The organism is Pseudarthrobacter raffinosi (assembly GCF_023913835.1).
GTDB lineage: Bacteria > Actinomycetota > Actinomycetes > Actinomycetales > Micrococcaceae > Arthrobacter > Arthrobacter raffinosi.
The window spans coordinates 108,199-165,869 of record NZ_JAMXBG010000010.1; the positions used below are offsets into that span (position 1 = coordinate 108,199).

Sequence of the window (57,671 nt, forward strand, 5' to 3'; positions counted from 1 at the left end):
ATGCCCAGCACTGCCGGGATCATCCAGCCACCGGCGATCAGGCCGGTCAGCGGGGGGTAAACGGCGTTCATGGGGGCGGAGACGATGCCGGCGCCCTGGGACCAGGCCCAGAAGATCACGCCGCCGGTGATGGCGATGAGCGCCGCCACCACGATGTCCACAACACGCCAGGTATTGCCGGTCTTTTTGATTGCTGCAGTTGTCATTTTGGTCCTCCTGAGGAACAGGAGGGGAAAGTGCCCCGGCGTGCGGCGCTGCCGCCGTTTCCGGACACTTCGAGAACTCGACTCCCTTGCGCCGGTACTAACCGGATCAGGTTCGAGGGTCTGCGGCTGTCCGCACTCTCAGCGCCCACCTGCGGTTCCCTGGCAATGCCAGTGATGTCCGACGGCGGCGCTCCCCTGTCGTATTAAATCTGCCCTGATGGGCGTGCTCCAGTTTACACCGCGGGCGGGGTAGATTGTGGGCCATGACTGCCAACAACCCGACTGTGACTGCGTTCAATCCCGATTCGACAGTGCCCCAGCCGGCGGGGCTGCTTGAGGCCCTGATTGCCCGGGTCGAAGCCGAGATCAACGAGCTGCAGTTTCCGCATTTCAGCAAGGACGACTCCCTCAACCTCGGGCTGCTCCTGGTGGAGCTGGGCAAGAGCCGGAAGCTGCCCATCGCGATCGACATCACCAAGGGTGACCAGGTCCTGTTCCACGTGGCCTTGGACGGCGCCACCCCGGACAACGAGCACTGGGTCCGGGCCAAGCAGCGCACCGCCGCCAGGTATGAGATCCCGTCGCTGCTGGTGGGCCTCCGCGGCAGGCTGCACGGCGGCCGGATCGAGGACCACGGCTGGTTCGACGAGTCCACCTATGCCCCGCACGGCGGCTGCTTCCCGGTCTACGTCACCGGTGTGGGTGCAGTGGCCACGGTAACGGTCTCGGGCCTGCCCCAGCAACAGGACCATGATCTCGTGGTGGAGGCCCTGCGGGAGATTCTGGAGTCCATGCATGCGGGTTAGGCTAAAGACAATCCCGGATCCGCTCAAAAGGAGTTCAACGAATGAACCTGTTCATCAAGCTGCTCGGCACTGCAATCAGCCTCGGCGCCGGATTCGTCGGCACCAAGATGGTCAATACCGTATGGGAAAAGTCCACCGGCCGGAAGCCCCCGACCGGCAGGGATGAAGACACCCCCACGAGCCTTCGCTCGGCGCTGACGTTCGCGCTCATCTCGGCCTCCGTCAGCACTATCATCCAGGTGCTCGCCAACCGCGGCACGCAGCGGGCCATCACCCGCTTCGCCAAGTCCCAGGACATCGTCTGACCGCATCACCATCCCCTGAGTTTCACCGTCCAGCTAATCGGTTCAAACCGGCCGAGATGCCCGCAGTATCTGGAAGGTGAACTCACAAGGGACGCTGGGGGCTGCGCGTGACGCTCAGTCCCGCCGGCCGCCGTCAGACGCTTCATCCCTGGACGACTCATCCCGGGCCGACTGGGCCGCCTTCTGAACCACGGCCTCGAGTTCATCGGAGCTGAGCAGCTCGCGGTGCAGGTGTTTGGTGCGGTACCCGGCGCGGCCCACCATATGGGCGGAAATCGGCACCGTCAGCAGCTGGAAAATCCAGGCCACCAGCAGCACCGGCCACACCCACCAGCTGCGCAGCTGCAGGCCGATCGCCGCCAGGAGCAGGAACAGACCCAGCACCTGGGGCTTGGTGGCCGCGTGCATGCGGCTCAGCAGATCCGGGAAGCGGAGCAGGCCCACAGCGGCGGCGAGCGACATAAGGGCACCCACCACCAGGAACACCGCCGAGACGGTGTCGATGACATTGTCAACCACGCTGGCCTCAGGATTCATTGGCTTGCTCCCGCCGGTCGGCCACGAAGCGCGCAACGGTCACCGAACCGATGAAGCCAACCACGGACAGCGCCACCAGCAGCATCAGGTTGTTCAGGTGCCGGTTAACGGCCATGTCGATGCACAGGGCAGCGCCCAGGATTGCGAGCAGGACGTCGGAGGCCAGCACCCGGTCCAGCAGCGACGGGCCGCGGGAGATCCTGATGATGGCTCCTGCCGCCGCCAGCGAAAGAATGACTGCCGTGACAGCCAGGACGGTCTGCATCATGCTGCGGCCTCCTGCCGGATTGCTTCGAGTTCTTCGCGGGTGCCCATGATCCTGATCAGGCCCGCTTCGATGGAGCGGACTTCCTTGCGCAGGCTTTCCACTTCTTCCGGGCTGCTGACGTTGAGCGCGTGGAGGTAGAGGGTGGACGTTGACCGGTCCACTTCCACCACCAGGGAGCCCGGGATCAGCGAGATCACGTGCCCGGTGGCGGTGACCATCAGGTCCTGGTGGCTCCGCAACGGAACAGCGACGACGGCGTTGATGACCCGCGGGCCGCGGACCGCCGTCAGGTACATGACCTCGACGCTGGCTGCCGCCACCCTGCCCAGGAAACGCAGGGCAAATGGCACTGCATAAAGAATGTTGAACCGGCCGCTGAGTTCCACCGGCGGCAGATAGAATATCCGGGCCACGAGCACCGCCAGCAACGCGCCGAAGAGCAGGTTGCCGGGGCTGAAGTCCTGCCACAGGGCGCCCCAGACAAGCACCAGCCATACCAGCAGGGGCAGTTCCTGGCGGAGGGAAATCCGGCGGCGGCTCATTTGCCCCCACCGTTTTTCAGGGCCAGCGGGGGAACGTCCGTGTCCTCGCCCAGCACGGCCTGGATGTAGGCGGACCGGTCCAGCATTTCGTGGGCGGCCTGGTCCGAGACTGTGAACAGCGGGCCCGCGAAAACAGTGAGCGAGACGCCCAGGACCACCAGGCCCAGGGTTGAGCCCACCATGGTGCGGGGCAGCAGCGTGACGTTCTTGCGGCCGGCCCGGCTGCCGGTGTCCGAATCCTCCGGCTCGGCCAGCAGGACGGGGTCCGGGTGCTCGGCGTCCGAGGGCTTGCGCCAGAAGGCGCGGTTCCAGACGCGCGCGACGGCCAGCAGGGTCAGGAGGCTGGTGACCACACCGCCGATCACCAGGGCGTAGGCCAGGGGTGTGCCCAGTTCGATGCCCGCCTGGATGAGCCCCACTTTCCCCAGGAAACCGGAGAACGGCGGGATCCCGGCAAGGTTCATGGCGGGGATAAAGAACAGCAGGGCCAGGATGGGTGACAGCTTGGCGAGGCCCGCCAGCCGGTCCACGGATGAACTGCCGCCACGGCGTTCAATCAGCCCGGTGACCAGGAACAAGCTTGTTTGGATGGTGATGTGGTGGGCAACGTAGAACACGGCGGCACCCAGTCCGGCCACCGAAGACATGGCCAGGCCGAACACCATGTATCCGATGTGGCTGACCAAGGTGAAGGACAGCAGACGCTTGATGTCGCTCTGGGCCAGGGCGCCCAGGATTCCCACCACCATGGTCAGCAGCGCCGCCACCATCAGCGGCGTGTCCAGGCTGTCACCGGGAAACAGCAGGGTTTCGGTACGCACCATCGCATAGACGCCCACCTTGGTCAGCAGGCCCGCGAACACGGCCGTGACCGGCGCAGGGGCGGTGGGATAGGAGTCCGGCAGCCAGAAGGACAACGGAAAAACGGCCGCCTTGATGCCGAAGGCCACCAGGAGCATGACATGGAGCAGGGTGCGGGTTCCTTCGTCCAGGTCCGCGAGCTTGACGGCGAGATCGGCCATGTTCACGGTGCCGGTGGCCCCGTAAACCATGGCGATGGAGATCAGGAACAGCACCGAGGACACCACGGACACCACCACGTAGGTGACGCCGGCGCGGATGCGGGGGCCGGTCCCACCCAGGGTCATCAGGACATAGCTTGCCGTCAGCAGGATTTCGAAGCCGACATAGAGGTTGAAAAGATCCCCGGACAGGAACGCGTTGGACACTCCGGCCACAAGGATGAGGTAGGTGGGGTGGAAGATCGACACCGGGGCGTCCCGGTCGCCGTCGGCCATTCCCTGCCCGGTGGCGTAGACCAACACAGCGAGGCTAATGGCCGACGACACCACGAGCATGAGGGACGAGAACTGGTCCACCACCATCGTGATGCCCCACGGCGGCAGCCAGCCACCGATGTTCACGGCAGCCGTTCCGCCGTCCCACACCGACGCCAGCAGCAGGCACTCCAGCAGGAGCGTCAGGGACAGCACGCCGATGCTCACCGCGCGCTGCGCGCGGGAGTGCCGGATCAGCAGGAAGGCCAGGGCGGCACCGAGGATGGGAAGTACGACGGCGAGCGGGGCAAAGCTTGCCATGTTCACTTCACACCTCCTTCGGGACCAGGGGTTACGTTCTGCGAGCCGGGTTGCTCTTCGGCGGCGGCGTCCCGGGCAGAAATCTCCTTGGCACCGGCGGTGACGGAACCGGCCTCATCCGGGCCGTCCGCCGCCGTGGGGTGATCTGAGACCGTGCTCCCGTCGCCGCCCAGCATGGTTAGGGGAAACTCGGAAGTTTCGGCCGGGATCGGGGTGTCGTCCTCGGCGTCGAAGCGGGGCGTCTCGGCGACGCGGAGGTCCTCGATGTCGTCCTGGATCTCGTCCTGGCGGGCCAGGACCCACGTGCGGTAGATGATGCCGAGCATAAAGGCCGTCACGGCGAAGGAGATCACGATCGACGTGAGGATCAGGGCCTGCGGCAGCGGGTCCGCGTACTCATGCGCGCCGGTGGCCTTGTTGTACAGGGGCGCCAGGCCGGCATAGCCGCCGGTGGCCAGGATCAGCAGGTTGGTGGCGTTGGCCAGCAGCATCAGCCCGAGCAGCACCCGGGTGAGGCTGCGTTCCAGGATCAGGTAGATGCCGCACGCATACAGGGCACCCATCACGGTCAGCAGGGTCAGGTTGACGCTCATCCTTGGCCCCTCGCGGTGGTTTCGGCGGGGACACCCACGGGTTCCTCGGCGTGCACGTCGGCCTGCACCTCGGTAGCGGCAGGAGCGTCGTCCGCTGGCGCGTCCTCGGCAGGCGCAGTTCTTTGCTCTTCAAAGTGTTCGTCGATCTCGGAGCCCAGGCTGCGCAGGACGTCCAGCACCAGGCCGATCACCACGATGTAGACGCCGATGTCGAAGATGGTGGATGTGACGAACTTGATGTCCCCGAACACCGGAAGCCAGAGTTCGATGATGGCGGTCTGGAATACCTGGCCGCCCAGCAGCAGCGGCACCACACCGGACGCCGCCGCAGTGGCGAGCCCGATCCCCAGCAGCGTTCCGGCGCCGACGGGCGTGGCCTCGCGCAGTTCGAACCGGCCGCCGGCCAGGTAGCGGATGGCCAGGGCAAGTCCGGCAGTCAGGCCGCCGGCGAAGCCGCCGCCGGGCAGGTTATGGCCGGCCAGGAGGAGGTAGAGCGAGAAGATGATCAGGGAGTGGAAGATCAGCCGCGTGACCACTTCAAAGATGATGGAACGCCGTTCCGGTGCCAGCGTGCGCCCCGCCACGATCCAGGCGTCCCGGGCGGAGGCGGCGAATTTGCGGCTGATGGCCAGGGCCGCGGCTTCCCGCGACCCGGGATCCACAGCGACCTGGCGGCCGACGCTGCCCTCGGCAATAGTTTCAGAGACCCTGGTCCGGTCGCCGCGGCCGCGGACGAAGATGAGGCTGGCAACACCTGTGGCGGCCAGGGCAAGGACGGATATTTCACCGAAAGTGTCCCAGGCGCGGATGTCCACCAGGGTCACGTTGACGATGTTCAGCCCGCCGCCGCCTTCATAGGCAAGACGCGGGAATTCCAGGGACACTGGGACGGCCACCCGGGCGCCCATGGCGTGGATGGCGGCGAAGACCATGGTGACGCCGAACGCCGCCCCGATGATCACGCGGATCACCCGGTACTTGCCGCCGGTCCGGTCGCGGAGTTCCGCGGGCAGGCTGCGCATGGCCAGGACAAAGGCCACCAGGATGATGGTTTCCACAAGCATCTGCGTGAGGGCCAGGTCCGGCGCGCCCTGGAGCGCGAACATCAGGGCGATCCCGTATCCGGTGACGGACACCATCAGCACAGCGAGGAACCGTTTGTTGGCCTTGACCGCGGCCAGCGCGCCGATCACAATTCCCGCCCCGACCACGGGCTGCAGCGGCGAGTAGGGATCGATGAAGTACAGGTTGTCCGGAAGCGGCTTGCCCGCCAGCACCATGGCGGTCAGCGGCAGCGCAAACGCCATCGTGAGGATCACGGCGAGGTAGAAGTACAGGGAACCACGCTGCGTGCGGCCCGTAATCCAGACCGCAGTGTCGTCCAGGGCGCCGATGGTGAGCTGGTACATGCGGTCGCCGTCGATCCAGCCGGGAACGCGGGACTGCGCGCGGGCCACCAGGTTCCGTCCGAAGTACATCGCCAGGCCCAGGGCAAACGTGAGGGCGGTTAGTCCCAGGGCGGGGGTGAAACCGTGCCACAGCGCAAGGTGGCCGGCCTGCTCGGCCGGTGTGCCGGCGCCGGACGCGGTGGAGGCGAACAGCGCGGCGTAGGGCTGGACCCAGGCGTCCACCGACGCCGGCCAGAGGCCGTAGACGATGCTGAGGACGCTGAGGACGGCCGGGGCCGCCAGGAAGGAAGGCTTGACCGCCTTGAACATTGTCCGCTCAATCCCGGGCTTCACCGCGAACGCTCCCCACATAAAGCGTGCGCTGTAGGCGAACGTGAGAACGGACCCGAGGACGATGCCCACGAGCACCACCATGCTCCAGGCCTCGCCGCCGGAAGCGTGGTGGACAAAGGCTTCAAGGACTGATTCCTTGGCCACAAATCCGGCGAGCAGCGGGACGCCGGCCATCGAGGCGGCACCGATGCCGGCCACAATTCCGAGCGCCCGGGACTGCCGGAACACGCCGGAAAGCTGGCGCACATCGCGGGTACCGGCCTGGTGGTCGATGATGCCCACCACCAGGAACAGGGTGGCCTTGAACAATCCGTGGGCGAGGAGCATCGCGAGGCCGGCGAGGGCCGCGTCCGGCGTGCCCAGCCCCACAACCATGGTCAGGAAACCCAGCTGGCTGACCGTGCCGTAGGCCAGGATGAGCTTGATGTCGGTCTGCCGGAGCGCCCGGTAGCCGCCAACCAGCATGGTGGCCAGGCCCAGGCCCAGCACAATGGACTGCCAGTAGGCGGTGTCGGAAAATCCCGGGGCCAGCCGCGCCACCAGGTAGATCCCGGCCTTCACCATCGCCGCGGCGTGGAGGTACGCGCTCACCGGGGTGGGGGCCGCCATGGCTCCCGGAAGCCAGAAGTGGAAGGGAACCAGCGCGGACTTGCTGATGGCGCCCGCCAGGATAAGTACGACGGCGGCGGCCACGATTCCTCCGGAAGGTCCGCTGATCAGGGTGGGAGCCTGCGCCAGGATCGCCGAAATCCGGTACGTGCCGGCACTGTGGCCCAGCATAATCAGGCCCACCAGCATGGCCAGCCCGCCCGCTGTGGTGACCATCAAAGCTTGCAGCGCAGAACGGCGGGCCGCCAGCCTGGTGCGGGCGAAGCCGATCAGCAGGTAGGACAGGATGGTGGTGAGTTCCCAGAAAATGAACATCAGAAGAAGATCGTCAGCGATCACCAAGCCGAACATCACTCCCGCGAAGGCGAGGAACTGGGCGCCGAAGCCTCCGAGGTCCTGGTCCTTGAGGCTGAAGTACCGCGCGCAATAGACGAGCACCAAGGCGCCGATGCCCAGGATAAGGAGCGACATCACCCAGGCAAGGGGATCGAGCCGGAAGGCGAATTCAAGATCCAGCCCGGGGATCCACGGGAAGACTTCCGAGACCGCGCCGACGTCCGAGTACACGGCGCCGTGCTGGAACAGCAGCCAGCCAAACGAAACGGCAGGAACAGCGGCCAGCGCATAAAAAGCGTTGCGGCCCCATGCCCTGAAGAGAAACGGCGCCACGGCAGCCACCGCAAAGTGCACGGCAAGGACTGTGATCACTGGTAGCTCCGCAACGTCAGGGATTCGATTGTCAAAAGTCAGGGCAGGCGGTCATTCGTCAGGTTCGGTGGCCACAGTTTATCAAGGCACCACTGACACTTTTCCCGCACCGGACCGTGGGTCCCTGGAATTTCGCCGGTGTCCGGCGTACCATCTCCGCGATGTTCGCCAGGGGCGGATACGATTCAGCCTATGAACACCGCAAGCGCTCCTGAGGCCATGCAGCCGTCATCGGAACTCGCGTCCGGAACCCAGGCCACCGGCAAGGGCCGAGTCCTCGCCTGGGCCGCCTGGGACTGGGGATCTGCGGCCTTCAACGCGATCATGACCACCTTCGTTTTCACCGTCTACCTCACCTCCAATGCCTTCGGCGGCAAAGATCAGGCTTCGGCCGTTCTTGGCGGTGCGCTGGCCGTTGCGGGGATCGCCATCGCGCTGCTCGCTCCGGTGACCGGGCAGCGCTCGGACAACGGCGGGCGCCGCAAGCTGTGGCTGGGGGTCAACACGGCCGCCGTCGCCATCCTGACGGGCCTGTGCTTCTTTGTGTTCCCGCGGCCGGAGTTCCTGCTGCTGGGCGTTTCCCTGATCGCGCTGGGGAATGTGTTCTTTGAGTTCGCCGGGGTCAACTACAACGCCATGCTGGCCCAGATCTCCACGCCGAAGAACATCGGCAAGGTCAGCGGGTTCGGCTGGGGCATGGGCTACCTGGGCGGCATTATGGCCCTGCTGATTGTGCTGCAGCTGTTTGTGCAACCGAGCTTCGACTGGTTCGGCGCCTCCACCGAGGACAGCCTGAACATCCGGCTGGTGGCCGTGTTCTCCGCCCTGTGGTTCTTCATCTTTGCCCTGCCGGTGCTGTTTGCTGTCCCGCAGCTGCCGCGGCCGGAGCGGGCCCAACCGTTGGGCGTCCTGGCCTCCTACCGCCTGCTGATCCGCCGGATCAAGGCAATCTACGCCACCAGCCCGCACACCATTTACTTCCTCCTGGCCAGCGCAGTGTTCCGGGACGGCCTCGCGGCCGTGTTCACCTTCGGCGGGATCATCGCGGCCGGCACGTTTGGCTTCGAATTGTCCCAGGTCATCTTCTTTGCCATCTTCGGCAATGTGGTGGCGGCCGTGGGCGCCATCATCGGCGGGTTCCTGGACGATCGTGTAGGGCCCAAGGCCGTGATCATGGGTTCCCTGGTGGGGCTGCTGGTCGCCGGGACCATGATCCTGGTCCTCGGCAACGAAAACTACATCTTCTTTGGCACGGCGTGGGCCGGCAGCACCACCTTCTGGGTCTTCGGGCTGTTCCTGTGCCTGTTTGTGGGGCCTGCCCAGTCCTCGTCGCGGGCATACCTGGCCCGGCTGGCACCCCACGGCGAATCCGGCGAGCTGTTCGGCCTTTACGCCACCACCGGGCGTGCCGTCAGCTTCCTCGCTCCGGCGCTGTTCACCCTGTGCATCACGCTGGCCACTCCCCTGGTTGCGCCCGGCGAGGCCCAGCGCTGGGGAATCCTGGGCATCATGGTGGTGCTGCTCGCCGGCCTGCTGGTCCTGCTCCCGGTAAAGTCGCCGGACAAGACCGCCATCGCCGTCGTTCCAGCCTCCTAGCGCGAACGGACACTTAAGCCCCACCCCCTTGAAGCGCGAACGGGCAGCAGATGACCTCAAATCCGGGGTCTGACGTCATCTGCTGCCCGCTCGCGCCGTCTTCGGCACCCCCGCCCGAAACCGGCCTGCAAAGACTAGGCTGGTGGTATGAACGTGGACGAGACTGACCTCCCCGGCCTGGGCCGGCGGAAGGACTTCATGACGACTTCCGGCCGCCGCATCGGCGTCGTGGAGCTGCGCGAGGGCACGATGGAACTCATCGTTTCCACTTGGGACGATCCCGACACCTGCCAGGCGTCGATTCCCCTGACCGGCGATGAGGCCGCCACCCTGGGTAACCTCCTGGGCGGGCAGCACCTTGCCATGAAGCTGACTGAAGAGCACCGGGAGATCCCGGGCATCGTGACCCGGCAGTTCTCCATCGCCCCGGAATCCCCGTTCCAGAACCAGCCCATGGGGAAGGCCTGCATCCGCACCCGCTGCGGAGTCTCGATCGTGGCGATCATGCGTGAAGGCGAAGTGCTCCCGTCGCCGGGACCCGACGTCGTACTTCACTCCGGTGACCTCCTCGTTGCAGTTGGAACGCAAGAAGGCCTCGATTCGGCGGCCGATATCCTGCGCAACGGCTGAGCGTCATGGACCCGCTGGCCCTGACCCTCATTGAACTGGGGGCCGTTGTGTTCTGTCTCGGCCTCCTGGCCAGGCTGGCCGGACGGATCGGAATGTCACCCATACCGCTCTACCTCGTTGGCGGACTCGCCTTCGGCGCAGGCGGCGTGGTCAAGCTCGAAGGTATGCAGGAATTCGCACATCTCTCCGGCGAAATCGGCGTGATCCTGCTGCTGCTTATGCTCGGTTTGGAATATACGGCTGCCGAGCTTTTCACCGGTCTGCGCAGGTCCTGGCAGGCCGGTGTTCTTGACCTGGTGCTGAATTTCATCCCCGGCGCGGCACTGGCGCTCCTGCTCGGCTGGGGAGCGGTGGGCGCCATGGTTATGGGCGGCGTCACGTACATATCGTCCTCAGGGATCGCTGCCAAGGTCATCACGGACCTGGGCCGGATCGGTAACCGCGAGACCCCCGTGGTGCTGTCCATCCTGGTGTTCGAGGACCTGGCCATGGCTGTGTACCTGCCCATCCTCACCGCCACCCTCGCGGGTGTGAGCTTCCTGGGCGGGCTCACCACGGTAGCAATCTCGCTGGCGGTGGTCACCGTCGTCTTAATGGTGGCGCTGCGGCACGGCCACCGTGTATCAAAAGCGGTGCACAGCGAAAACTCCGAAGTATTCCTGCTCAACCTGCTCGGTGCCGCACTGCTGGTGGCCGGCGTCGCGTCCGCCCTGCAGGTTTCGGCCGCAGTGGGCGCGTTTATGTTGGGCATCGCGATCTCGGGGGCTACCGCCCACAGCGCCACCCGGATCCTGGAACCGCTGCGGGATCTCTTTGCGGCCATCTTCTTTGTGGCCTTCGGGCTCAACACAGACCCGTCGACCATCCCGCCGGTACTCGGCTGGGCTCTGATCCTGGCGGCCATCACTGCCACTACCAAGATGCTCACGGGCATCTGGGCTGCCAAGCGGGCCGGAATTGCACGCCCGGGCCGCTTCCGTGCAGGCGCCGCCCTGATAGCCCGCGGCGAGTTCTCCATCGTTATCGCCGGCCTGGCCGTGGCGTCGGGCGTGGTCCCGGACGATCTCGCCGCCCTGGCAACCGCCTACGTGCTGATCATGGCCGTCCTCGGGCCGCTGGCCGCGCGCTATGTGGAACCGGTGCTCAAGGCGTTCGGCGGGCCTGTCCGGTTGGCCGCGAAGGCGTAGGCCACCACACTCCCCGCACCGAGACGTGAGATCCCGGCGCTATAACGGACCGTTGGCGCCGAGACCTCACCCCTCGATCCGCCATCCCGCCCGAGCAAGGGAGTCCAGTACCCGGTGGGCGCACCCGTCGAAGCCCCACTGGCGTACATGCCCGGCTGTGACAGTCACCGATGCCCAGCCGATGGCCGCGATGGACTCGTCCCGCCGGATGTCTGACTCACGCTGCGTTCTTCCAAGTGATGCCGGCCATCGTAATTAACGGCCACCTTGAAGTCCGGAAACGCCACGTCTGGCCAGGCAAGTTCCCACCCAGTAGCGTCCTGCACCACGTACCTCAGCGCGGGTTCCGGCAGTCCGAGCCTTCCGATGGCCAGCCGCAGCCGGGTCTCCGGCGCGGAATCGGCCCCGACCCGGCACAGTTCCAGAGCCTGCCTGGCTTTCCGGAAACCGCGGGCGCCCGGGGTGGAGTGGACCTGCTCAAGAAGGTCCCCGAGTGAACACAGCGCGTCCTTCTTAGGCCCGAAGCTCCTCGATTGGCTGCAGATGAAGTAGTCCGCCGCCACCAAATCCTCCAAGTCCAGGACCGCGGCCAAGTCCAGCCACGTCCGCGCAGGGCAGGTGACCGGGACGCCGTCGAGTTCCCCCATATCCTGGCTGCGAAGGCCCAGCCGGTGACCGGATACCCCCTTGCGCACCGGCCGGGCGCCTCCGCCGATCTTCGCCAAGTGGATTTTCAGCTCGTTCTGAAGTGCCAATGGCAGCGGGCAGCCCCACAGCAGCGCCGCGGTGGCCAGACAGCAGACGAGACCGGGAGAGAGTGTGGCCAGCAATGCGCAGGTGTGGTGAAGAGGCTGCGACGCACCCCAGGGAACCCGTACTCCGCGGCTTGCCACGCGGAGATCACGCCGCCATGCACGCGCAGCGGGGACGCCGGCGTGGACCTGCTCATGAAGGGTCAAGGAACGTCCAGCGAAGTGGTCCGGAAGAGGTGAGGGCTGCCGCATGACCTATTGTTGGCACAGCCGGGCTGCCCCAACCCGGTTATCCACAGAGTGGAGGAGTAGTGGTTCCCAAGCTGCCGCACCGAGAGGTTAGATCTCGGCGCCAAGACGGACGGTTAGAGCCGAGACCTCACCCCTCGATGGAAAAGGCTCAGACCTTCGTGCGGTGGAAGTTCAGGTGGCTGCGGCTGGCTGTCGGCCCGCGCTGGCCCTGGTAGCGGTTGCCGTATTCGCCGGAACCGTACGGGAACTCAGCAGCAGAGGTCAGCCGGAAGAAGCACAGCTGGCCGATCTTCATGCCGGGCCAGAGCTTGATGGGCAGCGTGGCCATGTTGGACAGCTCCAGCGTGACGTGGCCGGAAAACCCCGGATCAATGAACCCGGCCGTGGAGTGCGTCAGCAGGCCCAGACGGCCCAGGGACGACTTACCTTCCAACCGCGCAGCAATGTCGTCCGGCAACGTGACGGCCTCGTAGGTGGAACCAAGGACAAACTCGCCGGGGTGCAGGATGAACGGCTCACCGCTCTCCACCTCCACAAGCCGCGTCAGCTCGGGCTGCTCTTCGGCGGGGTCGATGTGCGCGTACTTATGGTTGTCGAAAAGTCGGAACAACCGGTCGATCCGCACGTCCACCGAGGATGGCTGGACCATCGCGGGATCGTACGGTTCGAGGACGATCCGTTGGGTGTCTAGTTCGGCACGAATGTCGCGGTCAGAGATCAGCACCGTCCCAAATTACTATGCGTTGTCCACAGCGCACACTTTTTCGTTGTTGCTGTCGCCTAGTGGGGCTAATGTTGCCTCAGCATGTCAGCCGCCGGATGGTCTCCCGGTTGGTACAACTGAACTGATCTGGGGTTGGTTTTGAATAAATTTGCGGCGCCCGCCGTTGTGGCCATGTTGTGCGCGCTCGCCCTCGTGTCCCCGGCCGCCGGCATGTATTCCGGCCCGCCGGAGAATGCGCCGTCCGTCCAGGCTGGTGCCTTTGGACCGCGCACGGTCACGTTGGGACCGTCGGGAACAGCGGACGACGGCGGCGCGCCCGACGTTGAGACCGGCACCGGTTCCCCGCTCGCCCCGGCCGTGGAACCGGTGATCACACCGGCATCACCCGCCGGAGAAGGCACGTCAGGGACCGCAGCGGCGCCGCCGACGGCGACGGTGGCTGCCCCCGAGACCGCCACCTCCGAGCCCCTCGCCCCCGAGCCGCCTTCCCTGCCACCCCTCTGGGCCCCCGACGCGGAACTGAGCCAGAACAAAACCGCGGCTCCCACCCCGCCGACCCCCGCAACGGAATCCATCACTACCGAATCCCTTGGCACCGAGGCCCTGGTGCCGGACAGCAACACGGCCGCCATCCTCACGGTTTTCAACGAAATCAACAATTACCGGGCGGCCAACAGCCTGGCCCCGGTCAAGTACCACCCCACGGTGGCCGGCATGGCGCAGGAATGGTCCGACAGCATCGCGTCCCGGGACGTCATTGAGCACCGCGCCAGTTTCTGGACCGATCCCCGCGCCCTGAGTCCGAACAATGGCGCCGGCGAGGTCATTGCCATCCGCACGGACCGCAACGCGGCGCAGTTGGTGGAGTGGTGGAAAAACTCCGAGGGCCACAACGCCATGCTGCTAGACCCGCGCTTCAACGTCATGGGCGCCGGGATCTCGTACACGAACAATCTGTACACCATCTGGGGTGTGGTGAACTTCTTCGGCTACACCACCCTGCCCGCCGGCACCGTCACCTCCCCTGGAGGCAGCTCCGCCGGCGGGGGCGCCTTCCCCGCCCCAACGCCAACCGTGTGCGACCCCGCCGTCAAACACATGCCGCCCACCCTGGATTTAGGCAGCGCGGCCATCACCAGTGCCGCTGATCTGGTGACCATCAACGCCTCAGGCCAGCTCATCAACCGCCCCTCCACAGGGAACAGGACCTTTGGTGCTGCCAAGGTCATCGGCTCCGGTTTCGGAACGGCCAAGGAAGTATTCACCACGGACTGGGACCGCGACGGCGCCTATGACCTCCTGACGCAGTGGAACGACGGACGGCTGACGCTCCACCGGGGTATCGCTACCGGAGGGTTCCAAACCTCGTTCACGCTGGGCTCGGGCGGCTGGGCGACGTTGACACTGGCCGTCGGCGGCTGGTGCGCCAACAACCGGCTCCCCCAATTGGTCGCCCTGGATACCGCCGGCAACCTGTACCTCTACCCGAACGTGGGCCTGGCGGACATGTCATCACGCACAACCATGGCCACGGGAGTATCGGCCAGGAAGCTGAGCATGGTGGACTATGACGCCGACGGTTTCCAGGATCTCCTGGCCATTAGGTCCGACGGCGGTGTGCAGCTTTACCGCGGAGCTGGCACTCCGGCGCCACGCGTCGAAGCCCGGCTCACCGTCACCACCGGCTGGCAAGACGTCACCGGGATCCGTCCGCTGCGCGACGTGACAGCCCTGAATTCCACGGGGGTCGCGCTCCGCCGGGCCAACGATGTGGTGCAGTACTGGGACCTGAGCAGCGGAAGCCTTGCGTCGCCGTCGAACATTACCGGCAGCTGGGCGGGCCAGCGGCTGGCGCAGTAGCCCTCAGGCGGCCGTCCGCACTTCCAGGACATCTTTGAGCCGTGCGAGCTGGGACACTTCGGCCCTGATGGTGCGCTGGATGCCGGTGTTCATCAGGCCCAGGAGGCCTTTGGGCTGGTACTCGAGGGCGAACCTGACGCGGGTGCCGGCCGGTTCGGTGCTGAGGTAGTACCCGCCGGTGGGCTGCGACGGTCCCGAGATCACACGGAACTGGATCTCGGCGCCCGGCCTGGCCTGCGTTATTTCGAAGTCGGCGGGGATTGTCCGTCCTGACCGGCCCGTGGTCGTCTGCCGGTAAACGGCGCCCTTGGTTCCGGCAGCACCGGACATCAAGCCGATGCTGCGGATGCCCTTGCGCCATAGGGGAAGGTTCATTCCGTCCACCAGGAACGCGTACACGGTCATTGCGTCGCACCGGATAAGCACCTCGTGCTCTGCAAATACCATGGGAGTCCTTAGTTAGCGGCTGGTCAGGTGGTAGCCCGCCCCACCCCCATGACACCGCAGCTAACGGGTTCAGAGTAGCCACTCGGCCCGCCCCGGACCTAGCCACCGACGGCGCCGTTATTGAAGAGTTACTGGATGACGCGGCCGGTAGCGGCCATCCCGGCGGACACGGGTCCAGTGCGTGGTCACGGTTGCTGGCGCGTGATCGCATCTGCGCTAAGCTAAGTTCTGCCCCGCTCAAAACGGGGCGATGCGGCTGTAGCTCAATGGTAGAGCGCTAGCTTCCCAAGCTTGATACGCGGGTCCGATTCCCGTCAGCCGCTCCAATGTTTCTCACTACCGTTTTCGCACCACAGCAGCGGGCGCGCCGGCGCGGCGAATCCCACTCCAAACGGCCATCACCCGGGGGCCGTTAGGCCCAGCCGTGTATCGTCAGAAGTCAGGAACCTCTTCGGTTCCGCTACAGGAGCAATCATGGCTGACAAGTCCCCGCGTCAAGCAGCATCCAAAAAAGCCGGCAAGTCCATCAAGGAAAAGCGCGCCGACAAGCGGGCCGCCGGAGCGCCGGCCACCTCCCTGGACATCACGTCCAAGGCCGCAAAAAAGAAGTGAGTGGCCAACAGAGCCACCTGACCCTCGGCGTCCTGGCATCCACCCGGAAACCGGACGAACGCCGCCTCCCCATCCACCCCCTGCATTTCGAGCGGATCGCTCCGGAACTGCGCCAGCGCATCATCCTGGAGCAGGGCTACGGTGAGCGCTTCGGCGTCTCGGATGACCAGCTCTCAACCCTCGTGGGCAAAATGGCCACCAAGGAAGCGCTGCTTGCGGAGGCCGACGTCGTACTCCTGCCCAAGCCACAGCCTGAGGACCTCGCGGAACTGCGCGACGGCCAGATCCTCTGGGGCTGGCCGCACTGTGTCCAGGACCGCGCCATCACCCAGCTGGCCATCGACAAGAAGCTCACGCTCATCGCCTTCGAAGCGATGAACCACTGGGCGAGCGACGGCGGATTCGGGCTACACGTGTTCCACAAAAACAACGAGCTGGCCGGCTACTGCTCGGTGCTTCATGCGCTCTCGCTCACCGGCTCTACGGGTGATTACGGCCGCCGGCTCAGTGCCGTGGTGATCGGCTTCGGCGCGACCGCCCGCGGCGCCGTGACCGCGCTGAACGCGCATGGCATCCACGACGTTCAGGTGCTGACCAACCGCGGAGTTGCGGCGGTTGGTGCCCCGATCCACTCGGTCAACATCGTCCAGTTTGATCACGACGACAAGGCCCCCTTCCTGAGCCAGGTCATCACCGAGCGGGGCCGGGTACCGCTGGCGCCGTTCCTGGCCGAGAGCGACATCGTGGTCAACTGCACGCTGCAGGATCCGAACAATCCGCTGACTTATTTGCGGACTGAGGACCTCGCGGCGTTCAGCCCGGGCAGCCTGATCGTGGACGTTTCGTGCGACGAGGGAATGGGCTTCAGCTGGGCGCGCTCCACCACGTTCGCAGAACCGATGTTTACCATGGGCGACCACATCAACTATTACGCGGTGGACCACAGCCCGTCCTACCTCTGGAATTCCTCCAGCTGGGAGATCAGCCAGGCCCTGCTGCCGTTCCTTGAGACAGTCATCGGCGGCCCCGCCGAGTGGGACGGTAACGAAACCATTTCCCGCGCCATCGAAATCCGCGAAGGCGTGGTCCTCAACAAGGACGTGCTGGAGTTCCAGCGGCGCGAGGCCGAGTACCCGCACCTGCCGGCGTAGGCTCTGCCGCCTTGGGCCGCGGCGTAGGTGCCGCGGCCCAAGGTCTGCAGCCCTTTACGCCGTGGCCCCCTACGCCGTGGCCACCCGGCGGACGATCCGCAGCGGGTGGCGGCGGTCCTTGAGGTCCACCCTGAGCGCCAGCGCGCCTTTTCGGGCCAGGACGACGGCGACAGTCACCGCGGCGAGCGCCGGCACCCCGCCGGACACCATGAGTGCCACATGCGGGTCCACGTGCTCGGCGATCCACCCGAGCATGGGCCCGCCGATGGCCTGGCCGCCGATCAGCACCATGATGTACAGGCTCATGACCCGGCCCCGGATGCCCATGTTGGAGCTGATCTGGACGAGCTGGTTGGAGCCGGTGAGGAACATCAGGCACCAGAATCCGGACAGGACCATCACCACGCTAAACCAGAGCATGGACGGCGCCAGGGCGGCCAGGCACAGCATCAGGCCATACATTCCGGCACAGAACACCACGGAGCGGAGCCGCAACTGGCGGCGCCGTGTGGACGCGACGGCACCGGCCAACGCCCCCAGTGCCACCAGGGCGTTCAGAAGGCCATAGCCGCCGGCGCCGACGTCGAACACGTGGTCCGCGAACGCGGCGAGCAGCACGGGCAGGCTCATGGCGAAGACGGAGATGAAACCGGCCATCAGCCACGGCCAGTAGATGGTGGGCTTGCTGAGCGCATACTGCAGTCCTTCCCGCAGCATGCCCTTCTTCTTGGGCGCAGGGGCACTAACGAACAGCTGGTTCTTGCGCAGGAGCAGCAGCATAGCCACGGTGGAGCAGCACGCCAGCGCATTCACGGCGAAGGCCCAGCCTGCGCCGACCGCGGTGAGCAGCAGTCCCGCCAGTGCCGGACCGATCAGGCCGCCCAGCTGGAACGTCGTGGAGTTGACGCTGATGGCGTTCCGGAGGTATTTGGGGCCCACCAGTTCGTTGACGAACACCTGGCGCGCGGGCTGGTCCAGCACGGTGACCAGGCCCAGCAGCAGCGCGATGACGTACACGTGCCACACTTCGATGGCGCCGGTCAGGGCAAGTGCCGCGAGCGCTGCGGCGAGGACCGCGGCCAGGCTCTGGCACAGGATGAGGATCCGGCGTTTGGCGAACCGGTCCGCCATCATGCCGCCCCACGGCCCCAACAGCAGCGACGGCAGGAACTGCAGTGCCACCGTGATGCCCACGGCGGTGACGGAGCCGGACAGTTCCAGCACCAGCCAGTCCTGGGCGATCCGCTGCATCCAGAGGGCGACGACGGCGACAAAGTGCCCGATCGCGAAGATGCGGAAATTGGGGACTTTCAGGGAGATAAACGTGTGCCGCCAGGGGAGGTGTTCACTAACGACGGCGATGGGTTGGGTCTGGGCGGAGGCGGCGGTAGCGGACGCGGAGGCGGAGTCGATGACGGGCTGGCTGACGGTTGCCGACGTTGGCGGTGGGGGTGCCACAGGGATGTCCTCAGGGAAGCGGGCGGACTGGGATGCTTCCCACGCTAGGCTGATTCAAGGTGATTATGTAGCCCTATCTCGCCTATAACTAGCATTACAAAGCGTAATAATGCCCACTCTGACGTGGGTGGACAGTCAGCCGCAGCCAAAGGAGTCCACTGTGTACGAACCCACCCAGCTCCGTTCCTTCCTGGCCGTAGCCGAGACGCTCAGCTTCACCAAGGCCGCGGAGCGCCTGGGCCTGGCACAGCCCACCGTCAGCCAGCATGTCCGCAAGCTGGAGACGGCGGCGAAGCGCATCCTCATCAGCAGGGACACCCGCGATGTCCGGCTCACGGACAACGGTGACGCGATGGCCGGCTTCGCCCGCACCATCCTTTCGGCCCACGATGCCGCCACCCGATACTTCTCCGGCTCGGCCATGCGGGGCCGGCTGCGGTTCGGCACGGCGGACGACCTCGCCATCACCGGCCTCCCCCGGATCCTTCGGGAGTTCCGCCAGGTCTATCCACAGATCAACCTTGAGCTCACCGTTGGCCAGAGCGACCAGCTGTACAAGAAACTCAATGCCGGCCAGCTGGACCTGGTGTTTGTGAAGTGGGTGGCTGGCGTCAAGGACGGCACGGTGGTCCAGCACGACACCTTTTCCTGGGTGGGGCTGGAACAGACGTCATTGGAGCCCGGGCATCCCGTACCGCTGATCTCCTACCCCTCCCCCAGCCTCAGCCGGAAGCTGGCCATCGATGCACTGGAATCAAGCGGCCGGACCTGGCGGATCACGTGCACTACCCGGCAGATCAGTGGTGTCCTGGCGGCACTCCGGGCAGGCATCGGCGTGGCTGTGATGCCGACGTCGCTGGTTCCCGAAGACCTCAAGATCATCACCCGCCGGTTCGACCTGCCTCCAGTGGGCGATGTGGATTTCACCCTGATCCGGAACCCGCTGGCCAACGCCGAAGTGATCGATGCGCTGACCCAGACCATCGTCGGGCGGACGCTCAAGAAGTCGGTTTGACCGAATTTGCCGCAGGAATCAGGACTGGAAACGAACCATTGAAGTAAAAGCCCGCCTCGCCTATGCTGGAATATCCATGGGTCAAGCAGTGGCCGGTTCAACACTACGAGTGCGCCATGCAGCCCATGATGCGGCCGCACTCGGGATAGGCAGCCAATGACGACAGCCGAGAACACCCATTTACACACTGTATATACCCAGCGACATAGCACCGTACGGCCGCTGGTCACGCATCATTCCAGCCATAACGCCGGTATTTCGCGGGCGGCCGAGTACGTCGGCAAACCCACGTGCGACAAGTGCGGCACGGATGAATTCATTTATCTTGAGTCCTACATTCCACCGGTTTACCGACGTGACGGGGCGGTCAGGACACTGGGCGAAGTCGCCTACACCTGCACCCATTGCGAAGATTTCTCGGCCCACAATGTTCCTGCATCGTGGACTCCCCCAGGCTGGTATCTGGGCTAATTACCAACTGTCTCCAGGCTCGCCCCCGCGCAGCCACCTGATCACTACGCAACCATTCGACAGCGAAGGCCCGGCAACCGCCCCGAAGGCGGCCACCGGGCCTTTCGTGTTTTTGTTGGGCTTCCGGCCCGCCTAGATCAGCTCATCCGAGAGGTGGTTCGGGGTGCCGAAGCGGTGGGCCGTGATGCTGATGGCCTGCTCGTGCAGGAACGGCAGCAGCTCCACCCGTCCGGCCTCGGTGACCGCGTGGGCGTAGATCGCCAGGTCCGGCCGCCCGTCCGTGGCTTCGGCGAGTGCGGTGGCGTCGCCGCCGATCAGGCGGATCCGCGCACCGGACAGTTTGCTCGCCGCGGCGAGGCGTACCGCCGAAGCCAGCCAGCCGGCGTCGGACTCAACCGTGACGTTGACGTCCAGCCCGGTGAGCACGGCGCGCAGCTGGGCGGGAAGTTCGACGGCGGTGGACACGGTCAATACCGAACCGGCCAGGACGCCGGCCGCCACAGTCCGCACCAGGTGCGCCAGCACGCCCCCTTCGGAGAGCCGCACGGTGACCGGCAGCGCACGGTAGCGGAAGATGTTCCGCTCGGCGCTCAGGCCGGAGACGTCCTTGGCGGTGCCGAACTCGTCGGCCCACGCCTGGGCGTCAGACCCCAGCGAGCGCTGCAGCGACTCAAGCTCGGCCGGGTCCAGGGCGCCTGCGGCGGCGTTCAGGATGCGGCGGACGCCTGCGTTGGTGACGCTTGCCGCGGCTGAGGCTTCGGCACTGACCCAGTACCCGAGGCCGGCGAGGTAGTTGGGTCCGCCGGCTTTGGTGCCGGCGCCGACGGCGGATTTCTTCCAGCCGCCGAACGGCTGGCGCTGTACGATGGCGCCGGTGATGCCGCGGTTCACGTAGAGGTTTCCGGCCTGGATGGAGCCCAGCCAGGTGCCGAGCTCGTCCGGGTCCAGGGCGTGCAGGCCGGCGGTGAGGCCGTACTCGACCTGGTTCTGGATCGCGATGGCCTCCTCCAGCGTGTCAGCGGTCATGACGCCCAGGACCGGTCCGAAGAATTCGGTGAGGTGGAAGTAGGACCCGCGGCGGACGCCGTAGCGCACGCCCGGGCTCCAGAGGCGGCCGGTTCCGTCAAGCTTGCGCGGTTCCACGGCCCAGGTTTCGCCGTCGCCGAGGGTGGTGAGGGCGTTGAGGAGCTTGCCGTTTGCGGGCTCGATGATCGGGCCCATCTGGCTGGTGGGGTCCTGCGGGTAGCCCACCTTCAGCGAGGTCACGGCGTCAACCAGCTGGTTGTGGAACCGTCTGGACTTAGCAACGGAGCCCACCAGGATCACCAGGGACGCGGCGGAGCACTTCTGGCCGGCGTGGCCGAACGCTGAGTACGCCACGTCCTTGGCGGCCAGGTCCAGGTCGGCGCTGGGGGTGACGATGATGGCGTTCTTGCCGCTGGTCTCGGCCAGCAGGGGCAGGTCCTTGCGGAAGGAACGGAAGAGTTCGGCGGTTTCGTAGCCGCCGGTCAGGATCACGCGGTCCACGGCGGGGTGGGAGATCAGCTGCTGGCCGAGTTCACGCTCGCCGAGCTGGACCATGGTCAGCACGTCCTTCGGGACGCCGGCTTCCCAGAGTGCCTCGATCATCACGGCACCGCTGCGGCGGGCCTGCTTGGCCGGTTTGATCACGACGGCGGAGCCGGCGGCGAGTGCCGCGAGGGTGGACCCTGCCGGGATGGCGACCGGGAAGTTCCACGGCGGGGTCACGACGGTGAGCTTCGCTGGGACGAACGTGGCGCCGTCGACCATTTCCAGCTTGCGGGCGGACTCGGCGTAGTAGTGGGCGAAGTCCACGGCTTCGCTCACCTCGGGATCGCCCTGGTCGATGGTTTTACCGGTCTCGCTGGCCATGACCTCCAGGAGGTCGGCGCGGCGGGCTTCGAGGACATCGCCGGCGCGGTGGAGGATCTCGGCGCGCTGGTCGCCGGTCAGGGCGCCCCAGGCTTTGCCCTTCTCTACAGCGGTGGCGATGACGGTGTTGAGGGTGTCCGCGTCCGTGATGGTGGCGGCTTCGACGGCGGCGTTGCCCAGCCTGGAGGACGGGACACGATCCAGGATGGCCCGGCCCCAGATGCGGTTGGCGGGCAAGGACGGGTCAGTATCCGGCGTATTCGCGAACGCGTCACGCGGCAGGGGCTGCGGCGGGAGGCTGCGGTTCTGCTGCCGGTTGGCCGGGGGGACCTCGCCGTCGAGCTTGTCCAGGGAGGCGAGGAAGCGCTGCTTCTCGCGCTCGAACAGCACTTCGTTTTCACTGAGTTCAAACACGGCGGACATAAAGTTGTCCTGGCTGGCCCCCTCTTCGAGGCGGCGGATCAGGTAGGCGATGGCGACGTCGAACTCGGCCGGGTGCACCACCGGGGTGTACAGCAGGAGCGAGCCGACGTCTTTCTTGACGGCTTCAGCCTGGCCCTGCGCCATGCCCAGCAGCATCTCGAATTCGATGCCGGACTCCACGCCGCGCTGCTTGGCGAGCAGCCAGGCGAAGGCGATGTCGAAGAGGTTGTGGCCGGCCACGCCGATCCGGACGTTGTTGATCCGGTCCGGGTGCAGCGAGTAGTTGATGACGCGCTTGTAGTTGGTATCCGAATCCTGCTTGGTGTGCCAGGTGGCCAGCGGCCAGTCGTGCAGCGAGGCCTCCACCTGTTCCATGGGCAGGTTGGCGCCCTTGACCACGCGGACCTTGATGGCGGCGCCGCCGTTGGTGCGGCGCTCTGCGGCCCAATCCTGGAGGCGGGTCATGGCGGCGAGTGCATCCGGGAGGTAGGCCTGCAGCACAATGCCGGCCTCGAGGTTCTTGAACTCGGGCTTGTCCAGGATCCTGGTGAAGACCGCGATGGTCATGTCCAGGTCCTTGTATTCCTCCATGTCCAGGTTGATGAACTTGGCCTTCTGTCCCGCGCCGGCGAAGGACGCGGCTTTGGTGAACAGCGGCGTGAGCTTCTCGACGACGTGCTCCACGGCCTCGTCGAACGCCCACGCGGAGTGCGGGGCCACGGTGGAGGACACCTTGATGGAGACGTAGTCCACGTCCGGGCGGGCCAGGAGCGTGTGGGTGCCCGCGAGCCGGCGGGAAGCCTCATGCTCGCCCAGGACGGCCTCGCCCAGGAGGTTCACGTTGAGCTTGATGCCGTCCTTGCGGATCTTGGCGATGGCCGGGCCCAGCTTGGCGTCGGTGGCGTCAACAATCAGGTGGCCCACCATTTCGCGGAGCACACGGCGGGCGATCGGGATGACCACCTGCGGAACGACCGGCGCCACGGTTCCGCCGAGGCGGACGGCGCTGCGCATGTACCACGGCAGGAACGCCGGGACCTTGGTCGCCAGGGCGGCGAGGTTTCGGGCGGCGACGTGGAGGTCTTCGGGGCGGACCACGCCGTCCACGAAGCCCACCGTGAAGTCCAGGCCGTTCGGGTCCTTCAGCACACCGGCCAGCTGCTCAGCCGAGGCATCAACAGGAACTTTCGAAGCCTCGGTCAGCCAGCGGCGCACCAGCGTGATGGTGTCCGCCGCGAGGGCACGGGCCTGCGGGACGTCTGTCTGTCCGGTGGCTTCCGTTGCAGTGTGAGTCATGGTTTGCTCGTTCTTTCCTTGGTCTGGAAGGGGTCTTATTCATCAGTATGAACTTGCAATCACATAAGATAAAGCGATGTTTTCTAAGCAATACAGGTTAGGAAACCCAATGCTTCGATTTGCCGTCCAAACGGTCAGGAAATCCCCGATTTTTGGGCAACGCTCTCTCACTTAAAGCGGGTTTTTGGGCGACCCTCCCTCACTTCCTGCAGGTTTTGGGGCAACGCTCTCGCACTCAATGAAAAACGGACGAACCCTCCCCACAGGATGTGAGAGAGGGTTCGTCGTTCGCGCCCCGAAAGTGAGCGAGCGTTTGGTGAAAACGTGCAGGGAGTGAGTGAGCGTCCGGGGGTGGGTGGGCCGGAACGGGTGGGCGGGTGGACGCCCGGGAACCCGGGGGTCAGCCGATGGGGCGGTGCATCTCCACAATCTCCTCGTGGCGTGGGCTGTCCGGGTTCATCAGGGAGTGCTTGCGGCCGTAGAAGAAGTAAATGGCCAGGCCGATAACCAGCCAGACACCGAACCGCGCCCAGGTCTCCCAGTGCAGCTGGAACATGAGGAAGGCGGACGCCAGCACACCGAAGGCCGGAATAACGGGCATCAGCGGCAGGCGGAACGTGCGCGGGGCGTCCGGCTTCTTGTAGCGGAACACGATCACGGCGAAGCAGACGACGACGAACGCGGCCAGGATGCCAATGTTCGTGAGGTCCGCGACGGCCTTGATGGGGAACACGCCGGCCAGCAGGGCGGAGGCGACGCCGGCAATCCAGGTAACGCGCTGCGGGGTTCCGTGCCGGTCCGTCTTGGCGAACCAGCCTGGCAGCAGGCCATCGCGGCTCATGGAGAACCAGACACGCGTGACGCCCAGGAGGAAGGTCAGCATCACCGTGAGGATGGACAGGACGGCGAAGACCGAAATGATGGTGGCGATGACGGGCAGACCCACGCCGGTGAAGGCGGAAGCGAAGCCGGCCGTGGGGTCGATGTCCTTGTAGTTCTGCATGCCGGTCAGGACTAGGGTGGCAGCGACGTAGAGCAGCATGGCGATGATCAGCGAAAGGATGATGGCCTTCGGCATGTGCTTCTTGCCGTCCGTGGCTTCTTCCGCCGCGGTACTCATGGCGTCGTACCCGAACACCGCGAAGAAGACGGTCGCGGCACCGGCCAGGACGGGCCCAAAGCCGCTGGGCATAAACGGGTTGTAGTTGTTGGTGTCGATATAGAAAACGCCGAGGCCGATAATGAACAGGATCAGGATGACCTTGATGGCCACGGCTACGAGTTCAAAACGGCCGAATGCCTTGGTGCCGCGGGACAGGATCCAGGTCACCAGGAGGCAGACGACGATGGCGGGAATGTTGACTATGCCGCCCTTACCCTCATCCGGCGTGGACGTCATCCAGACAGGCATGTTAACGCCGATTCCCGACAGGAAGGCGTCGAAGTACCCCGAAATGCCAATGGCCACCACGGCCACAATGGCAATGTATTCGAGCAGCAGGTCCCAGCCGATGAACCATCCAATCACCTCACCCAGAGCAACGTAGCCGTAGGTGTAGGCGGACCCTGCGCGCGGAATCATGCCTGCAAACTCGGCGTAGGACAGGGCAGCCGCGGCGGATGCGAGACCAGCAACAAGGAACGAGATCAGCACAGCGGGCCCCACTCCGGGAGTATCTTCGCTTCCGGCCGCGACCAACCCGGCGAGGGAGAAAATTCCAACGCCGATGATGCCGCCGACACCAATGGCGGTGAGCTGCCAGAGCCCGAGGGACTTGAACAGCCCGCTGTGCTTGTTTTCTTCTTCGATATCGTCGATGGGCTTGCGCCGCATAATCGACTGGGACATATCTCTTGTGCTCATCAGGAACTCCTGCGTGGGGTGCGGCCCCAACACGGCGCCCCGGCGAGGGGCTGTGACGGGGGTAACTCAGGTACACCAGTATGCAAGCGCAGTTGCGTTAGATAAAGTGACTACTTCTAACCTATATTCATTAGATTCATCAAGGAATGTGGCCATGCTCGATGTCCGGCGCCTGCGGCTTCTCCGCGAACTGAAGATCCGGGGCACCCTGGCGGAGGTGGCGGAGGCACTGCAGTACAGCCCGTCGTCGGTCTCCCAGCAGCTTGCCCTGCTGGAAAAGGAAGTGGGCGTGGAGCTGCTCCGGAAGACGGGGCGGCGCGTGCAGCTGACGCCCCAGGCCGAAGTCCTGGTGGCCCACACCGCCCAGCTGCTCGAAACCATGGAGCAGGCTGAAGCAGACCTCGCGGCGTCGCTGACGACTGTCACGGGAACCGTCCGGATTGCGGTGTTCCAGTCCGCGGCCTTGGCGCTGATGCCGGACACGCTCACGCGGATGACGGCGGAGTACCCGGAGGTCCGGATCGAAATGATCCAGCGCGAACCCGAAACGGCACTTCATGAGACGTGGGCGCGCGATTTTGACCTGGTCATCGCCGAACAGTATCCGGGCCACGCCGCCCCGCGGTACCCGGAGCTGGACCACATCAAGCTGACCACTGACGTGATCCGGCTGGCCGTTCCGCCGGCCGCTCCCGGCCGGCCGCCCATCACGTCGCTGGAAGATACTGCCGCGCTGCCCTGGGTGATGGAGCCCCGCGGCGCGGCATCCCGGCACTGGGCGGAGCAGGCCTGCCGGAGTGCCGGGTTCGAGCCCGATGTGCGCTTCGAAACAGCCGATCTCCAGGCGCAGATCAGGCTGATCGAGTCCGGAAATGCCGTGGCGCTGATGCCGGACCTCGTCTGGACCGGCCGCGGCACCACCGCCCAGCTGCTGGACCTGCCCGGCAACCCGCACCGCACCGTGTTCACATCGGTGCGCCGCTCCAGCGCGCAGCGGCCGGCCATCCTCGCCGCCCGCGAGACGCTGGCCGCCACCGCCACCTCAGTAGCAAGGACGGACGACGGCGGCGCATCGAGTTAGGTGCCGGATCGCCCGGTCACGTGCGGGTAGGCGGGGAAACAGCTTCCGCCGGCATGTTCAGTGCGTCACAGCGCGATCCGGGTGCCGACGCTAGACTGGGCGGGTTATGAATCGCACAATGTTCAAGTCCAAAATCCACCGGGCCACCGTCACGCATGCCGACCTGCACTACGTAGGATCGGTCACCGTTGACCTGGACCTGCTGGATGCTGCCGATATCCTTCCCGGCGAGCTCGTGGCCATCGTGGACGTGACCAACGGTGCGCGCCTGGAGACCTACACCATCGCCGGCGAGCGCGGCTCCGGTGTCATTGGCATCAACGGGGCAGCAGCCCACCTGATGCACGAGAACGACATCGTCATCCTCATCACCTATGCCCAGATGACCACGGAAGAGGCCCATGCCTACACCCCGAAGGTCATCCATGTGGATGAGGACAACAAGATTGTCCAGATCGGAAACGACCCCGCCGAGTGCCACACGCCCGGCCTGATGCGTCCGCCGTTCGCCCTGAACAACGCCGCCCTGTAGCCGGAGCGTGAGTCCGGGCAGACACCGCCGCCGCAGCCTCGGAGGCTTTTCTTGGTAGGCGTGCTGCAGGGCTTCTTTGTTGTCTGGTTCATCATCATGGTGGGCTGGTTCGTCGGCCGCCAACGGATCCTGGGCGACAACGCCCGCCAGGTCCTCAGTGGCCTGACCTTCTTTGTGGCCAGCCCTGCACTCCTCTTCGAGACGCTCAGCAAAGCGCAGCTGCGGGAAGTCTTCGCGGAACCGCTGCTGGTCACGGCTGTGTCCGCCGTCTGCACCGCCCTTATCTTCTTCAGCATCGTCAAGTTCGTCCTTAAGCGCGCGTTGCCGGAAGCACTGATGTCCTCGATGGCCGCTTCCCTGGCCAACTCCGCGAACCTCGGTATTCCCATCGCGGTATATGTTCTGGGCGACGCCAGCTACGTGGCACCGCTGCTGATCTTCCAACTGGCGTTCTTCACACCGATTTTCCTGATGATCCTGGACGCCAGCACCAGCTCACACCGCACCACGCCCTGGGGATTCATTCTGATGATCCTGCGGAACCCGATGATTGTTGGCTCGGGCCTTGGCCTGCTGGTGGCGGGGACCGGTTGGAAGGTTCCGCCGCTGCTCCTGGAACCGATCCACCTCATTGGCGGCGCTGCGATTCCGGCCATGCTGATCGCCTTCGGCATGAGCCTGAACGGCAGCCGGCCATTGCAGGCCGCCGCCGGCAGACGCGTGGACACTCTCCTGGCCAGTGCCTTCAAACTGGTGGTCCAGCCGGCCATCGCCTACGTTTTTGCCCGCTTTGCCGTAGGGCTCGACGGCCCGGCCCTGTTCGCGGCCGTCGTGGTGGCGTCCCTCCCCACCGCGCAGAACGTTTTTGTTGCCGCCAGCCGCTACCAGACCGGCCTCACCGTGGCCAAGGACACCGTCCTGATCACCACGGTGGTGGCGGTACCTGCCATGATCGGCGTCGCGCTGCTGCTGAACTGATTGGCTGCTGAACTGACCAGCGGTTTGTGCTCCCGCTAGGTTCCCTCGTCACGCCAGGCACGCTTTTAGCGCCCGACGGCGGCGCCCACCGCGCAGTTCCGCGGCAGGCCGCCGTCGTGCTTCCCAAAAAGGCGCTGTGCGTGATAAACCGGCGGAAAAAACCAGCGCGCACGAGCAGTTGGGGCCCTCCCGACAGGGCCTCAAGTGTACGTTCGCGCCGGGTTATGTCCTTTTGGCCTCTGGCTTGTGCCGGTCCAGGATCCGGGCGCAGCGGATGAACCCCAGGTGCGAGTACGCCTGCGGGTGGTTCCCCAGGTGCGTCTCCGTACTGGGATCGTATTCTTCGGGCAGCAGGCCGGTGGGGCCGAAGAGGTTCACCAGCTGGTCGAACAGGTCCCAGGCCTCCTCGATCCTGCCCACCGCAACGTACGCCTCAATCAGCCAGGTAGTACAGATGTGGAAGCCGCCCTCCAAACCCGGCAGGCCGTCGTCGTACCTGTACCGGAACACGGTGGGGCCCACCCGCAGTTCCCTTTCCACGGCGGTGACGGTGTCCAGGAACCGCTGGTCAGTGATATCCAGCAGGCCGGAGAGCCCGATGTGGAGGACGGCTGCATCCAGGTCGGGGCTGTCGTAGGCCACGGTGTAGGACGCGGCCGAGTCATCCCAGCCTTCGCGCAGGACTTCCTCCCGGATGGTTTGCGCCGTGGGTTCCCACGACGGATCCGGCGTCCTGCCGTGCCGGTCGGCGGTCCGCAGTGCGCGGTCCAGCGTCACCCAGCACATCACCTTGGTGTAGACGTGGTGCCGCGGCGGCCGCCGGGCTTCCCAAATGCCGTGGTCAGGCTCGTGCCACCGGGCCAGGACGGCGGCCGCCATCTGCACCAACAGGTCCCAGTGGCCGTCCTCGAGGCCACCATTCCGTGAGCTGACGCCGTGGATCAGTTCAGCCACCGGCCCGAAGACATCGAGCTGGACCTGGTGGTCTGCGGCGTTGCCGATCCGGACCGGCCGGGACCCCGCATACCCGGGCAGGCTGTCGATGACGGCCTCCGTGGACAGCGGCGCCCCCGTCACCGAGTACAGCGGATGCAGCCATTCCGGGCCCGGTGCATGTTCGAGGATCCGGCCCAGCCAACTGAGGAACCCGGCCGCCTCCGCCGTGGAGCCCAGGTCCACCAGCGCGTTCACCGTCATGGAGCCGTCCCGCAGCCAGCAGTAGCGGTAATCCCAGTTCCGTGTGCCGCCGATTCCTTCTGGCAGCGACGTGGTGGGCGCGGCCAGCACGGCACCCGTGGGCTCGTGCACGAGGGCGCGGAGGACCAGCGCTGAGCGGCGGACCAGCGATGGCTTCACCGAGGGCAGTTCCAGTTCCTGCACCCAGCGGCGGGAGTGGAGCGCCACGCCCGCCCGCCGGTCCGTCTCCCCGCGGGGGTCCGCCAACGCAGGCTCGGTGTCGCCGCAGCGCAGGTTGAGGACCACCGGCCCGTCCTGGAGGTTGACCGAAGCGGTGGCGGTGGCATGGAGGCCGTCCGAGGTGATGGTGAAACTGACGCCCGGGGCAAAAAGGAAAATGGGATCGGAGGTTCCCACCACATGGAGTTCATCGCCGCGGGCCTCCATGCTGAACGGCGCGTTGGCGTAATCCGGCCGGGGCGCGAAGACGATCTTGGCGCCGCCGGTTCCGGAGAGCACCCGGACCAGGCTGGTGATCCCTTCCGGTGCCGGCTCCAGGTAGTCCGTGACGGTTACGTCCGCCCAGCGCGTCTCCACGATCATGGTGCTGTCCACGTAGCGCTGGCCCAGAACCTGCGAGGCCTTGAGCGGCTCTACGGAGAAGTGCCCGGCGGCGTCCCCGCCCAGGATGTGGGCGAACAGCGACCCTGAATCCGGGAGCGGGTGGCTCATCCAGCAGACCTTGGCATCCGGAGTGACCAAAGCGGTGGATGATCCGTTGCCGATCATCGTGTGGCGCTCGAGCCCCACTGCGTCCTCGCCGAAAAGCCAAGCCCGCCGCAGCTCGAACAGGAGGGCCAGGACGCGGGCGAAGGATTCCGGGTCCCGCAGCCGGTGGGACGCGCGGGTCTCCCCCGGCCCCACTCGTAACCCCAGGTCCGGGCCGCGGAGCGTGGCGATGGCCATTTCGTCGCTGTGGGCGTCCCCTGCGTACAGCGCAGCACTCGCGCCCAGCCGGGACCGGAGGTTTTCCAGGGCGTCCGCCTTGGCCGGTTCCATCACCGAGAGGTCCAGGACCGAACCGTCCACGATGAAGAACAGCCCATGGGCCCTGGCGATCTCCCGCGCCGTTTCCGTCACGACCTGCACCACCGTCGGGGAGGCCGGCCGGGTGTGCACCGACACGGCCACCGGCTTCCGCTCGATCCAGATTCCCTCCTGGAAACCCACGGCCTCAGTCAGCGCGGTGCCTACCTTGTGGAGCGTGGCTTCGGTGGCGAGGTCCTGGACGTGGGCGAAGGCCATGTCCGACTCCGCGCCATGCGAGCCGATGAGGTGCACCTCCGCGGGCAGCCGTGACACAGCGGCGAGGTCACGCAGCGAGCGCCCCGAGATGACGGCGGCATGGGTGTTGGGTAGGGCGGCCAGGGCGCGGAGCGCGATCGCGGCGCTCCCCAGGGGAAGGGTCTCGGTGGAGATTCCCTCCGCGTCGCACAGTGTTCCGCCGTAGTTGCAGGCCACCAGCAGCCCGGGGACACGGGCGAGGACCTTCAGTTCGGCCAGGAGGGTGGGGGTGAAACCTTCGTCCGCCAGGTCCGACTGGATGAACGTCCGGAGCAGGCCCAGCGGCAGCGATCTGGTCAGCAGGGCGGAATCCGCCACGCTCTGGTTCAACGGCGTAGCCATGCGTGCACTCCTTCAGCAGAGCCTGGCCCGGAAAGGCCGGAGGGGCCGTATCCCATGTTTCCGCCGGGTGGTTTCGCCTGAATGTCCCGGCTATTGCCACCGTGTAAAGTCCGACGGCGGGACCCACCCTCCGCCGCCGGCCTCGCGTCACGTCGTGTCACGCAGCCTCCCGTCGCGTCGTGTCACGCAGGGCAGGCCTTAACGCCCGACGACGGTCAGCGTCGCCAGGGTGAAGCCGCCAGGGGCCACCGTGACGCGTCCGGACGTGGCGCCGGCGCTGCCGTTGGAGCCCTTGACCGGCTGGCCGGCGGAGTCGTACTGGCGCTGGACCAGCACAAACCCTTCCGGCACGCCCACCTGCCGCACGGTAGCGGATTTGGCCGCGCTGACGTACAGCGTGGAGTCGCCGCCCGAACCGGAGACGGACACCGTGGAGATCAGCGGCTGGACCAGGAGTGCGTCCAGTGCCGCCTGGCCGTCGGTGCTGGCGGTGACCGAGGTCAGGCCGGCAGCGAGGGCGCGCCGCAAGGTGAACGGGATGAGGATGCCGGGGGCATCGGTGATGCCCTGCGCCCCTGCCCTGCCGTTGGCCGTGGTGCCGAGCAGGCCCTTGGCCGAGGTCCAAGTGGTCGTGCCCGAGGGCGCAATCACCTGATTCACGATGGGGAAGATGTTGCTGGGCTGGTCCGCTGCCGGCAGCGGGATGGAAAGGCTGCCACCCGCGCTGAGGTCCACGTAGGCGCCGCCGGAGATGTTGGCTTCGCCCGTCCAAGACGACGGCGGCCGCACCACGGTTCCGCTGCCTGTGATGGTGCCGGCCTCGGCTTCCACCACGCTGAGTCCGTTGGTCCCCTCGGTCACGCTGATTCCTAAGGCCTTGGCCCGGAGTTCCGGGTCGGCGTCGAGGGCCAGCATGGTGAGCAGGGCATGGATGGTGGATTCGGCGCCGGAGTTGGGGTTGATCCGGCCGTCCGTTTCGATCCCGTCGATGGCCGTGCCGGTTGCCGGGTTGTAGGCGGGGGCGCCGTTGGGGCTGGCGCCGAAGAACCAGCCCGCGGCGATGGCTGCCACGTCCAGGAGTCCAGGCGCTTTAGCGGCTTCCGCCGTCGCCACCAGGCTTTGGACGCGGGAGTCCACGCCGTACGCGATCTGGGCCTCGCCGGGAGCGGGGCTCCAGGCGTTGTCCGGACCGCCCGCTGCGAGCAGCTGCGGCGTGAACTGCGCGGTGTCCTTCACGGCTGCCGTCAGCAGGTCAGGCCGGTCCAGGACAGTGGATGCGGTGGCAACAGCGGCCGGAGCCATGCCGCCCCACGCGTGCCAGAGGCTCTGGGACTTGTTCCACGGCATGATCGCGCCGAACGGCCATTGCGTGGCCGAGCCGGAAGACATAGCGGCCACACCCTCGCTCAGCCGGGACAGCGCCGTGGTGGCCACGGCATCGGACGGAACGGTCTCCACGTACGCGGCCAAGCCCAGCACGGCCTCGGCGGAGGCATCCGCGCCGCCAGCAATGAGCCAGGCCGGGACCTGGACGCCGTCGGCGGTGTCGAACGTTCCGTACTTGGCGAGAGACTGGCGGTTCAGGGCACCCAGGGACAGGTGCAGCCGGTCCTGCAGGAACGCGGCGAACTCCGGATCGGACCCCGCAAACCCTGCGAAGCCTTCGCCCAGGGCCCACACCGTGCGGGCCAGCCAGTAGGACTCCGCGGAGTCGGACGGATCCGGCAGTTCCACGGGAATGGCGCTGGGGTTCAGGCTGCCGTCCGCCTGCTGCCAGAGGATGACGTTGCCGGCGTTCGGGCCATCCACCGTTTGCAGGTACGTAAGCGTACGGAGGTTCTGGAAGGCGTGCTCCCTGCTCGCCAGGTCCCCGGTCTGCTTCCAGTGCCGCAGGTAGACCACGGCGGTGCGGGCGATATCGTCCGCGTTGTAGGCACCCTGGGTCCAGTCGCCGGTGGCCGGGTCCAGGTCCCCGCCGCCCACGCGGTCATAACTGCCGTCGTCGTTCTTATCGGCGTAGGTCCACGGCGCTTCGGCCTCGGGGTCCTGCTCGAGCTGGTAGGTGGCGTGCCCGGCCACCGGAGCCAGCGGCACCGTGTCCACCAGGAAGTCGAGGTGGTCCAGGTTGGTCAGACTCCCGCCGTCGGCCAATGCGGGTTCCAGGACGGGTGCCGCCGTTGCAGTATGCGCACTGGCGGACGACGGCGGCGCGGCAGGGGCCGCCGTGACGGCACCTGCCTGCAGCGAAACAGCCAGCATGGAAACGGCCACCGCCGTCACCACCGGCCGTGTGGCCTTCGGTGAAGGCAGCACCGTCAGATCCGGTCCAGTTTGGCGACACCGATCTTGGAGTCGGCCATCCCGTAGAACACAAACAGCTGGTCGCCGATTTTTTCGATCGCGGTGGGGAACACCACGTTCGGCACGATCCCGGAGATCTCGTCCTCGGTTTCCGGCGCCAACAGCGGCTTGTCGCTGCGGGCGATCACCGTGGAGGGATCGTCCGCGGACAGGATCATGGCCGCGGCGGTGTAGTTAACGTTCTGCTGCTGCTCGAAGGCGGAGGCGGCCATCTTTCCGGCCACGCCGTGGTGGATCAGGAGCCAGCCTTCGTCCACGCGGATGGGGGGCGGGCCGCCGCCGATCTTCAGTTCCTCAAAGGGGAACTCGCTGAGGGCCACCAGCCGGTGCTTGCCCATGTGCACCAGGTTGCGCAGGTCGCGTTCGACGTCGGCCACGGCCACGTAGGAGATCCAGATGCCGGGGCGGTTGTCCGTGACGCCGGCGGGCAGGTGCTCGCCTTCGCCGGGACGGATCCAGCCCAGGTCCCACATGGGGCGGTGCAGCATGGCGTAGGAGGGCACGCCGTCGGGGTCGTTCACCGGCTCCGGGAAAAACACTGCATCCTTGTTGGGAAACAGGTTCAGGTCCATGGAGAGATCGGCCTGGTACTCGAAGAAGCACGGGCCAAGGCGGTCCCAGTTCCGGAGGTCCTCGGAGTGGGCGAAGGCGAGGCGGGGGCCCAGCGGGCCGTAGGCCACGTAGGTCATGAGGTGCTTGCCAAGGGCGGGCACCCAGGTGGTGCGCGGATCCTCGGTGCCGGCATTGTTCATGCCGCGTTCCCAGCCCTCGTCCGGGGCCAGGACCACGCCCTCGCGTTCCACGCCGCTGGGCACGCCGTCGTCGTTGATGACCACCTTGGCGAGCCCCACACGGGACACGTTGCCCGTGGCCACAAGCCGCGGCAGCAGGTACAGCTCGCCGTCCGGGCCGCGGCCGCTGGCGGGGTTGAGGACGCCTTCGGCTTCGAAGTAGTTGCCGGGCTCGGGGGTCATGATGACGCCGGCGCGGGTGAGGGTGAAGGGGACAGTGGGGAGTGCTGAAGTGTGGGGGGAAGTCATGGATTAGCCCTTTACGCTGGAACCGATATTGGTGGAAATGAACTGGCGCTGGAAGAAAATGAAGAGTGCGACGGCGGGGGCCGCCAGCACGCAGGCACCGGCAAGGATGGCACCGAACGGGTTGCCGGCCTGGCCGGCGATGTTGGAGATGAAGTTGGCCAGTGACACGGCCAACGGCTGCAGGGACTGCTCCTTCGTGACCAGGAACGGCCACAGGAACTCGTTCCACGGGCCGATAAAGGTCAGCAGCACGGCGGTGACGATGGCAGGACGGACCAGCGGGATGGCGATCTGCCACAGGATCCGCAGCTCCGAGGCGCCGTCGATCCGGGCGGCCTCAAACAGGGTTGAGGGCAGCTGGAGGAAGTACTGGCGGAACACAAACACCGCCGTGGAGTTGATGGCGAACGGCATGATCATGCCCAGGTAGCTGTCCGCGAGGCCGTAATCGCGCACGATCATGACGTAGAGCGGGATGAGCAGCAGCTGGAACGGGATCATCTGCACCAGCAGCATCATCCCGAACACCACGCCGCGGCCACGGAACTTCATCTGCGCCAGGGCATAGCCCACCAGCAGCCCGAAAATCACCGTGAAGAGGATGACGCCGCCGGTGAAGATGCCGGAGTTGAGCAGGCCGCGGAACAGGTTGATGGACTCGTTGATCTGCACATAGTTCGCGCCGGTGATGTTGGCCGGGTTGGGAAACGCGCCGAAAATCGACGTGTCCGGGGCAGTCTGCAGTGAACCGATGAGCATGTAATAGAACGGGAAGAGGAAAACGAAGGCGCCCACGCATAGCAGGATGAAGCTGCCCACGCCCAGGTTGCGGCGTTTTTCGACGCCCAAGTCGGGACGAAGGACAGGTTCCGCTGGTTCCGGACGCCGGCTGGCGTCGTCGTCGTTCTTGGCGTTTTGTGCGTTGGTGACGGACATGTCAGTCCTCCTTCCCGCCCACGAGGCGTTTCTGGATCAGGGCGATCAGCAGGACGCCGATCACCAGCACCACACCCAGTGCGGCCGCGACGTCGGGGTTCCCCTGCAGGAGGCCCCGCTGGTACATGATGAACACCGGGGAGGCCGAGGCCCCGTCCGGACCGCCGCCGCCGGTCAGCAGGTACGGCTCGGTGAAGAGGTTTGCGCCGGTAATGGTGGCCAGCAGCGTGACCAGGACGCTGGCGGGCCGGACGCCTGGCACGGTGATGTTCCAGAACTGGACCCACTTGTTGCCGCCGTCCACGGCCGCTGATTCGTACAGCTCATCGGGGATGTTCTGCAGCGCCGCGAGGTAGAGCAGGATGAAGAATCCCAGCTGTTTCCACGTCACGTACAGGGCCACGGTAGGCATGGCCAGCCACGAATTCACCAGCCAGGACGGGGTTGGGGCCAGGGGCCCCAACAGCGTGTTCAGCAGCCCGTTTTGTTGGAAGAGGAACAGCCAGACCCCGACGACGGCGACGCTCGCGGTCACATACGGCACGTAGTAGCTGAGGCGGAAGAACGTCTTGAACCGGGTGATGCGGTTCAAGGCGTTGGCCAGCAGCAGCGACAGGCCCACCGTGAGCGGGACGTTGATGATGAGGAAAACGCCGATGTTCAGGAACGAGCGCTGAACGGCGGGGTCTGACAGGACGGCGATGTAGTTGTCGAACCCTACAAACGGCCGGTCCACCTTGACCCGTGGTGCCGTGAAGAAGAAATCGTGGAAGGAAATGTAGACGGCGTAGCCGAGGGGGAACGCCAGGACGGCCAGCACGTAGATGACGTACGGGGCGCTGAACAGCAGGCCCAGCGGCTGGGGGCCCAGGAAGTTCTTACGCTTCCTGGGCACCAGCCGCCGGTCCACCGGTCCACCAGCCGGTTTCCCCGTGACGGGGTTCCCACTAGAAGAGCGGAGTGACATTGGGGGGTCACCGCTACTTCTGGGCTACCAGTTGGTTGATCTTGTCGGCCGCGTCCTTGAACGAGGTGTCGATGCTTTCGTTCCCGAAGATCACGGCCTTGGCGTAGGCGGTGCGGAAGGTCTGCCAGACCTCAACCGAGTTGGTGACGTTGGGGACCTCCACAGTCCGCGCGGCCTGCTCGGCGAACTGGGTGTAGGCCGGGTTCTTGGCGAAGTAGTCCGAATAGACCGTTTGGAGGTCCTTGCGCATGGGCATCTGGCCGGTGTCGGTCAGCAGCTTGCCGTCCTGCTCCTCGCTGGTGGCGAACTTCATGACCTCCCACGCCGTGCCCTGGTTCTCGCACGCGGAGTACATGGCCACGTTCTTGGCATCGGAGAACGTTGAGGCATCAGCCTTGGCCGCTGCGGCCGGGACCGGGACCGCACCCCAGTTCACCTTGTCCTTGTAGGCGGAAATGGCCCACGGACCGGCCATGGACATTGCCGCCTTGCCTTCGGCGAATGAATCGCCCTGGTAGACCTCCTTGGAGGCCAGTTTCTCCTTATAGAAGGTCTCGAACATGGTGGCTACCTGCTTGCCCTCCTCGCTGTCGAACGTGGCCTTGCCGTCCTTCACCAGCGGGGTGCCGTCGGAGTTGGCGGCGTAGAAGGAGTAGAAATCGAACCAGGCCTGGAAGAAGTCACTGGCCGGTGATGGCCACATGGCGTTGGTGGCAGCACCTGAGGACACCAGGGTCCGGGCGGTGTCCAGCAGTTCCTGGTGCGTCCCCAGCTTCGGGTTCTCCGGATCCAGCCCGGCCTTGGCAAACATGTCCTTGTTGTAGAAGAGGACAACGGGATTGGACTTCCACGGCAGCTGGTACATCTTGCCGTCCGCGGACTTGTACTGGTCCGCCAGGTCACCGGTGCGGTCCTTGATGTACTGGAGCCCGTCCGGGAACTCATCCAGGGCCACCAAACCACCCTGCTTCTGGAACTGGGGAACTGCGACAGGCGCGGTGTTGAAGACCAGGCAGGGAGCGTTGCCGGCCGTGATGGCTGCACCGATGACTTCCTCGGAGCTCTTGCCGGCAGGGATCTCCTGCGCATCGATCTTCTCGTCCGGGTGGGCGGAGTTCCAGGATTCCACCATCGCCTTGCCCCACTTCACCTCGAACTCGTTGTTGGAGTACCAGATCTTGATGGGCCCCTTGGCGGACGTGGCCGAACCGCCATCGCCGCCCCCTCCGCTGCCGCCGCAGGCAGCCAGGCCTGCCCCCATTACGGTCAGGGCGGCCACTGACAATATTCGCGTGGCTTTGGTAAAGCGCTTCATTGCGACTCCTTGATACTGGTCCCGGTGGGGATCTGCTACGGGTTGGTGTGCTTTTTTGCTTGCTTTGGGGATTGCTGGGGGACTGGCTTGGTGGTTGTGGATGGGGCGGGGCCGGTGGAGGCGCGGACCAGCAGGGAAGGTGCCTGCAGGTCCGTATCCTCACCGGAGTGGGTGCCGTTGAGCTGGTCCAGGAGGGCCTGCGCGGCAACTCTGCCCCAGCGCATGGGGTCAGTGGCGATAGTGGTGAGGGGCGGGTTGAGGTACTTGGTGAACTCGGCGTTGTCGTAGCCGGTGACTGACAGGTCACCCGGGACGTTCAGGCCCTGAGACTGGGCGAAGGACTGGCCGGACGTCGCCATGAGGTCGTTCGCATAGACAATCGCGGTGGGGCGGTCCGGCCGGCGGAGCAGTTCCGCGGTGGCGGCCACTCCCCCGGGCGCCGTGAAGTCAGCCTCCGCGAACAGATCCGCTGCCAGGCCGGCAGCGGCCATGGCCGCTTCCCAGGCCCGGCGGCGGCTGCGGCCGTGGATGTATTCCTGGGCGCCGCCCACGTGGCCGATCCGGACGTGGCCCAGGGCCAGAAGATGTTCGACGGCGGCCGTGATGCCGTCCGTGTCATCCATGGACACCGCGGGGAAGGGTGAGTCCGAATCCGGCCTGTTGAGCGTCACGGCCGGCAGCTTGAGCTCGCGCAGCAGACCGATCCGGGAATCATGGTGCCGCACATCGGTCAGGATCACGCCGTCCACGCGGCCGCCGTCGGCCAGTTTGCGGTAGGCCCGCTCTTCGGCGCCGGGGGCGGTGGCAACGCTCAGGACCAGCGTGTAATCGTGCTCGGCGAGGGTGGTCTCGATGCCAGCAATGAACGCCGGGAAGAACGGGTCCGTGCCAAGGAGCTTTGGGTCGCGGGCCACCACAAGGCCCAGCGCGTAGGCCTTCGCGGAGGACAGGCCCTTGGCGCGGAGGCTCGGCTTCCAGCCAAGCTCTTTGGCGACCTGCAAGATCCGGCCCCGGGTGGCGTCGCTGACGCCGGGCTGGTTGTTCAGCGCATACGAGACAGCACCTTTGCTGACCCCGGCCGCATGGGCGACGTCGCTGATGGTTACTGCCATGATGTGGGACCCTTCAGGTTGTGGGTCCCGTGACTCACGCCACTGAACCGGTTCAGTAGGCTCTACTAAACCGGTTCAGTTGAGGGATGTCAAGGGCCCGCCGCCACATTGGTGCTTTCCGGCGGCCGCGTTGGTTCCGTCCTGGCCGGCTTCCGCCGTCACGCAGGGCACGCTTTTGGACCACGACGGCGGCGCCCGCCGCGTGATTCCGGGGGATCCCGCCGTCGGGCTTCCTAAAAGGGTGCTTGGCGTGACGCGGGCGCGCCCCCACGTGCCGGTGGCGCCGGACCTAGATCCGGGCCAGCCCGGCAACCCCCGCCAGCAGCTCCACGGAGCGGATCCTGGCCTCGGTGCCGGTGTTCTGGTGCGCCACGATGAGTTCGTCGGCGTCGGAGAGCTTGGCGAACTCCTCGAGGTAGTCGTTCACAACGTCCGGGGTGCCGATGGCCGAGTACGTCATCATCTGCGAGACGTGCTGGCCCTGCGGGGAGTCCAGGATCATGTCCGCTTCGTCGTCGGTGAACTCGCGCCCGCCGCCAAAGAACAGACCGACGCGGGCGCGCAGGGTGGCCCGGAAAGCCGCCTGCGCTTCGGCAGCGGAATCGGCGGCGATCACGTTGACGCCGGCGATCACGTGCGGGGCTTCGAGCTGCGCCGACGGCTTGAATTCGCTGCGGTAGAGCGCCACGGCATCCTGCAGGGAGTTGGGGGCGAAGTGCGAGGCGAAGGCGTACGGCAGGCCCAGCTGGGCAGCGAGGCGGGCGCCGAACAGCGACGATCCGAGGATGTACAGCGGGACGTTGGTGCCCTTGCCGGGGGTGGCCTCCACGCCCTGAATCCGCGTGGGACCGGTGAGGTAGCCCTGCAGCTCCAGGACGTCTTGGGGGAAAGTGTCCGCGGACATGGGGTCCCGGCGCAGCGCGCGCATGGTGTTCTGGTCGCTGCCGGGGGCGCGGCCCAGGCCAAGGTCGATCCGGCCCGGGTGCAGCGTTTCCAGGGTGCCGAACTGCTCGGCGATGGTCAGCGGCGAGTGGTTGGGCAGCATGACGCCGCCCGCGCCGAGCCTGATGGTCTTGGTGTGGGCGGCCACGTGGGCGATCAGCACGCTTGTGGCCGATGACGCGATGGCGGACATGTTGTGGTGCTCGGCGTACCAGACCCGCCGGTAGCCCAGCTCCTCCGCCCGCTGTGCCATGGCCACGCTGCCGGCGAAACTCTCCGCCGCCGTCTGGCCTTTGCCAATGGTTGCCAGATCAAGGATGGAGAGGGGAAGCGTCACGTCGGTGCCGGCCTTTCAATGCGTTGCGTAGGGTGGCCGGCCGGGTCGCGGCGGCACACTGTGGACAACGACGGCGGCGTCCGGGTTATTTCTGCGGCCTGCGGTGGGGTGGCCCACAGTCTCATTTGTGACCGCGGCGGTCGCCCGGTGAACTGCCGTTACTCCCGGTATCGCACCGTTTCGGCGGCCTTTGATCCCGCACCAGCGGTCCCGGATAGTTGCTGCCAAGAACACCGTTCCGTTCCGAAAATCAGCAACTTGCAAGGGGAAATCATGGCGAAAATCAAGACAAGACAGGCTGCCGGTGCAGCACTCGCAGCAGTCACGCTGCTGGCGCTGGCCGCCTGCTCGGACCCGGGCGCGACGGCGCCGACAGCACCGTCGTCGGGCTCTACGACGAGCGCAGCAGGCAAGACGTTCAATCTGGCCCCGGAGCAGAACCGCGTCAAGGTGACGGTAGATGAGAAAGCCGCCGCACTGGTCCCCGACGCCAACAAGGCGGACGGCAAACTGACCGTAGTCACCACCGGCGGCACAGCCCCGCTGAGCCTGTTCGCCACGGACAACAAGACGCTCATCGGCAGCGAAGTGGACATCGCCTACGCTGTCGGCGAGACGCTGGGGCTGACCGTGGAGGTCCTGCCCGTGGCCTGGGCCGACTAGCCGCTGGGCGTTGAATCCGGCAAGTACGAGGCCGTGCTCTCCAACGTCACCGTCACCGAGGCCCGCAAGGAGAAGTTCGACTTTGCGAGCTACCGCAACGACCTCCTGGGCTTCTACGCCAAGACCGATTCCACCATCGGCGACATCACGGAAGCCAAGGACGTCGCCGGCAAGCGCATCATCGTCGGCTCGGGCACCAACCAGGAAGCGATCCTGGTGCGCTGGGACGAAGAGAACAAGGCCAAGGGGCTCGCGCCGGTTGAGTTCGAGTATTACGACGACGACTCCGCCTCCACGCTGGCACTCCAGTCCGGCCGTGCGGACCTGACGTTCGGCCCGAACGCCGGGGCGGCCTACAAGGCCGCGAAGGACGGCAAGACCAAGGAAGTGGGCACGCTCAACGGCGGCTGGCCGCTGACCGCCGAAATCGCCTTCACCACACAGAAGGGAAACGGCCTGGCCGTTGCAGCCCAGGCTGCCCTGAACACTCTCATCAAGGAAGGCAGCTACGCCGAGATTCTGGACCGGCGGGGCCTGTCCTCGGAGGCCATCAAGACCTCCGAACTGAACCCGCCCGGCCTGCCGAAGAAGTAGGGCCGCCAACCACGGAGAATCCCCGCCTTGCTTCAGTGAGGCGGGGATTCTTCGTGTCCCGCCCCACAATGCCTGGCGCGTTCGCTGCGTCTGGCGCTACCAGAATTTGCGGCGCTCCGACGCGCCCCGTTGAATAGTGGAATGCCCCACTCCTACAAGCTCCGCCCCGGCCTCGATACTGACGGCCCGTGGATCGCCGACCTCCGCGCCGTCGTGATGCGTCCGGACCTTGAGCGGCTGGGCCGCTTTGACCCGGTCCGCGTCCGCGAGCGCTTCCTGAACGGGTTCCAGCCGGAGCACACCTTCGTCGTCGAGGTGGCTGGGCAGAATGCGGGCGTGATTGCTGTCCGCCCGGAGCCCGACGCGCAGTGGATCGAACACTTTTACCTGGCCCCGGAGCATCAGGGAAAGGGCCTCGGCGGCGCCGTGCTCCGGCAGGCCATGGACGCGCCCCAGGACCACCGTCCCTTCCGCCTGAACGTCCTCCAGGGAAGTGCCGCCCGGCGGCTGTATGAGCGACACGGCTTTGCGGTGGAATCGGAGGACGCTGTGGACGTATTTATGGTGGCACCGGCCTCTTAACAGATGCCGCGTTCCTGGAGTTCCGGGTCTAGGTGGTTGACGATGTGGTCCGCCTGATCTGGAAAATGCACTAACGGCGGCTTTGGCAATAGTCTGGCCAGATGGGGACAAATACCGTGAACTCCGGCGAACAGATCGACAGGCAGTCGCGCATTCTCGAGGCGGCGCTGGATCTGCTGTCCCGCCATGGGATTTCGGGTGTGAGCATGCGGGCCGTGGCCCGCGAAGCTGGCGTCGCGCTCGGCCTGGTGAACTACTACTACGACGACAAATTGAGCCTGATCCGGGCGGCCCTGCACCGGGTGGACGAGCACGACCTTAGGCTGGTCGCACCTGACCCCTCGTCGGCCCCGGACGAACAACTGCGCAAGGCCCTGCGGCGGGTGGCAGCCGCTGACCTGCTGACCACCCGCTACCTGTCCCTGCGCCTGCATCTTTGGGCCCTCGCCCAAGCGGACGAGGGCTATGCACAGATCAACGCCGAGGCCTTCGACCGGTATCTCGACGGCCTCGCTGCACTGGTTTCCAATGCCCAAACGGGTCTGTCATGGGAGACATGCAGGGAGCGGGCGGCTGACATTGTCGTCATCCAAAACGGCATGTGGCTGACGGCCCTTCTCGGCGTTGATGAGGCCTCCATCCAGCGAAGCATTGCCCGCACTGAGCAAATAGCCTTCGCGCCCCTGCAGGAGTAAGCCCCGCTACGTAGCATTGAACGACTGTTCAATAAAAGTATTGAACAGTCGTTCAATCTGCATTACTGTCCTTCGTATGACTTACGCCACACCCCTTCGGGACGTCCCCCAAACCAAAAAAACTGAAACAGCATCCACCCTGTTCATCAACGGTGCATGGGAGCCGGCCGTCTCCGGCGCTGTCCGCGAAATCCGCAACCCCGCCGACGGCGAGGTGGCGGCCACAGTGTCCGAAGCCGGCCGGGAAGACGCCGAGCGTGCCATCGTCGCAGCCCGTGCAGCCTTCGACTCCGGAATCTGGTCAAATGTCCCGGCACCCGAACGCGGCACCTTCCTGCTCAAGGTCGCCGCCGGACTGCGCGAACGCCGGGAAAAGTTCGCCCGCGCGGAGTCGCTGGACACCGGCAAGCGCATGGTCGAAAGCCGCATCGACATGGACGACATCGCCGCCTGCTTCGAATATTTCGGACGGCTGGCCGGGCAGCAGTCGGGCCGCATGGTCGACGCCGGGAACCCCGCCGTCGTCAGCAAGATCGTCTACGAACCCGTGGGCGTCTGCGGCCTGATCACGCCATGGAACTACCCCCTGCTCCAGGCAGCCTGGAAGATCGCACCCGCTCTGGCCGCCGGCTGCACCTTCGTTCTTAAGCCGTCCGAGCTGACGCCGTCCACCGCCATCCTGGCCATGCAGCTGCTGCAGGACCTCGGCCTGCCGGACGGCGTCGCCAACCTCGTGACCGGACCCGGCGCGGAGGCGGGGGCACCGCTCTCCGAACACCCCGCCGTCGACCTGGTCTCCTTCACCGGCGGACTGGAAACCGGCAAGCGCATCGCCGCGGCCGCCGCCGGCACCGTGAAAAAGGTGGCGCTGGAGCTCGGCGGTAAGAACCCCAACGTGGTGTTTGCCGACGCGGACTTCGACGCCGCCGTCGACAACGCCCTGAACGGGGCCTTCGTCCACTCCGGGCAGGTCTGCTCCGCCGGGGCGCGGCTGGTGGTGGAGGAATCAATCGCCGAGCGCTTCGTCGATGAGCTGGTCCGCCGTGCGCGGGAAATCCGTATCGGAGGGCCGTTTGATGACGACGCCGAAACCGGGCCGCTGATCTCCGGGGCTCACCGGGACAAGGTTGATGCCTACGTCCAGCGCGGCATACAGGAGGGCGCGCGGCTGCGGTGTGGCGGCGCGGCCCCTGAAGGGCAGCAGTACGACGCCGGTTTCTACTACCAGCCCACGGTCCTGGACAACGTGCAGCGCGGGATGTCCGTCGTCGTGGATGAAGCGTTCGGTCCGGTGGTGACCGTCGAGACCTTCCGCACCGAGGAGGAGGCCGTCGCCACGGCCAACGACACCATCTACGGGCTGGCAGGCGCGGTCTGGACCCAGGACGCCGGCAAGGCGCAGCGCGTGGCTTCCAGGCTGCGGCACGGGACGGTCTGGATCAACGACTACCACCCCTACCTGCCCCAGGCCGAGTGGGGAGGCTTCGGCCAGTCCGGCGTCGGCCGCGAACTCGGGCCGACAGGCCTGGCCGAGTACCAGGAAGCAAAGCACATCTACCAGAACACCAGCCCCCAGGTGACCGGCTGGTTCGCTGACCACGGGAAGGAGAACTAGATGCATACAGACAACGTCGAGAACCTCAGCGAGCGCGGGTTCGACTACATCGTCGTCGGCGGCGGATCCGCGGGGGCCGCAGTCGCCGCGCGGCTGAGCGAGGATCCGGACGTGTCCGTTGCCTTGGTGGAGGCCGGCCCGGATGACCGGAACCTTCCCGAGATCCTGCAGCTGGACCGCTGGATGGAACTGCTGGAATCCGGCTATGACTGGGACTACCCGGTGGAACCGCAGGAGAACGGCAACTCCTTTATGCGCCACGCCCGGGCAAAGGTCATGGGCGGCTGCTCCAGCCACAACTCCTGCATCGCCTTCTGGGCCCCGCGCGAAGATCTGGACGAGTGGGAATCCAAATACGGCGCCACCGGCTGGACCGCTGAAACCGCCTGGCCGCTCTACCAGCGGCTGGAGACCAACGAGGACGCCGGCCCGGACGCGCCGCACCACGGGGACTCAGGCCCCGTGCACCTGATGAACGTGCCCCCGGTGGATCCTGCCGGCGTCGCGCTTTTGGATGCCTGCGAGCAGACCGGCATTCCGCGTGCGAAGTTCAACACCGGGACCACTGTCATCAACGGCGCCAACTTTTTCCAGATCAACCGCAGGGCGGACGGCACCCGCTCCTCCAGCTCCGTCTCCTATATCCACCCCATCATGGAGCGCGAAAACTTCACCCTGCTGACGGGCCTGCGCGCCCGCCAGTTGGTGTTCGACGAGCACAAGCGCTGCACCGGAGTGGACGTGGTGGACTCCGCGTTCGGCCGGACCCATCGCCTCTCCGCGCGCCGGGAAGTCATCCTGTCCACCGGCGCCATCGACTCGCCCAAGCTGCTGCTGCTCTCCGGCATCGGCCCCACAGCACACCTCGTCGAACACGGCATCGAGGTCCTGGTTGACTCCCCCGGCGTGGGCGAGCACCTGCAGGACCACCCCGAAGGCGTGGTGCAGTTCGAGGCCAGGCAGCCGATGGTGCAGGCTTCGACGCAATGGTGGGAAATCGGCATCTTTACCCCCACCGAGGACGGCCTGGACCGCCCGGACCTGATGATGCACTACGGCTCCGTCCCGTTCGACATGAACACCCTGCGGCACGGCTATCCCACCACGGAAAACGGCTTCAGCCTCACCCCGAACGTCACGCACGCCCGCTCCCGAGGCACCGTCCGGCTGCGCAGCCGCGACTTCCGCGACAAGCCCAAGGTGGACCCGCGCTACTTCACGGACCCGGACGGCCACGACATGCGCGTCATGGTGGCCGGCATCCGCAAGGCCCGCGAAATCGCCGCGCAGCCCGCCATGGCGGAGTGGACCGGACGCGAGCTTTCACCCGGCATCGAGGCGCAGACGGACGAGGAACTGCGGGACTACATCCGCAAGACGCACAACACCGTGTACCACCCCGTCGGCACCGTCCGGATGGGCCCGGCCGACGACGACATGTCGCCCCTCGATCCGGAATTACGGGTCAAAGGCGTCACCGGCCTGCGCGTCGCGGATGCCTCCGTCATGCCGGAACACGTCACCGTCAACCCCAACATCACCGTCATGATGATCGGCGAACGCTGTGCGGACCTCATCCGCGACAGCCGGTCCGGCGAAACCATGACCTCAGGAGAAATGGAGCTCACCGCGTCCCTCGCCTAAGCGGCAAGGTCCCGGCGGCAGGGCATCGACCTTCCATGCGCCACGGCCGGCCGGTCATCACTATCGTGCTTTTCTGATTTAGGAGTCCACATGGCGGAACCCAGCAAGAGTATTGATTCAAGCGGCATGGACGAGTTTGGTTATACGCAGACCCTGGACCGGAGCATCGGCAAGTTTGCCAGCTTCGCGGCAGGTGTCAGCTACATCTCCATCCTCACTGGTGTTTTTCAACTGTTCTACTTTGGCTTTTCCATGGCTGGCCCGGCGTACGCGTGGTCCTGGCCCCTCGTCTTCGCAGGCCAGCTGACGGTGGCCCTGTGTTTCGCCGAGCTGGCGGGCCGGTACCCGGTGGCCGGATCGGTGTACAACTGGGCCAAGCGGCTCACCTCCGGGACCTGGTCCTGGCTGGCGGGCTGGCTGCTGCTCATCTCGTCCATCGTGGCGCTCGGCGCCGTGGCCCTGGCCCTGCAGCTCACCCTTCCGCAGCTCTGGTCCGGCTTCCAGATCATCGGTGACGGAACGGGCACCTACGACTTCGCCCTCAACGGCGTGCTGCTGGCGAGCATCATGATTTCCATCTCCACGCTCATTAACGCCTTCGGCGTGAAGCTGATGACCAGGATCAACAGCATCGGCGTCTTTGTTGAGCTGACCGCGGCCGTGCTGCTGATCCTGGCGCTGGGGTGGCACGTTGTGCGGGGGCCTGAGGTCTTCTTCGACACCGCCGGCTTCGGGGAAGGCCACGACCTCGGCTTCTTCGGTGTGTTCCTGATCGGCGCCATGGCCTCCGGCTACGTTATGTACGGCTTCGACACCGCCAGCTCCCTAGGTGAAGAAACGAAGGACCCCAAACGCACGGCACCCAAGGCCATCCTGCGTGCCATCACGGCATCCTTCGTGCTGGGCGGCCTGATCCTGCTCTTTAGCATCCTGGCGGCCCCGGACCTGGCCGACCCCAAGCTCGGGGCGGCCGACGGCGGCCTGCAGTATCTGGTGCTCTCCGTGCTTGGAGGCCCCTTCGGCAAGGCCTTCCTCGCCTGCATCGTAGTGGCCGTGGTGGTCTGCACCCTGGCCGTCCATGCTGCCGCCATCCGCATGATGTTCGCCATGGCCAGAGACAACAACCTTCCGTTCAGCCAGCAGCTCAGCAAAGTGGACACGGTCCGCAGGACCCCTACTGTCGCTGCCATCGTGGTCGGGATCATGGCCGTCATCCCGCTACTGGTCAACGTAATGCAGCCGGCCATCTTCACCATCCTCTCCAGCATCAGCATCGTCCTGATTTACCTGTCCTACCTGCTGGTCACCTTTCCGATGCTGCGCAACCGGCTCCTGAAGAAGTGGCCGCTTGCCGACGACGGCTCCGAACCCGGATTCAGCCTGGGCAAGTGGGGACTGCCTGTGAACATCCTCGCGGTCCTGTGGGGCGGTGCCATGACACTGAACCTGGTGTGGCCGCGCCAGGAGATTTACAACTCGGTGCCGCCGTTCGAGTGGTACCTGCAGTGGGGCGGGGTGATCTTCGTGGCAGCGGTCGCCGGCGGCGGGGCCCTGCTGTACCGGCTGAAGATCCGCCACCAAACGGGCGTGCTGGCCGAGCACGCCGCGGCCGTAGCAGCCCATCCGTCGTCGGGCTCCGCCCTGCAGTTATCATCGGCTGAAACCGGTGTGGCGGACGCCAAAGTACCTTAGAGGCGCTGCTCCCACACCGTCAGCTGCAGTCTGACCGCGCCAGCGTCGGGGACGGCGGCACCGTCCCCAGCGCAGCCGCCGTCGAACACCCCAATGTAGCTGCAGCGCACCGTCCCCCACAGGCGCTGCCACAAGCCGCCGGGGCGGTCCGCGCTCATAAAGCGCGGGCCGCTTCAGCAGCTTCGTCAGCAGTGCGCGCGGGAGTTGCCAGGCCCAGGTTTTCACGCAGGGTGCTGCCCCGATACTCCGTCGGGTAGACGCCGCGTTCCTGCAATTCCGGCACCAGGTGGTTCACGATGTCATCCAGGCCGGACGGGATCAGCCACGGCGAGATGTTGAAGCCGTCCACCGCGCCGACCCGTGCATATTCAGCCAGCTGGTCCGCCACCGCGGAGTACGAACCCGTGAAGGTGTGGCGTCCACGCGGGCTGTGCGGGAGGTGACGAACTGGCGGATGGAGAGGCCCTTGTCCTTGGCCTCTGCCCGCCACTGGTCCGCCAGCTGCCGGGCTTTGGCGCCGTGGAAGCCGCTGCCGCGGGTTTCGGAGGTTTCCTCCACCACTGGATCAATCTCCGGGAGCGGCCCGTCCGGATCGTATGCCGACAGCTCGCGGCCCCAGAACTGCTCCAGGTAAGCCACGGCCTGCTGCGGACCGATTTGCAGGCTGCGCACCCATTCCTTCTTCGCCGCAGCCTCGTCAGCTGTGGGTGCCAGGATGAATTCGCTGGCCGGCATGATCTGTACCGCGTTGGCTCCGCGGCCCGCGTTCAGCGAGCGTGCCACGAGGTCCTTGCGGAACTCGACGGCAGCATCAAACTTCGGGTGGGCCGAAAAGATGACATCCGCCTGGCGGGCAGCAAAGTCGCGGCCTTCCGGGGAGTCGCCTGCCTGGAAGAGCGCGGGCCGGTACTGCGCACTTCGAGGCAGCCGGGGCGTCACGTCCACGGTGTAGTGCTGCCCTTCATGGAGCACACGGCCCGCGGTCCCTCCGCAGTTTCCCAGGAATCCCAGATGCGCTTAGCCGTCTCCACGAATGCTTCAGCGTGCCTGTAACGGTCGGCGTGGTCCAGGTATCCCCCGCGCCGGAAGTTGGCACCGGTCCAGGCGTTGTCCGTGGTCACGATGTTCCACGCGGTACGGCCACGGGAAATCAGGTCGAGGGACGAGAGTCGGTGGCCCGGTCGCTCAACCCGCTGCTGGCGTCGCTGCACCTGTCCGGTCTGGGCAGCGAACAGCAGCTGCTCACGGCGGACGGCATCCACTCCACCGGAAAGCTGCTCGTCTCGGACCGGCACGAGCTGCTGGACGGGCACGGCCGGGCGGGCGGTCGGCTCTTCGGTGTGGGGCGGGAACGTCCGGCTGGGGCGCTGGCGCCTTTGCCAGGCCTGGCACCAATGCCGCCCCGTTCCGCGAGAACGATGCCCTGGCCAGGACTGTCCTGGGCGTCGCGGCGTGAAAACCAGCATAGGCAGCCCGGCTGCACTGAACCCGGCAGCCCTGAACAGGTCCGCGCTGAACCGGTCCGCGCTGACCGTCCTCAACCTTCCCATGCACGATCCGCGGGTCCGGCCGCTCCTGGATGAGCTGGCCGTGGAATACGACTCCCGCTACGGCGACCTTTTTGGCCGCGGAGACGCTGCCGACGAACTCAACCGCTACCCGGCGTCGGAATTCAAGGGACCGGGCGGTGCGCTGCTGGTGGTCCAGGAAACGGCGAGTCCATAGCCGGCGGAGCTTTCCGCCGGTACAACAACGACACGGCGGAGTTCAAGCGGATCTGGACCCACTCGGCGCACCGCCGCCGCGGCCTCGCCCGCTTCGTCCTGGCGGAGCTGGAGGCGCTGGCGGCCCGGCGGGGCTACCGGCGAGTCTTCCTGACCACCGGTCCGCGCCAGCCTGAAGCAAAGCACCTGTACCTCGCCTCGGGTTATGAGCCGCAGTTCGACCTGGACCAGGATCCGGAGATCATCACGTCGCTCGCGTTCACGAAGAATCTCCCGGCCGCCCCGCTAAGCTAGCGGCATGGCCAACAAAACCACTGCAGAAAAGCTCGCCACCATCCAGAAGGGCTACACCGTGGAAGGTGCCACCATCGAGTTGGGAGCCGCAATTGTGGACGGCGAACTCCACAAGGAAGCCCAGGTCCGCCTGCCGCTGGCCATGATGAACAGGCACGGCCTGGTAGCCGGCGCCACCGGCACCGGCAAGACCGTCACGCTGCACATGATGGCCGAGCAGCTGTCCGCGGCCGGAGTTCCCGTGTTCCTCGCGGACATCAAGGGCGACCTGTCCGGCCTGGCCACGGCGGCCGCCGGCAGCGAGAAGCTGAAGGCCCGCACCGACAGCATCGGCCAGGCCTGGGCCGGCAAGACGTTCCCCGTGGAGTTCCTGGCCCTGGGCGGCGACGGCAACGGCATTCCCGTCCGTGCCACCATCACCTCGTTTGGCCCCATCCTGCTCTCGCGTGTGATGGAGCTCAATGACACCCAGGAATCCAGCCTGCAGCTGGTCTTCCACTTTGCGGACAAGTACAACCTTGAGCTGATCGACCTCAAGGACCTCCGCGCGGTCATCCAGTTCCTCACCTCGGACGAGGGCAAGGACGAGCTGGAGGAACTGGGCGGCCTGTCCAAGGCCACCGCCGGCGTCATCCTCCGCGAACTGGTGAACCTCGAAGCGCAGGGCCTGGAACGGTTCTTCGGCGAGCCTGAGTTCGACACCGCCGAGCTGCTCCGGACCGCCCCGGACGGGCGCGGCGTTATCACCTGCCTGGAGCTGCCCACGCTGCAGACCAAGCCGATGCTGTTCTCGACCTTCCTGATGTGGCTGCTGGCGGACCTGTTCGAGGACCTCCCCGAGGCCGGCGACCTGGACAAGCCCAAGCTGGTGTTCTTCCTCGATGAGGCCCACCTGCTGTTCAACGGCGCATCCAAGGCCTTCCTGAACGCCATCACCACCACAGTCCGGCTGATCCGTTCCAAGGGTGTGGGGATCTTCTTCGTCACCCAGACACCCAAGGACGTCCCCGCCGACGTTTTGGGCCAGCTGGCCAACCGCATCCAGCACGCCCTCCGCGCCTTCACCCCGGAGGACGCCAAGGCCCTGAAAGCCACCGTGTCCACGTTCCCGATGAGCGATTATGACCTCGAGGAGACCCTCACGTCCGCGGGGATCGGCGAGGCCGTCATTACCGTTATGAATGAGAAGGGCGCCCCGACGCCGGTCGCGCACACTCGCCTGCGCGCCCCGGAATCCGTCATGGGCCCCAGCACTGAGGAGCTCATCAAGAGCACGGTGGGCGGGTCGGCATTGCTCGCCAAGTACGGGACCGCCGTGGACAACGTCTCCGCCTACGAGAAACTCACCGGCAAGGCCGCTGCGCCCACCGGCGGAGCCGCGCCCGGCGAGCCCCCGGTTCCGGGGACTTCCGGGCAGCCAGGTCCGGGGCAGGCCGGTTCCGGGCAACCACGTTCAGGGCAGGCCGACGTCGACGCCGAGGCCCGCAGGATCGAAGAGGAAATCCTGGGCCGGCCCAGCAGCCGTCCCGCGCCGGACCGTGGCGCCGACACTAATGCGCCCGCGCGGCGTGCACCGGCGCCTGCGGCCCCGGCCGGCGGCGGGATGGTGGGCGACATCGCCGGTGCGCTCGGCGGGGCACTGGGCGGCGGGCTGAAGAGTATGGTCCGTTCCCTGGGCACGCAGCTTGGCCGGGAGCTGCTCCGCGGCGTCTTCGGCACCTCGTCCCGGCGCCGCCGGTAGGCAAAACCGGACGATGTCCCGCCCTGGACTTCCCGCCGTCGGGCGTCAGGAAAGCCGCCGCACCCTGCTACACGGGGCGGCGGCAACACCTGTGTTCAGCGGCCTTGCAGGTAACGTAAGGGAAGTGCAGATGAGTCAGGCGTTGGTGAGGATGGCAGCAGGGTGGCTGCTTGGCCTCATGCTTGCCGTGGCCGCGGCCATCGTTGGGGTCAACGTGGTGAACAATACGGTGGCCAGCCCACAGCAGCCTGTCCGGGAATATCTGGACGCCCTCCACGAGGGTGACGGTGGCAAGGCGCTGGGCCTTTTGCGGGCTATGGTGCCGCCCAGCAACGCCGCCATGCTCGACGGCACAGCGCTGCAGACTGCCACTTCCCGGCTGGCGAACGTCAGCATCGGCGAGGCGGAGGAACGCGCCGGCAACCAGGTGATGGTGCCCGTGCAGTACACAATCGATGGCAGCAAGCTTCGCACCGATTTCGTGCTGGAGAAGACCGGCACGGAATGGCTGTTCTTTAACACGTGGGCGTTTGTGCCGTCGCGGCTGCCCACGGTGGGCCTGACAGTGGTGAATGCCAGCGAAGCCAACCTCAACGGTGTCCCGGTGAACATGCCCCAAGGCAGGAATTCGTTCGCCGTGTTCTATCCGGGTGAATACGAAGCCTCCCTGAACGGTGAATACTTCGCCGCGCCCGCCACCCGCGCCACGGTGACATCCCGCGATGTCCCGGCGGCTCCGTTGAACCTGCTGACCGAGGCCACCGACCAGCTGCGGAAGGATGTGGGCGCGAAGGTCAAGGAATTCCTGGACACCTGCGCCGCCGAAGCCGTGAAGCAGCAAAAGCTGCAGCCGGACTGCCCCTTCTACTTCGCCAGCACCAACAACGTGGACGACGGCACCATCAAGTGGACCATCACGGAGTACCCGGAGATATCCATCGAGCCCTTTGGCGGCCGCTGGGTGGTTGCTCCCCTCGACGGGAAGGCCAAGGTGGAGGCGGTCCAGCAGAGTTCCTTCACGGGCGTCTGGTCCCCGCTCAACGAAGAGGTGGACTTCAGCTTCACCACCCGCCTGGACGTCGCCGGCGACACCATCAGGGTCACCCCGCTCCTGAGCTACTAGCGCCTGGGCTATCGGCGGGCCTCGTGTCACGCACAGCACGCTTTTGCCACCGGTGGGCGCGCCAGCCCCTGAGTTTCCGGGGTTCCCCCTCACGACCGGCGGCTTTAACCCCGGAAATCCGCGGCCGGGAGCTGCCTTGGCGCGCAAAAGGCTGCCCCCCCGTGACACGAGGGTCACAGAAGGCAGCCTCTGCACACCGGCTCAGCAAGCCGGCGCCGCAAAGCCGTAGCCTCTTGATCTAAACCACGGCGGCGGTGATCAGTCCATTCCGCGCAGGTCCAGGACCAACTCGGTGTCGCCGTCGTCCGTCAGGAGAACCGGGATGCCCCAGTCCTGCTGGTACAGGTGGCAGGCGGCGTGGTCCGGGATTTCGCCGTCCGCGTCCTCCGGGCCGTCGCAGGCCGCGGCGCGGGCGGTGATGTGCAGGACGCCCTCCGGAATGTCGGAAGCCAGTTCCAGCGTGCGGAGCAGCCCCACCGAGGTTCCGCCGCCGGCCACAAGCAGCTCCGGCGGCGTGGAGGAGATCTTCAGCTGCGTGGGGTCTCCCCAGCGGTCGTCGAGTTTCTGCCCGGTGGGCGCGGTGAAACGCACGGTGAGCTCGAGCAGCCCGGGGGCTACCGGGCTCTTGGGCCGGTGGGTCTGCGAGGCGCCCTCGTCCACCTGCTGGGCTTCCTTGGGGATGGGCACGTAGACCAGCTGGTGCTGGTTGGCCTCCACCACTACCAGCAGCGGTTCGGAGCCTGCGGCGTGCGTGTGGTCCACAATCACGTCGGAGGGTTCCGAGAGTCCGCGGGCCAGCGTGGACACGGTCCCGGCGGCGGGGTCGTAGCGCCGCACGGCACCGTTGTAGGTGTCCGCGATGGCAACGGATCCGTCAGGCAGGACGGTGACGCCGAGGGGGTGCTGGAGGCGTGCCTCGGACGCGGGGCCGTCGCGGAAGCCAAAGTCGAACAGGCCCTTGCCCACGGCGGTCTCCACGGTGACCGTGCCGCCGTGGTCAATGACCAGCTTGCGGAGGGCGGAGGTTTCGGAGTCCGCCACCCAGATGTTGCCGTCGGCGTCCTCGGCCAGGCCGGAGGGCTGCGCGAACCAGGCTTCGTGGGCGGGCCCGTCCAGCAGGCCCTCCAGTCCGTTGCCGGCGATAATTGCCACGGCGCCGGTGAGGGGCTCGAAGCTGAAGATCTGGTGCGTGCCGGCCATGGCGATCACCACGGCGTTGAGCTTGGTGGACCAGACGAGGTCCCACGGCGAGCTGAGGGACACCTCCAGCGGGTGCTCGCTGAGCTGGCCAGTGAAACCGGCAGCGTCCTCGTCCACCCGGGCGGGGCCGGTTTCCAGCAGGCGCTGCACGCCGTTGCCAACAATCGTTGTGGCCTTGCCGTCCGTGAGCGAGAGTCCCCGGAGGCGGTGGTTGACCGAGTCGGCAATCACGACGTCGTAGCCCGCCTTCGCTGCCACCTCTTCCGGAAGCAGCACGAGGCCCTGCGGCTCGTTGAACCGTGCGGTCGGCTCGACGGAGTCGACGGCGGCGGCCGGGCCGTCAGCGTGGCCCCTGGTACCGGAGCCGAACGTCGCCAGGACGGTCTCGAAGTCGGTGCCAAGCTCCACGAGGCGGTGGTGCCCGGTGTCGGTTACCAGCCAGGAACCGTCGGTGGCGGTATCAGCGGCGGCGGGAGTCCCGCCGTCGGACGTTCCCTGGACGCCTGAACCCTGCGCGCCTGAACCGGGTCCGGCGGAACCGCGCCCGGCGGGCAGGAACAGAGCCTTCCCGGGGAAGCGCAGCGTGCCAGAGGTCGCTTCCGGCGCCACGTACGGGCCGGAACCGCGGTGCAGCGTGCCTTTGGCCTCGTGCTCGGCGATCAGCTCGGGGATGAGCACGGCCAGGCCGTCAGCGTGGCCCTCACCGGACAGGTGCGCCACGATGTAGCCCTCGGGGTCGATGACCACCAGAGTGGGCCAGGCGCGCGCCGTGTACGCCTTCCAGGTCTCCAGCTCGGGATCGTCCAGGACGGGGTGGTGGATCTCGTAGCGTTCCACGGCGGCGGCCAGGGCCACGGGATCTGCTTCGTGCTCAAACTTGGGCGAGTGGACGCCCACGGTGACCAGGACGTCGGAGTACTGTTCCTCGAGCGGGCGCAGCTCATCCAGGACGTGCAGGCAGTTGATGCAGCAGAAAGTCCAGAAGTCGAGCAGCACGATCTTGCCGCGCAGGGCTTCGAGGTCCAGCGATTTGCCGCCGGTGTTGAGCCAGTTGCGGCCCACCAGTTCGGAGGCGCGGACCCGGAGTTGGGTGCGTACGGTTTCGCTCATCAGCGTCCTTCCAGCTTTGAGTTGCGTTCAGCCAGTCTGGCATCGCGTTCGGCCAATTTGGCAAACATATCGTTGTAAGCAGTGAGATCGGCGTCGTTATTCCTGTCGGCCGCCCGATCGGTGCGCTTGGACTCCCGGGCATCGGAGCGGGACCACATGATGGCGACGCCGATGGCCACCAGGAGCGTGGGCACTTCGCCGATGCCCCAGGCCACGGCCCCGCCCATTTGCTGGTCCAGGAGAGCGGACGGCCCCCAGGCGCGGCCAAGGTTGCCGAAGTGGTCGGCCGCCAGCAGGCTGGTGCCGCCCATGATGGCGACGCCGAAGAACGCGTGGAAGCCCATGGTCGCCAGCAGCAGGAGCAGGCGCATGGGATACGGAGCGCGGCGGGGCAACGGATCCGTGCCGATCATGCTCAGGATGAAGATGTAACCCGTAAGCGAGAAGTGCAGGATCATGAGCTCGTGGCCCACGTGGTCCCGCATGGCGAAGCCGAACGCGTCCGAGTAGTAGAACAGCACGATGGAGCCCGCGAAGTTGGCCGCCGCGAAGATGGGGTGCGTGACCAGTTGGGAGAACTTGGAGTGGATAAACACGAGCAGCCACTCGCGGGCCCCACGGGTGCCGTCGCCGCGGGCAGGCAACGCCCGCAGGGCCAGCGTCACCGGGGCGCCGAGCACCAGGAAGATGGGGGCCACCATGGTCAGCGCCATGTGGTCCACCATGTGCGCGGAGAAGAGGATCCTGCCATAGACCGACGGCGGCCCTGACGTGATGAAGGTCAGCACCAGGAGGCCGATCACCCAGTTCACGGCGCGGAACCACTGCCACTTGTCGCCGCGTCGGACCACCTTGGCGACGCCCAGGAAGTACGCCACCAGCCCGAAGAGCACCACGGCCACCCAGAGCCAGTCAAAGCGCCATTCCGTCAGCCAGCGTTCCGGCGTCAGTTCAGGCGGCAGCTCGTAGCCGGTGAGGATGAACGCCGGCGACGCGTCCGGCGCAAACGTGGTGGGCTGCGGCGGGGCCGACCGACTTAGGGCCACGGCGACGCCGGAGGTGGCTCCCATAACCATGAGTTCCGCGAGCACGAGCTGCCACAAGACGCGGCGTGAGGACATGGCCGAGCCTTTGCGGCCCAGCTGGGGGATGACCCATTGCCTGTGCATCAAACCGATGCCGCCAAGGACAAGGGTTGCCGCCGTCTTCGCGAGGATCAGTTGGCCGTAGGGGGAACCAAATAGGTCACCCCAGTTGGTGATGCGGATGCTTGCATTGATGACGCCGGAGGCAAAGACGAGCACAAACGAAAAGCCGGCCAGTGAAGAGAACCGCCGCAGCGTTGGCTCGGTGATGTCGGCGGCGGCACCGGGCTTCGAGCCGGTCAGGATTCCGGACAGCAGCGCCAGGACGATGATGCCGCCAACCCACGCGCTGACGCCCACAAGGTGCAGGCCCAGGGAGTTGATGGCGCCTTCGTGGTCCGACGAGCTTGAGGAGTGGCCGATCAGGGCGGCGGGAACCAGCCCGGCCACCGCCAGGATCAGCGTGAGGGCAAGGCCGTCCAGGGATCTGACGCCGAACAGCGCGGTGGTCACCACGGCCGCGATGATGGTCACGCTCAGCCATGCCCGGCCGGTCTCGATGTCCGTCATGAAGTACACCAGCGCGCGGGTGAACTCGGCGTCCCCGCCGACGGCCTGGCCCGCAACGTCTGAGTAAGTAAGGACCAGTACGGCCACCGCCGACAGCGTCCAGGCAGCACCCGCAGCGGCAGCAATGGCCAGGGCCCGGGCGAACGCCGGATGTTCCGGAGCATCGCCTTTGTGGGTCCGGGACCGGGGACCCGCAGCTCTGGGGAGGATGCCGACGGCGAAGATCAGTCCGCCGATCACCGTCGCCAGTGCCACGTTGTGGATGGCCTTGCTGACGGGAAGCCCCCAGCGGACCAGTGCCCCCGGGTCAGAGACCTCACGGGCCGCGGCGGCGCCGGAGAAAAGGAGTGCCGCCGTCAGTCCCAGGAAGAGGGCTGCAAGGCCCGCGAGCTGCCACGGCCGGGAAATCCCCACGACGCCGCCAGCCCTGGCCGGGGCGCCCCTGTCGGGGCCTGGCTGGGGTGCTGTGGGACGGGATTTTGCTGCAGAAGGCACCTATCCATTGTCCGCTACGGGTGCCCGCGCGGCGAATCGGATTAAAGCAGAATCGGCTTAAAGCAAAGGAGCGGCAACCCTGAGGTTGCCGCTCCTTTGCTGCTGTTGCTGAAGAAGACTACTTCTTCTTGGCGACTGCAGCCTTCAGCTTGGAGCCGGCGGTCAGCTTGACGCTGTGGCCTGCCGCGATCTGGATGGTCTCGCCCGTCTGCGGGTTGCGGCCGGTGCGTGCTGCACGGTCGGTGCGCTCAACTGCGAGCCAGCCCGGGATGGTGATCTTCTCGCCGGCGGCGACGGAAGTCTCGAATACCTCGAACAGTGCATCGAGGACGGAGTTGACGGCTGCCTGGCTGGTGCCGGCCTTGCCTGCTACCTCTGAAACAAGTTCACTACGGTTCTTAGCCATTGATGTCCTCCTGGACGGTCACGATTTCTGGAGCCTGAACGCGGCATGCGTGCAAGCCACTGTTCGAAAACTTACCAGCTTGGGCCCCCGAGGTCCGCAAATTCCGCGTGTTTCCGCCATTTTTTGACTAAAATCACCGGTTTTCCAGGGAATTGCGGGGGAATTGCGCCCTCAGCGGACGCTCTCGTAGTTCCTGGAGTGTTCCGCCGGATGCTCTCTCAGTTCGTGCGACGTTCAGCCGGACGCTCTGTCACTTCGGGTGCCGGGTTGTGTGGTGCACGACGGCGGCGGGTGTGGTGGGTGCCGCGTTTTCGGTGGGGTGCCGGGCTAGTCCTGCGTTTGGTGGGGTGTTTGTGGTGTGGTGGTTAACGTGGGAGAGCCCCCCAACCTGGTGGTTGGGGGGCTCTCGACCTGTAATGATGTTCCGGCG

Annotated in this window: 45 protein-coding genes, 1 tRNA gene, 4 pseudogenes and 1 riboswitch (2 of these 51 only partly in view); of the genes and pseudogenes, 23 read left to right on the forward strand and 27 right to left on the reverse strand. The window is 66.2% G+C overall.

Features of this window, described 5'->3' with window-relative positions; translation table 11 throughout:
• Nucleotides 1-206 carry the beginning of an ECF transporter S component gene (locus NG697_RS11860; RefSeq protein ID WP_252614285.1) on the reverse strand. Its footprint begins 445 nt before the window's first position, so only the first 206 of its 651 coding nucleotides appear in the window; its start codon is at nucleotides 204-206; its stop codon lies beyond the left edge, outside the window.
• A gap of 65 nt (nucleotides 207-271) precedes the next feature.
• Nucleotides 272-413: riboswitch (TPP riboswitch) on the reverse strand.
• Nucleotides 414-469: 56 nt separating this feature from the next.
• Between NG697_RS11860 and NG697_RS11865 the strand changes: the two genes are divergently transcribed.
• Both NG697_RS11865 and NG697_RS11870 read left to right on the forward strand, forming a co-directional pair.
• Nucleotides 470-1,012 carry a heme-degrading domain-containing protein gene (locus NG697_RS11865; RefSeq protein ID WP_252599154.1) on the forward strand — a complete coding sequence of 181 codons (543 nt, stop codon included), beginning with the start codon at nucleotides 470-472 and terminating at the stop codon, nucleotides 1,010-1,012.
• Nucleotides 1,013-1,053: 41 nt separating this feature from the next.
• Nucleotides 1,054-1,317, forward strand: a complete 264-nt coding sequence (locus tag NG697_RS11870; RefSeq protein WP_056341347.1) for a DUF4235 domain-containing protein — start codon at nucleotides 1,054-1,056, stop codon at nucleotides 1,315-1,317.
• 114 nt (nucleotides 1,318-1,431) lie between these two features.
• Here the strand turns inward: NG697_RS11870 and mnhG are convergent, their stop codons facing one another.
• The 6 genes from mnhG to NG697_RS11900 are packed head-to-tail and all read right to left on the reverse strand — an operon-like array spanning nucleotide 1,432 to nucleotide 7,914.
• Entirely contained in the window at nucleotides 1,432-1,854 is a 423-nt protein-coding gene (gene mnhG, locus NG697_RS11875; protein ID WP_252608056.1) for a monovalent cation/H(+) antiporter subunit G, read from the reverse strand.
• On the reverse strand, nucleotides 1,844-2,122 hold the full coding sequence (locus NG697_RS11880; RefSeq protein ID WP_056341351.1) for an MrpF/PhaF family protein: 279 nt from the start codon (nucleotides 2,120-2,122) through the stop codon (nucleotides 1,844-1,846). The genes mnhG and NG697_RS11880 overlap by 11 nt, the downstream gene beginning before the upstream one ends.
• Nucleotides 2,119-2,664 carry a Na+/H+ antiporter subunit E gene (locus NG697_RS11885; protein WP_252614286.1) on the reverse strand — a complete coding sequence of 182 codons (546 nt, stop codon included), beginning with the start codon at nucleotides 2,662-2,664 and terminating at the stop codon, nucleotides 2,119-2,121. The genes NG697_RS11880 and NG697_RS11885 overlap by 4 nt, the downstream gene beginning before the upstream one ends.
• Complete coding sequence (locus NG697_RS11890; protein ID WP_252614287.1) at nucleotides 2,661-4,268, reverse strand: Na+/H+ antiporter subunit D; 1,608 nt, start codon at nucleotides 4,266-4,268, stop codon at nucleotides 2,661-2,663. The genes NG697_RS11885 and NG697_RS11890 overlap by 4 nt, the downstream gene beginning before the upstream one ends.
• Nucleotides 4,265-4,855 (reverse strand): Na(+)/H(+) antiporter subunit C, encoded by a 591-nt coding sequence (locus tag NG697_RS11895; protein ID WP_252599160.1) that lies wholly within the window; start codon nucleotides 4,853-4,855, stop codon nucleotides 4,265-4,267. Before NG697_RS11895 ends, NG697_RS11890 begins: the two co-directional genes overlap by 4 nt.
• Nucleotides 4,852-7,914, reverse strand: coding sequence for a Na+/H+ antiporter subunit A (locus NG697_RS11900; protein WP_252614288.1), 3,063 nt, complete (start codon nucleotides 7,912-7,914; stop codon nucleotides 4,852-4,854). The genes NG697_RS11895 and NG697_RS11900 overlap by 4 nt, the downstream gene beginning before the upstream one ends.
• Before the next feature lie 192 nt (nucleotides 7,915-8,106).
• Between NG697_RS11900 and NG697_RS11905 the strand changes: the two genes are divergently transcribed.
• The 3 genes from NG697_RS11905 to NG697_RS11915 all read left to right on the forward strand — a co-directional run bounded on the left by NG697_RS11905 (nucleotide 8,107) and on the right by NG697_RS11915 (nucleotide 11,327).
• Nucleotides 8,107-9,510, forward strand: a complete 1,404-nt coding sequence (locus tag NG697_RS11905) for an MFS transporter (protein WP_252614289.1) — start codon at nucleotides 8,107-8,109, stop codon at nucleotides 9,508-9,510.
• A 147-nt stretch (nucleotides 9,511-9,657) separates the two neighbouring features.
• Nucleotides 9,658-10,140, forward strand: a complete 483-nt coding sequence (locus tag NG697_RS11910) for a cation:proton antiporter regulatory subunit (protein ID WP_056341364.1) — start codon at nucleotides 9,658-9,660, stop codon at nucleotides 10,138-10,140.
• 5 nt (nucleotides 10,141-10,145) lie between these two features.
• Nucleotides 10,146-11,327: a cation:proton antiporter gene (locus tag NG697_RS11915; protein WP_252599164.1), complete on the forward strand. Its 1,182-nt coding sequence runs from the start codon at nucleotides 10,146-10,148 to the stop codon at nucleotides 11,325-11,327.
• Between the two features lie 164 nt (nucleotides 11,328-11,491).
• On the opposite strand, the gene NG697_RS11920 is transcribed toward NG697_RS11915, so the two are convergent.
• Nucleotides 11,492-12,157, reverse strand: coding sequence for a hypothetical protein (locus NG697_RS11920; protein WP_252599165.1), 666 nt, complete (start codon nucleotides 12,155-12,157; stop codon nucleotides 11,492-11,494).
• Between the two features lie 322 nt (nucleotides 12,158-12,479).
• On the reverse strand, nucleotides 12,480-13,055 hold the full coding sequence (gene dcd, locus NG697_RS11925; RefSeq protein ID WP_252599167.1) for a dCTP deaminase: 576 nt from the start codon (nucleotides 13,053-13,055) through the stop codon (nucleotides 12,480-12,482).
• A 138-nt stretch (nucleotides 13,056-13,193) separates the two neighbouring features.
• On the opposite strand from dcd, the gene NG697_RS11930 reads away from it, so the two are divergent.
• Nucleotides 13,194-14,915, forward strand: coding sequence for a CAP domain-containing protein (locus NG697_RS11930; protein WP_308293013.1), 1,722 nt, complete (start codon nucleotides 13,194-13,196; stop codon nucleotides 14,913-14,915).
• Between the two features lie 3 nt (nucleotides 14,916-14,918).
• Here the strand turns inward: NG697_RS11930 and NG697_RS11935 are convergent, their stop codons facing one another.
• The gene (locus NG697_RS11935; RefSeq protein WP_058930847.1) at nucleotides 14,919-15,362 is read right to left on the reverse strand and encodes an SRPBCC family protein; all 444 of its coding nucleotides are present in this window, start codon (nucleotides 15,360-15,362) and stop codon (nucleotides 14,919-14,921) included.
• Between the two features lie 252 nt (nucleotides 15,363-15,614).
• Here NG697_RS11935 and NG697_RS11940 point away from each other — a divergent pair.
• The 3 genes from NG697_RS11940 to NG697_RS11950 all read left to right on the forward strand — a co-directional run bounded on the left by NG697_RS11940 (nucleotide 15,615) and on the right by NG697_RS11950 (nucleotide 17,125).
• Nucleotides 15,615-15,688 (forward strand) — tRNA-Gly (locus NG697_RS11940).
• Between the two features lie 148 nt (nucleotides 15,689-15,836).
• A complete protein-coding gene (locus tag NG697_RS11945) occupies nucleotides 15,837-15,974 on the forward strand; it encodes a hypothetical protein (RefSeq protein ID WP_167349828.1) in 138 nt (45 codons plus the stop codon).
• Nucleotides 15,971-17,125: a N(5)-(carboxyethyl)ornithine synthase gene (locus tag NG697_RS11950; RefSeq protein WP_252599168.1), complete on the forward strand. Its 1,155-nt coding sequence runs from the start codon at nucleotides 15,971-15,973 to the stop codon at nucleotides 17,123-17,125. Before NG697_RS11945 ends, NG697_RS11950 begins: the two co-directional genes overlap by 4 nt.
• A 69-nt stretch (nucleotides 17,126-17,194) precedes the next feature.
• Here NG697_RS11950 and NG697_RS11955 read toward each other — a convergent pair whose 3' ends face one another.
• The gene (locus NG697_RS11955) at nucleotides 17,195-18,583 is read right to left on the reverse strand and encodes an MFS transporter (RefSeq protein WP_252614290.1); all 1,389 of its coding nucleotides are present in this window, start codon (nucleotides 18,581-18,583) and stop codon (nucleotides 17,195-17,197) included.
• A gap of 160 nt (nucleotides 18,584-18,743) precedes the next feature.
• On the opposite strand from NG697_RS11955, the gene NG697_RS11960 reads away from it, so the two are divergent.
• The gene (locus NG697_RS11960; RefSeq protein WP_056341377.1) at nucleotides 18,744-19,598 is read left to right on the forward strand and encodes a LysR family transcriptional regulator; all 855 of its coding nucleotides are present in this window, start codon (nucleotides 18,744-18,746) and stop codon (nucleotides 19,596-19,598) included.
• 603 nt (nucleotides 19,599-20,201) lie between these two features.
• On the opposite strand, the gene NG697_RS11965 is transcribed toward NG697_RS11960, so the two are convergent.
• Both NG697_RS11965 and NG697_RS11970 read right to left on the reverse strand, forming a co-directional pair.
• Nucleotides 20,202-23,681 (reverse strand): proline dehydrogenase family protein, encoded by a 3,480-nt coding sequence (locus tag NG697_RS11965; RefSeq protein WP_252614291.1) that lies wholly within the window; start codon nucleotides 23,679-23,681, stop codon nucleotides 20,202-20,204.
• Between the two features lie 400 nt (nucleotides 23,682-24,081).
• On the reverse strand, nucleotides 24,082-25,545 hold the full coding sequence (locus tag NG697_RS11970) for an amino acid permease (protein ID WP_058930841.1): 1,464 nt from the start codon (nucleotides 25,543-25,545) through the stop codon (nucleotides 24,082-24,084).
• Between the two features lie 154 nt (nucleotides 25,546-25,699).
• Here NG697_RS11970 and NG697_RS11975 point away from each other — a divergent pair, with 154 nt between their 5' ends.
• The 3 genes from NG697_RS11975 (at nucleotide 25,700) to NG697_RS11985 (ending at nucleotide 28,136) form a co-directional block, all read left to right on the forward strand.
• A complete protein-coding gene (locus NG697_RS11975; RefSeq protein ID WP_252614292.1) occupies nucleotides 25,700-26,626 on the forward strand; it encodes a LysR substrate-binding domain-containing protein in 927 nt (308 codons plus the stop codon).
• 106 nt (nucleotides 26,627-26,732) lie between these two features.
• Nucleotides 26,733-27,158 (forward strand): aspartate 1-decarboxylase, encoded by a 426-nt coding sequence (gene panD / locus NG697_RS11980; protein ID WP_248763631.1) that lies wholly within the window; start codon nucleotides 26,733-26,735, stop codon nucleotides 27,156-27,158.
• 51 nt (nucleotides 27,159-27,209) lie between these two features.
• On the forward strand, nucleotides 27,210-28,136 hold the full coding sequence (locus NG697_RS11985; RefSeq protein WP_252599173.1) for an AEC family transporter: 927 nt from the start codon (nucleotides 27,210-27,212) through the stop codon (nucleotides 28,134-28,136).
• A gap of 222 nt (nucleotides 28,137-28,358) precedes the next feature.
• On the opposite strand, the gene NG697_RS11990 is transcribed toward NG697_RS11985, so the two are convergent.
• The 8 genes from NG697_RS11990 to NG697_RS12025 form a co-directional block, all read right to left on the reverse strand.
• Nucleotides 28,359-30,998, reverse strand: coding sequence for a trehalase-like domain-containing protein (locus NG697_RS11990; protein WP_252614293.1), 2,640 nt, complete (start codon nucleotides 30,996-30,998; stop codon nucleotides 28,359-28,361).
• Between the two features lie 198 nt (nucleotides 30,999-31,196).
• A complete protein-coding gene (locus NG697_RS11995) occupies nucleotides 31,197-33,311 on the reverse strand; it encodes a hypothetical protein (RefSeq protein WP_252614294.1) in 2,115 nt (704 codons plus the stop codon).
• A 2-nt stretch (nucleotides 33,312-33,313) separates the two neighbouring features.
• The gene (locus NG697_RS12000; RefSeq protein WP_252599179.1) at nucleotides 33,314-34,399 is read right to left on the reverse strand and encodes a glycoside hydrolase family 130 protein; all 1,086 of its coding nucleotides are present in this window, start codon (nucleotides 34,397-34,399) and stop codon (nucleotides 33,314-33,316) included.
• Nucleotides 34,400-34,402: 3 nt separating this feature from the next.
• Nucleotides 34,403-35,335, reverse strand: a complete 933-nt coding sequence (locus tag NG697_RS12005; RefSeq protein ID WP_374209920.1) for a carbohydrate ABC transporter permease — start codon at nucleotides 35,333-35,335, stop codon at nucleotides 34,403-34,405.
• Between the two features lies 1 nt (nucleotide 35,336).
• Nucleotides 35,337-36,302 (reverse strand): carbohydrate ABC transporter permease, encoded by a 966-nt coding sequence (locus NG697_RS12010; protein ID WP_252614295.1) that lies wholly within the window; start codon nucleotides 36,300-36,302, stop codon nucleotides 35,337-35,339.
• Nucleotides 36,303-36,315: 13 nt separating this feature from the next.
• Complete coding sequence (locus NG697_RS12015; RefSeq protein WP_252614296.1) at nucleotides 36,316-37,617, reverse strand: extracellular solute-binding protein; 1,302 nt, start codon at nucleotides 37,615-37,617, stop codon at nucleotides 36,316-36,318.
• Nucleotides 37,618-37,652: 35 nt separating this feature from the next.
• Nucleotides 37,653-38,729, reverse strand: a complete 1,077-nt coding sequence (locus NG697_RS12020) for a LacI family DNA-binding transcriptional regulator (RefSeq protein ID WP_252614297.1) — start codon at nucleotides 38,727-38,729, stop codon at nucleotides 37,653-37,655.
• Nucleotides 38,730-39,018: 289 nt separating this feature from the next.
• On the reverse strand, nucleotides 39,019-40,008 hold the full coding sequence (locus NG697_RS12025) for an LLM class flavin-dependent oxidoreductase (protein ID WP_252614298.1): 990 nt from the start codon (nucleotides 40,006-40,008) through the stop codon (nucleotides 39,019-39,021).
• Between the two features lie 273 nt (nucleotides 40,009-40,281).
• Here NG697_RS12025 and NG697_RS12030 point away from each other — a divergent pair.
• The 6 genes and pseudogenes from NG697_RS12030 to NG697_RS12055 all read left to right on the forward strand — a co-directional run bounded on the left by NG697_RS12030 (nucleotide 40,282) and on the right by NG697_RS12055 (nucleotide 47,493).
• Nucleotides 40,282-41,265 (forward strand): annotated as a pseudogene (locus tag NG697_RS12030) (ABC transporter substrate-binding protein).
• A 141-nt stretch (nucleotides 41,266-41,406) separates the two neighbouring features.
• Nucleotides 41,407-41,847, forward strand: coding sequence for a GNAT family N-acetyltransferase (locus tag NG697_RS12035; RefSeq protein ID WP_252614299.1), 441 nt, complete (start codon nucleotides 41,407-41,409; stop codon nucleotides 41,845-41,847).
• A 101-nt stretch (nucleotides 41,848-41,948) separates the two neighbouring features.
• The gene (locus NG697_RS12040; protein ID WP_252614300.1) at nucleotides 41,949-42,542 is read left to right on the forward strand and encodes a TetR/AcrR family transcriptional regulator; all 594 of its coding nucleotides are present in this window, start codon (nucleotides 41,949-41,951) and stop codon (nucleotides 42,540-42,542) included.
• A 76-nt stretch (nucleotides 42,543-42,618) separates the two neighbouring features.
• Nucleotides 42,619-44,157: an aldehyde dehydrogenase family protein gene (locus NG697_RS12045; RefSeq protein WP_252608027.1), complete on the forward strand. Its 1,539-nt coding sequence runs from the start codon at nucleotides 42,619-42,621 to the stop codon at nucleotides 44,155-44,157.
• Entirely contained in the window at nucleotides 44,158-45,801 is a 1,644-nt protein-coding gene (locus tag NG697_RS12050; protein WP_252614301.1) for a GMC family oxidoreductase, read from the forward strand.
• Nucleotides 45,802-45,891: 90 nt separating this feature from the next.
• On the forward strand, nucleotides 45,892-47,493 hold the full coding sequence (locus NG697_RS12055) for an APC family permease (protein WP_252614302.1): 1,602 nt from the start codon (nucleotides 45,892-45,894) through the stop codon (nucleotides 47,491-47,493).
• Here NG697_RS12055 and NG697_RS12060 read toward each other — a convergent pair.
• The gene (locus tag NG697_RS12060) at nucleotides 47,490-47,651 is read right to left on the reverse strand and encodes a hypothetical protein (RefSeq protein ID WP_252614303.1); all 162 of its coding nucleotides are present in this window, start codon (nucleotides 47,649-47,651) and stop codon (nucleotides 47,490-47,492) included. The genes NG697_RS12055 and NG697_RS12060 overlap by 4 nt on opposite strands.
• A pseudogene (locus NG697_RS12065) lies at nucleotides 47,648-48,668 on the reverse strand (LLM class flavin-dependent oxidoreductase); the annotation flags it as partial. The pseudogene NG697_RS12065 and the gene NG697_RS12060, both read right to left, overlap by 4 nt.
• Between NG697_RS12065 and NG697_RS21340 the strand changes: the two are divergent.
• The 4 genes and pseudogenes from NG697_RS21340 to NG697_RS12085 form a co-directional block, all read left to right on the forward strand.
• Nucleotides 48,663-48,949: pseudogene (locus tag NG697_RS21340) on the forward strand (hypothetical protein); the annotation flags it as partial. The pseudogenes NG697_RS12065 and NG697_RS21340 overlap by 6 nt on opposite strands.
• 92 nt (nucleotides 48,950-49,041) lie before the next feature.
• Nucleotides 49,042-49,511 (forward strand): annotated as a pseudogene (locus NG697_RS12075) (GNAT family N-acetyltransferase).
• 4 nt (nucleotides 49,512-49,515) lie between these two features.
• Nucleotides 49,516-51,252 carry a helicase HerA-like domain-containing protein gene (locus NG697_RS12080; protein ID WP_252614304.1) on the forward strand — a complete coding sequence of 579 codons (1,737 nt, stop codon included), beginning with the start codon at nucleotides 49,516-49,518 and terminating at the stop codon, nucleotides 51,250-51,252.
• 130 nt (nucleotides 51,253-51,382) lie between these two features.
• Nucleotides 51,383-52,375 carry a hypothetical protein gene (locus tag NG697_RS12085; RefSeq protein WP_252614305.1) on the forward strand — a complete coding sequence of 331 codons (993 nt, stop codon included), beginning with the start codon at nucleotides 51,383-51,385 and terminating at the stop codon, nucleotides 52,373-52,375.
• Nucleotides 52,376-52,633: 258 nt separating this feature from the next.
• Here NG697_RS12085 and NG697_RS12090 read toward each other — a convergent pair whose 3' ends face one another.
• The 4 genes from NG697_RS12090 to NG697_RS12105 form a co-directional block, all read right to left on the reverse strand.
• Complete coding sequence (locus tag NG697_RS12090; protein ID WP_252614306.1) at nucleotides 52,634-54,685, reverse strand: NHL domain-containing thioredoxin family protein; 2,052 nt, start codon at nucleotides 54,683-54,685, stop codon at nucleotides 52,634-52,636.
• Entirely contained in the window at nucleotides 54,685-56,835 is a 2,151-nt protein-coding gene (locus NG697_RS12095; RefSeq protein ID WP_252614307.1) for a bifunctional copper resistance protein CopD/cytochrome c oxidase assembly protein, read from the reverse strand. Before NG697_RS12095 ends, NG697_RS12090 begins: the two co-directional genes overlap by 1 nt.
• Nucleotides 56,836-56,953: 118 nt before the next feature.
• Nucleotides 56,954-57,241, reverse strand: coding sequence for an HU family DNA-binding protein (locus NG697_RS12100; RefSeq protein WP_056341443.1), 288 nt, complete (start codon nucleotides 57,239-57,241; stop codon nucleotides 56,954-56,956).
• Between the two features lie 250 nt (nucleotides 57,242-57,491).
• The coding region annotated (locus NG697_RS12105; protein WP_252614308.1) for a hypothetical protein crosses the window boundary (this coding region is incomplete at its 5' end): on the reverse strand, nucleotides 57,492-57,671 show 180 of its 195 nt. The annotated region continues 15 nt past the right edge of the window.

Excerpts from the sequence above, each read along its gene's own strand:
- NG697_RS11865 (WP_252599154.1), top strand. The coding sequence starts at position 470 with ATGACTGCCAACAACCCGACTGTGACTGCGTTCAATCCCGATTCGACA.
- NG697_RS11870 (WP_056341347.1), top strand. The coding sequence starts at position 1,054 with ATGAACCTGTTCATCAAGCTGCTCGGCACTGCAATCAGCCTCGGCGCC.
- mnhG (WP_252608056.1), bottom strand. The coding sequence starts at position 1,854 with ATGAATCCTGAGGCCAGCGTGGTTGACAATGTCATCGACACCGTCTCG.
- NG697_RS11880 (WP_056341351.1), bottom strand. The coding sequence starts at position 2,122 with ATGATGCAGACCGTCCTGGCTGTCACGGCAGTCATTCTTTCGCTGGCG.
- NG697_RS11885 (WP_252614286.1), bottom strand. The coding sequence starts at position 2,664 with ATGAGCCGCCGCCGGATTTCCCTCCGCCAGGAACTGCCCCTGCTGGTA.
- NG697_RS11895 (WP_252599160.1), bottom strand. The coding sequence starts at position 4,855 with ATGAGCGTCAACCTGACCCTGCTGACCGTGATGGGTGCCCTGTATGCG.
- NG697_RS11905 (WP_252614289.1), top strand. The coding sequence starts at position 8,107 with ATGAACACCGCAAGCGCTCCTGAGGCCATGCAGCCGTCATCGGAACTC.
- NG697_RS11910 (WP_056341364.1), top strand. The coding sequence starts at position 9,658 with ATGAACGTGGACGAGACTGACCTCCCCGGCCTGGGCCGGCGGAAGGAC.
- NG697_RS11915 (WP_252599164.1), top strand. The coding sequence starts at position 10,146 with ATGGACCCGCTGGCCCTGACCCTCATTGAACTGGGGGCCGTTGTGTTC.
- NG697_RS11935 (WP_058930847.1), bottom strand. The coding sequence starts at position 15,362 with ATGGTATTTGCAGAGCACGAGGTGCTTATCCGGTGCGACGCAATGACC.
- NG697_RS11945 (WP_167349828.1), top strand. The coding sequence starts at position 15,837 with ATGGCTGACAAGTCCCCGCGTCAAGCAGCATCCAAAAAAGCCGGCAAG.
- NG697_RS11965 (WP_252614291.1), bottom strand. The coding sequence starts at position 23,681 with ATGACTCACACTGCAACGGAAGCCACCGGACAGACAGACGTCCCGCAG.
- NG697_RS11970 (WP_058930841.1), bottom strand. The coding sequence starts at position 25,545 with ATGAGCACAAGAGATATGTCCCAGTCGATTATGCGGCGCAAGCCCATC.
- NG697_RS11975 (WP_252614292.1), top strand. The coding sequence starts at position 25,700 with ATGCTCGATGTCCGGCGCCTGCGGCTTCTCCGCGAACTGAAGATCCGG.
- panD (WP_248763631.1), top strand. The coding sequence starts at position 26,733 with ATGAATCGCACAATGTTCAAGTCCAAAATCCACCGGGCCACCGTCACG.
- NG697_RS11990 (WP_252614293.1), bottom strand. The coding sequence starts at position 30,998 with ATGGCTACGCCGTTGAACCAGAGCGTGGCGGATTCCGCCCTGCTGACC.
- NG697_RS12000 (WP_252599179.1), bottom strand. The coding sequence starts at position 34,399 with ATGACTTCCCCCCACACTTCAGCACTCCCCACTGTCCCCTTCACCCTC.
- NG697_RS12005 (WP_374209920.1), bottom strand. The coding sequence starts at position 35,335 with ATGTCCGTCACCAACGCACAAAACGCCAAGAACGACGACGACGCCAGC.
- NG697_RS12010 (WP_252614295.1), bottom strand. The coding sequence starts at position 36,302 with ATGTCACTCCGCTCTTCTAGTGGGAACCCCGTCACGGGGAAACCGGCT.
- NG697_RS12015 (WP_252614296.1), bottom strand. The coding sequence starts at position 37,617 with ATGAAGCGCTTTACCAAAGCCACGCGAATATTGTCAGTGGCCGCCCTG.
- NG697_RS12020 (WP_252614297.1), bottom strand. The coding sequence starts at position 38,729 with ATGGCAGTAACCATCAGCGACGTCGCCCATGCGGCCGGGGTCAGCAAA.
- NG697_RS12035 (WP_252614299.1), top strand. The coding sequence starts at position 41,407 with ATGCCCCACTCCTACAAGCTCCGCCCCGGCCTCGATACTGACGGCCCG.
- NG697_RS12040 (WP_252614300.1), top strand. The coding sequence starts at position 41,949 with ATGGGGACAAATACCGTGAACTCCGGCGAACAGATCGACAGGCAGTCG.
- NG697_RS12045 (WP_252608027.1), top strand. The coding sequence starts at position 42,619 with ATGACTTACGCCACACCCCTTCGGGACGTCCCCCAAACCAAAAAAACT.
- NG697_RS12050 (WP_252614301.1), top strand. The coding sequence starts at position 44,158 with ATGCATACAGACAACGTCGAGAACCTCAGCGAGCGCGGGTTCGACTAC.
- NG697_RS12055 (WP_252614302.1), top strand. The coding sequence starts at position 45,892 with ATGGCGGAACCCAGCAAGAGTATTGATTCAAGCGGCATGGACGAGTTT.
- NG697_RS12060 (WP_252614303.1), bottom strand. The coding sequence starts at position 47,651 with ATGAGCGCGGACCGCCCCGGCGGCTTGTGGCAGCGCCTGTGGGGGACG.
- NG697_RS12080 (WP_252614304.1), top strand. The coding sequence starts at position 49,516 with ATGGCCAACAAAACCACTGCAGAAAAGCTCGCCACCATCCAGAAGGGC.
- NG697_RS12085 (WP_252614305.1), top strand. The coding sequence starts at position 51,383 with ATGAGTCAGGCGTTGGTGAGGATGGCAGCAGGGTGGCTGCTTGGCCTC.
- NG697_RS12090 (WP_252614306.1), bottom strand. The coding sequence starts at position 54,685 with ATGAGCGAAACCGTACGCACCCAACTCCGGGTCCGCGCCTCCGAACTG.
- NG697_RS12100 (WP_056341443.1), bottom strand. The coding sequence starts at position 57,241 with ATGGCTAAGAACCGTAGTGAACTTGTTTCAGAGGTAGCAGGCAAGGCC.